The 54,895-nt window shown below is 72.3% G+C and carries 54 protein-coding genes (2 of these 54 cut by a window edge); 23 read left to right on the top strand and 31 right to left on the bottom strand.

What is annotated here, in order from left to right:
* On the top strand, positions 1–304 hold the 3' end of the coding sequence (locus ACT2CW_RS07300) for a cytochrome P450 (protein WP_445515958.1). 1,193 nt of this gene lie to the left of the window's left edge; 304 of the gene's 1,497 nt are visible here — the last part of the coding sequence; its start codon lies beyond the left edge, outside the window; its stop codon occupies positions 302–304.
* A gap of 3 nt (positions 305–307) precedes the next feature.
* Here ACT2CW_RS07300 and ACT2CW_RS07295 read toward each other — a convergent pair whose 3' ends face one another.
* The 5 genes from ACT2CW_RS07295 to ACT2CW_RS07275 all read right to left on the bottom strand — a co-directional run bounded on the left by ACT2CW_RS07295 (position 308) and on the right by ACT2CW_RS07275 (position 4,815).
* Positions 308–463: a hypothetical protein gene (locus ACT2CW_RS07295; protein ID WP_020866563.1), complete on the bottom strand. Its 156-nt coding sequence runs from the start codon at positions 461–463 to the stop codon at positions 308–310.
* A gap of 142 nt (positions 464–605) precedes the next feature.
* Positions 606–1,556 carry a cytochrome c oxidase assembly protein gene (locus tag ACT2CW_RS07290; protein WP_445515957.1) on the bottom strand — a complete coding sequence of 317 codons (951 nt, stop codon included), beginning with the start codon at positions 1,554–1,556 and terminating at the stop codon, positions 606–608.
* Positions 1,557–1,613: 57 nt separating this feature from the next.
* Positions 1,614–2,639: a 6-phosphofructokinase gene (locus ACT2CW_RS07285; RefSeq protein WP_182469375.1), complete on the bottom strand. Its 1,026-nt coding sequence runs from the start codon at positions 2,637–2,639 to the stop codon at positions 1,614–1,616.
* A 177-nt stretch (positions 2,640–2,816) separates the two neighbouring features.
* A complete protein-coding gene (locus tag ACT2CW_RS07280) occupies positions 2,817–3,554 on the bottom strand; it encodes a type 1 glutamine amidotransferase (RefSeq protein WP_086879352.1) in 738 nt (245 codons plus the stop codon).
* Positions 3,555–3,576: 22 nt separating this feature from the next.
* Positions 3,577–4,815: a Mur ligase family protein gene (locus tag ACT2CW_RS07275; RefSeq protein WP_037959995.1), complete on the bottom strand. Its 1,239-nt coding sequence runs from the start codon at positions 4,813–4,815 to the stop codon at positions 3,577–3,579.
* Between the two features lie 190 nt (positions 4,816–5,005).
* Here ACT2CW_RS07275 and def point away from each other — a divergent pair, with 190 nt between their 5' ends.
* A complete protein-coding gene (def, locus tag ACT2CW_RS07270) occupies positions 5,006–5,578 on the top strand; it encodes a peptide deformylase (protein ID WP_182469373.1) in 573 nt (190 codons plus the stop codon).
* A gap of 46 nt (positions 5,579–5,624) precedes the next feature.
* On the opposite strand, the gene ACT2CW_RS07265 is transcribed toward def, so the two are convergent.
* A complete protein-coding gene (locus tag ACT2CW_RS07265) occupies positions 5,625–6,281 on the bottom strand; it encodes a TetR family transcriptional regulator (protein ID WP_164435820.1) in 657 nt (218 codons plus the stop codon).
* Positions 6,282–6,473: 192 nt separating this feature from the next.
* Between ACT2CW_RS07265 and ACT2CW_RS07260 the strand changes: the two genes are divergently transcribed.
* Positions 6,474–7,700: an acyl-CoA dehydrogenase family protein gene (locus ACT2CW_RS07260; protein ID WP_445515956.1), complete on the top strand. Its 1,227-nt coding sequence runs from the start codon at positions 6,474–6,476 to the stop codon at positions 7,698–7,700.
* A gap of 34 nt (positions 7,701–7,734) precedes the next feature.
* On the opposite strand, the gene uppS is transcribed toward ACT2CW_RS07260, so the two are convergent.
* The 5 genes from uppS to ACT2CW_RS07235 all read right to left on the bottom strand — a co-directional run bounded on the left by uppS (position 7,735) and on the right by ACT2CW_RS07235 (position 11,475).
* Entirely contained in the window at positions 7,735–8,553 is an 819-nt protein-coding gene (uppS, locus tag ACT2CW_RS07255) for a polyprenyl diphosphate synthase (protein WP_432046520.1), read from the bottom strand.
* A gap of 122 nt (positions 8,554–8,675) precedes the next feature.
* Positions 8,676–9,488, bottom strand: a complete 813-nt coding sequence (locus ACT2CW_RS07250; RefSeq protein WP_086879357.1) for an SAM-dependent methyltransferase — start codon at positions 9,486–9,488, stop codon at positions 8,676–8,678.
* A gap of 66 nt (positions 9,489–9,554) precedes the next feature.
* Positions 9,555–10,157, bottom strand: coding sequence for a hypothetical protein (locus tag ACT2CW_RS07245; RefSeq protein WP_432046523.1), 603 nt, complete (start codon positions 10,155–10,157; stop codon positions 9,555–9,557).
* A gap of 210 nt (positions 10,158–10,367) precedes the next feature.
* Positions 10,368–10,607: a DUF397 domain-containing protein gene (locus tag ACT2CW_RS07240; protein ID WP_020866552.1), complete on the bottom strand. Its 240-nt coding sequence runs from the start codon at positions 10,605–10,607 to the stop codon at positions 10,368–10,370.
* A gap of 1 nt (position 10,608) precedes the next feature.
* The gene (locus ACT2CW_RS07235) at positions 10,609–11,475 is read right to left on the bottom strand and encodes a helix-turn-helix domain-containing protein (RefSeq protein WP_445515955.1); all 867 of its coding nucleotides are present in this window, start codon (positions 11,473–11,475) and stop codon (positions 10,609–10,611) included.
* 277 nt (positions 11,476–11,752) lie between these two features.
* On the opposite strand from ACT2CW_RS07235, the gene ACT2CW_RS07230 reads away from it, so the two are divergent.
* On the top strand, positions 11,753–13,156 hold the full coding sequence (locus tag ACT2CW_RS07230; RefSeq protein ID WP_445515954.1) for a hypothetical protein: 1,404 nt from the start codon (positions 11,753–11,755) through the stop codon (positions 13,154–13,156).
* Positions 13,157–13,270: 114 nt separating this feature from the next.
* On the opposite strand, the gene ACT2CW_RS07225 is transcribed toward ACT2CW_RS07230, so the two are convergent.
* On the bottom strand, positions 13,271–14,086 hold the full coding sequence (locus ACT2CW_RS07225) for an SDR family NAD(P)-dependent oxidoreductase (protein WP_078559519.1): 816 nt from the start codon (positions 14,084–14,086) through the stop codon (positions 13,271–13,273).
* A gap of 571 nt (positions 14,087–14,657) precedes the next feature.
* Between ACT2CW_RS07225 and ACT2CW_RS07220 the strand changes: the two genes are divergently transcribed.
* The 3 genes from ACT2CW_RS07220 to ACT2CW_RS07210 all read left to right on the top strand — a co-directional run bounded on the left by ACT2CW_RS07220 (position 14,658) and on the right by ACT2CW_RS07210 (position 16,821).
* A complete protein-coding gene (locus ACT2CW_RS07220) occupies positions 14,658–15,083 on the top strand; it encodes an ATP-binding protein (protein WP_240813196.1) in 426 nt (141 codons plus the stop codon).
* A 38-nt stretch (positions 15,084–15,121) separates the two neighbouring features.
* On the top strand, positions 15,122–15,592 hold the full coding sequence (locus tag ACT2CW_RS07215) for a hypothetical protein (protein ID WP_445515953.1): 471 nt from the start codon (positions 15,122–15,124) through the stop codon (positions 15,590–15,592).
* A 1,046-nt stretch (positions 15,593–16,638) separates the two neighbouring features.
* The gene (locus ACT2CW_RS07210; RefSeq protein WP_445515952.1) at positions 16,639–16,821 is read left to right on the top strand and encodes a DUF397 domain-containing protein; all 183 of its coding nucleotides are present in this window, start codon (positions 16,639–16,641) and stop codon (positions 16,819–16,821) included.
* Positions 16,822–16,890: 69 nt separating this feature from the next.
* Here ACT2CW_RS07210 and ACT2CW_RS07205 read toward each other — a convergent pair whose 3' ends face one another.
* Both ACT2CW_RS07205 and ACT2CW_RS07200 read right to left on the bottom strand, forming a co-directional pair.
* The gene (locus ACT2CW_RS07205; RefSeq protein ID WP_445515951.1) at positions 16,891–17,763 is read right to left on the bottom strand and encodes an NmrA family NAD(P)-binding protein; all 873 of its coding nucleotides are present in this window, start codon (positions 17,761–17,763) and stop codon (positions 16,891–16,893) included.
* On the bottom strand, positions 17,756–18,178 hold the full coding sequence (locus ACT2CW_RS07200) for a nuclear transport factor 2 family protein (protein ID WP_037965570.1): 423 nt from the start codon (positions 18,176–18,178) through the stop codon (positions 17,756–17,758). The genes ACT2CW_RS07205 and ACT2CW_RS07200 overlap by 8 nt, the downstream gene beginning before the upstream one ends.
* A gap of 107 nt (positions 18,179–18,285) precedes the next feature.
* On the opposite strand from ACT2CW_RS07200, the gene ACT2CW_RS07195 reads away from it, so the two are divergent.
* From ACT2CW_RS07195 to ACT2CW_RS07180, 4 genes are all read left to right on the top strand, one after another.
* Positions 18,286–18,897, top strand: a complete 612-nt coding sequence (locus ACT2CW_RS07195; protein WP_445515950.1) for a TetR/AcrR family transcriptional regulator — start codon at positions 18,286–18,288, stop codon at positions 18,895–18,897.
* A gap of 176 nt (positions 18,898–19,073) precedes the next feature.
* Complete coding sequence (locus tag ACT2CW_RS07190; RefSeq protein ID WP_445515949.1) at positions 19,074–19,928, top strand: caspase family protein; 855 nt, start codon at positions 19,074–19,076, stop codon at positions 19,926–19,928.
* A gap of 99 nt (positions 19,929–20,027) precedes the next feature.
* Positions 20,028–22,136, top strand: coding sequence for a SpoIIE family protein phosphatase (locus ACT2CW_RS07185; protein ID WP_445515948.1), 2,109 nt, complete (start codon positions 20,028–20,030; stop codon positions 22,134–22,136).
* Between the two features lie 46 nt (positions 22,137–22,182).
* Positions 22,183–23,307 (top strand): asparaginase, encoded by a 1,125-nt coding sequence (locus ACT2CW_RS07180; protein ID WP_164435847.1) that lies wholly within the window; start codon positions 22,183–22,185, stop codon positions 23,305–23,307.
* Between the two features lie 214 nt (positions 23,308–23,521).
* Here the strand turns inward: ACT2CW_RS07180 and ACT2CW_RS07175 are convergent, their stop codons facing one another.
* Both ACT2CW_RS07175 and ligD read right to left on the bottom strand, forming a co-directional pair.
* Positions 23,522–24,517 (bottom strand): GlxA family transcriptional regulator, encoded by a 996-nt coding sequence (locus ACT2CW_RS07175; RefSeq protein ID WP_445515947.1) that lies wholly within the window; start codon positions 24,515–24,517, stop codon positions 23,522–23,524.
* A gap of 41 nt (positions 24,518–24,558) precedes the next feature.
* A complete protein-coding gene (ligD, locus tag ACT2CW_RS07170) occupies positions 24,559–25,563 on the bottom strand; it encodes a non-homologous end-joining DNA ligase (RefSeq protein WP_182469350.1) in 1,005 nt (334 codons plus the stop codon).
* 78 nt (positions 25,564–25,641) lie between these two features.
* Here ligD and ACT2CW_RS07165 point away from each other — a divergent pair, with 78 nt between their 5' ends.
* Complete coding sequence (locus ACT2CW_RS07165; RefSeq protein WP_445515946.1) at positions 25,642–26,715, top strand: ATP-dependent DNA ligase; 1,074 nt, start codon at positions 25,642–25,644, stop codon at positions 26,713–26,715.
* 286 nt (positions 26,716–27,001) lie between these two features.
* On the opposite strand, the gene ACT2CW_RS07160 is transcribed toward ACT2CW_RS07165, so the two are convergent.
* A complete protein-coding gene (locus ACT2CW_RS07160; protein ID WP_164428256.1) occupies positions 27,002–27,670 on the bottom strand; it encodes a dienelactone hydrolase family protein in 669 nt (222 codons plus the stop codon).
* A 64-nt stretch (positions 27,671–27,734) separates the two neighbouring features.
* Entirely contained in the window at positions 27,735–28,520 is a 786-nt protein-coding gene (locus ACT2CW_RS07155) for a SigB/SigF/SigG family RNA polymerase sigma factor (protein ID WP_121825716.1), read from the bottom strand.
* Positions 28,521–28,680: 160 nt separating this feature from the next.
* Here ACT2CW_RS07155 and ACT2CW_RS07150 point away from each other — a divergent pair, with 160 nt between their 5' ends.
* On the top strand, positions 28,681–29,271 hold the full coding sequence (locus tag ACT2CW_RS07150; protein ID WP_445515945.1) for an HhH-GPD-type base excision DNA repair protein: 591 nt from the start codon (positions 28,681–28,683) through the stop codon (positions 29,269–29,271).
* Between the two features lie 17 nt (positions 29,272–29,288).
* Here ACT2CW_RS07150 and ACT2CW_RS07145 read toward each other — a convergent pair whose 3' ends face one another.
* The 4 genes from ACT2CW_RS07145 to ACT2CW_RS07130 form a co-directional block, all read right to left on the bottom strand.
* Positions 29,289–30,257: an alpha/beta hydrolase gene (locus tag ACT2CW_RS07145; protein WP_445515944.1), complete on the bottom strand. Its 969-nt coding sequence runs from the start codon at positions 30,255–30,257 to the stop codon at positions 29,289–29,291.
* A 684-nt stretch (positions 30,258–30,941) separates the two neighbouring features.
* Positions 30,942–31,718, bottom strand: coding sequence for a DeoR/GlpR family DNA-binding transcription regulator (locus ACT2CW_RS07140; RefSeq protein ID WP_164428262.1), 777 nt, complete (start codon positions 31,716–31,718; stop codon positions 30,942–30,944).
* A 58-nt stretch (positions 31,719–31,776) separates the two neighbouring features.
* Complete coding sequence (pdxA, locus tag ACT2CW_RS07135) at positions 31,777–32,832, bottom strand: 4-hydroxythreonine-4-phosphate dehydrogenase PdxA (protein ID WP_445515943.1); 1,056 nt, start codon at positions 32,830–32,832, stop codon at positions 31,777–31,779.
* Positions 32,829–34,751 (bottom strand): four-carbon acid sugar kinase family protein, encoded by a 1,923-nt coding sequence (locus ACT2CW_RS07130; protein ID WP_445516224.1) that lies wholly within the window; start codon positions 34,749–34,751, stop codon positions 32,829–32,831. Before ACT2CW_RS07130 ends, pdxA begins: the two co-directional genes overlap by 4 nt.
* Before the next feature lie 252 nt (positions 34,752–35,003).
* Between ACT2CW_RS07130 and ACT2CW_RS07125 the strand changes: the two genes are divergently transcribed.
* From ACT2CW_RS07125 to ACT2CW_RS07095, 7 genes are read left to right on the top strand one after another with little or no spacing between them, the layout of a single operon-like run.
* Positions 35,004–36,578 (top strand): ABC transporter substrate-binding protein, encoded by a 1,575-nt coding sequence (locus ACT2CW_RS07125; protein ID WP_164428268.1) that lies wholly within the window; start codon positions 35,004–35,006, stop codon positions 36,576–36,578.
* Between the two features lie 3 nt (positions 36,579–36,581).
* Positions 36,582–37,511: an ABC transporter permease gene (locus ACT2CW_RS07120; protein WP_086883580.1), complete on the top strand. Its 930-nt coding sequence runs from the start codon at positions 36,582–36,584 to the stop codon at positions 37,509–37,511.
* Position 37,512: 1 nt separating this feature from the next.
* A complete protein-coding gene (locus tag ACT2CW_RS07115) occupies positions 37,513–38,442 on the top strand; it encodes an ABC transporter permease (RefSeq protein ID WP_445515942.1) in 930 nt (309 codons plus the stop codon).
* Entirely contained in the window at positions 38,439–39,323 is an 885-nt protein-coding gene (locus ACT2CW_RS07110; protein WP_445515941.1) for an ABC transporter ATP-binding protein, read from the top strand. The genes ACT2CW_RS07115 and ACT2CW_RS07110 overlap by 4 nt, the downstream gene beginning before the upstream one ends.
* The gene (locus ACT2CW_RS07105; RefSeq protein ID WP_445515940.1) at positions 39,320–40,213 is read left to right on the top strand and encodes an ATP-binding cassette domain-containing protein; all 894 of its coding nucleotides are present in this window, start codon (positions 39,320–39,322) and stop codon (positions 40,211–40,213) included. The genes ACT2CW_RS07110 and ACT2CW_RS07105 overlap by 4 nt, the downstream gene beginning before the upstream one ends.
* Positions 40,214–40,258: 45 nt before the next feature.
* Positions 40,259–41,464, top strand: coding sequence for a sialidase family protein (locus ACT2CW_RS07100; RefSeq protein ID WP_445515939.1), 1,206 nt, complete (start codon positions 40,259–40,261; stop codon positions 41,462–41,464).
* Complete coding sequence (locus tag ACT2CW_RS07095; RefSeq protein WP_445515938.1) at positions 41,457–42,140, top strand: SDR family NAD(P)-dependent oxidoreductase; 684 nt, start codon at positions 41,457–41,459, stop codon at positions 42,138–42,140. Before ACT2CW_RS07100 ends, ACT2CW_RS07095 begins: the two co-directional genes overlap by 8 nt.
* On the opposite strand, the gene ACT2CW_RS07090 is transcribed toward ACT2CW_RS07095, so the two are convergent.
* Positions 42,132–42,773, bottom strand: coding sequence for a ScbR family autoregulator-binding transcription factor (locus ACT2CW_RS07090; protein ID WP_037952602.1), 642 nt, complete (start codon positions 42,771–42,773; stop codon positions 42,132–42,134). The genes ACT2CW_RS07095 and ACT2CW_RS07090 overlap by 9 nt on opposite strands.
* 105 nt (positions 42,774–42,878) lie before the next feature.
* Between ACT2CW_RS07090 and ACT2CW_RS07085 the strand changes: the two genes are divergently transcribed.
* The gene (locus tag ACT2CW_RS07085) at positions 42,879–43,814 is read left to right on the top strand and encodes a ScbA/BarX family gamma-butyrolactone biosynthesis protein (protein ID WP_445515937.1); all 936 of its coding nucleotides are present in this window, start codon (positions 42,879–42,881) and stop codon (positions 43,812–43,814) included.
* A 273-nt stretch (positions 43,815–44,087) separates the two neighbouring features.
* A complete protein-coding gene (locus ACT2CW_RS07080) occupies positions 44,088–44,765 on the top strand; it encodes an HAD family hydrolase (protein WP_445515936.1) in 678 nt (225 codons plus the stop codon).
* 79 nt (positions 44,766–44,844) lie between these two features.
* Here ACT2CW_RS07080 and ACT2CW_RS07075 read toward each other — a convergent pair whose 3' ends face one another.
* The 4 genes from ACT2CW_RS07075 to ACT2CW_RS07060 form a co-directional block, all read right to left on the bottom strand.
* Positions 44,845–45,384 carry a hypothetical protein gene (locus ACT2CW_RS07075; RefSeq protein ID WP_164428278.1) on the bottom strand — a complete coding sequence of 180 codons (540 nt, stop codon included), beginning with the start codon at positions 45,382–45,384 and terminating at the stop codon, positions 44,845–44,847.
* A gap of 92 nt (positions 45,385–45,476) precedes the next feature.
* Complete coding sequence (locus ACT2CW_RS07070; protein WP_445515935.1) at positions 45,477–46,457, bottom strand: SCO0930 family lipoprotein; 981 nt, start codon at positions 46,455–46,457, stop codon at positions 45,477–45,479.
* Between the two features lie 200 nt (positions 46,458–46,657).
* A complete protein-coding gene (locus ACT2CW_RS07065; protein WP_164428282.1) occupies positions 46,658–48,172 on the bottom strand; it encodes an NADH-quinone oxidoreductase subunit NuoF family protein in 1,515 nt (504 codons plus the stop codon).
* Positions 48,169–48,894: a hypothetical protein gene (locus ACT2CW_RS07060; protein ID WP_311766800.1), complete on the bottom strand. Its 726-nt coding sequence runs from the start codon at positions 48,892–48,894 to the stop codon at positions 48,169–48,171. The genes ACT2CW_RS07065 and ACT2CW_RS07060 overlap by 4 nt, the downstream gene beginning before the upstream one ends.
* A 517-nt stretch (positions 48,895–49,411) precedes the next feature.
* On the opposite strand from ACT2CW_RS07060, the gene ACT2CW_RS07055 reads away from it, so the two are divergent.
* On the top strand, positions 49,412–50,584 hold the full coding sequence (locus tag ACT2CW_RS07055) for a PucR family transcriptional regulator (RefSeq protein ID WP_414080542.1): 1,173 nt from the start codon (positions 49,412–49,414) through the stop codon (positions 50,582–50,584).
* Positions 50,585–50,699: 115 nt separating this feature from the next.
* On the opposite strand, the gene ACT2CW_RS07050 is transcribed toward ACT2CW_RS07055, so the two are convergent.
* The 4 genes from ACT2CW_RS07050 to ACT2CW_RS07035 all read right to left on the bottom strand — a co-directional run.
* Positions 50,700–51,635: an RNA polymerase sigma factor gene (locus ACT2CW_RS07050; protein WP_164428287.1), complete on the bottom strand. Its 936-nt coding sequence runs from the start codon at positions 51,633–51,635 to the stop codon at positions 50,700–50,702.
* Complete coding sequence (locus tag ACT2CW_RS07045; RefSeq protein WP_445515934.1) at positions 51,635–53,143, bottom strand: DUF1996 domain-containing protein; 1,509 nt, start codon at positions 53,141–53,143, stop codon at positions 51,635–51,637. Before ACT2CW_RS07045 ends, ACT2CW_RS07050 begins: the two co-directional genes overlap by 1 nt.
* A gap of 20 nt (positions 53,144–53,163) precedes the next feature.
* On the bottom strand, positions 53,164–53,805 hold the full coding sequence (locus ACT2CW_RS07040; RefSeq protein ID WP_164428291.1) for a DUF4142 domain-containing protein: 642 nt from the start codon (positions 53,803–53,805) through the stop codon (positions 53,164–53,166).
* A gap of 310 nt (positions 53,806–54,115) precedes the next feature.
* On the bottom strand, positions 54,116–54,895 hold the 3' end of the coding sequence (locus ACT2CW_RS07035; protein WP_445515933.1) for an AfsR/SARP family transcriptional regulator. It continues 2,085 nt past the right edge of the window; 780 of the gene's 2,865 nt are visible here — the last part of the coding sequence; its start codon lies beyond the right edge, outside the window — the gene reads right to left on this strand; the stop codon is at positions 54,116–54,118.

The raw sequence follows: 54,895 nt of genomic DNA, 5'->3' as shown, positions 1-54,895 counted from the left end.
GGCCGTGGAGGAGTCCGAGCTGACCTGGCTCTCGTCCTGGATCTCCCGCCATCTGGTGGAGCTGCCGGTGGAGTTCATGCCCCGGCGCCCCGAGCCGGACATCATGGACCTCCCCGTCGAGGCCCTGCTCTCCCCACGGCAGCGGGTGTCCTCGATGGCCGAGGAGGCGCCGGCCCCGGTTCCGTCCGGTACGGAGGGGTCCGAGGCGGCGGCCCCCGGGCGCGTCCCGTGGTGGGCGGCGTTATGGCGTTGGCTGCTGGGCAGGCCCTCTGGATCCGCTCCGAAGGGGGTCTCCGCCCGGTAGGGCTCAGCCCCGGGCCACCACGACCCCCACGGTCAGCAGTCCGAGCACCACCCAGCTGAACCAGAGCCAGCCGTTGCTCCCCAGAGCCACGGTGTAGGCCGTCACCAGCACCAGACCCCCCACCGTGGCCACCGTCATCGCCTTCGCGGAACCGGGCATCCCCGACCTCCTCACGGCGGTCCCGACGCCCCTTCGCCAGGACCCGGGCCACCCAGGCCCGGGTCCATGGTCTCGCGCTCCGGGCCCCGGCCGCTAGCAGGCTGCCGGGACCGGACTGGGTGGCTCCGCTACCGGAGCCGGGTCACTGGCTCCGGGCCTGGAGCGAGGCCAGATACGCGTTGTACGCCGCGAGCTCCTGGTCGCCGTCCCGGTCCGCGGTGCGGTCGATGCGCCGCGCCTGGCGCTGCTCGGACTTGTACCACTGGTAGACCAGTGCCACCAGCACGATCACCGACGGGATCTCGCTGAAGGCCCAGGCGATACCGCCCGCCCAGGTCTGGTCCGACAGCGCGTCGACGCCCAGCGAGGCGGGCGGGTGCTTGTACGCGCCGACCATGGGCTCGGACGCCATCATCAGCGCGATGCCGAAGAACGCGTGGAACGGCATGCCCGAGAACAGCTCCAGCATCCGCATCACATAGCCGGGCCGGTGCGGGCCCGGGTCCACGCCCATGATCGGCCAGAAGAAGACCAGGCCCACCGCGAGGAAGTGGACCATCATCGCGATATGCCCGGCCTTGCTCTCCATCAGGAAGTCGAAGAGCGGGGTGAAGTACAGCGCGTACAGGCTCGCGATGAACAGCGGGATGGTGAACGCCGGGTGGGTGATGATCCGCATATAGCGGCTGTGCAACAGCGCGACCAGCAGCTCCCGTGGCCCCTTGCGGCCGCGCCCGGCCGCCGGGAGGGCCCGCAGGGTCAGCGTGACCGGCGCGCCCAGCAGCAGCAGGATCGGCGAGACCATGCTGATGATCATGTGCTGCACCATATGGACGCTGAACATGACCATGCCGTAGTCGTTCAGCTTGGTGCACATCGCGACCGCGATGGTCAGCACCCCGAGCGCGAAGGAGACCAGGCGCCCCACCGGCCAGGCGTCACCGCGCCGCCGCAGCCGCGCGACGCCCCAGCCGTAGAGACCGAGCGCCAGCACACAGCCGACCAGGAAGAACGGATCGCCGCCGAACTCCAGCCCGCGCGACAGCGTGAACGGCGGCAGATCCATCATCATGCCGTGCCCGCCGTGATCCATCCGGTACACCTCCCAGTGCGCACGAAATGTGCTCGCACCAGCCTAGAACCGCATCGATCACAGCACGCACTCGGCCTCGGCGTACCGCTCGGTGGGGACCGTCTTCAGCCGCTCCACGGCCGCCGCGAGCGGCACCAGGGTGATGTCCGTGCCGCGCAGCGCGGTGATCGTGCCGAATTCGCCGCGGTGGGCCGCCTCGACCGCGTGCCAGCCGAAGCGGGTGGCCAGCACCCTGTCGTACGCCGTCGGGGTGCCACCGCGCTGCACATGGCCCAGGATGACCGCCCGGGCCTCCTTGCCGAGCCGCCGCTCGAGCTCCACGGAGAGGTGGCGGGCGATGCCCGCGAAGCGCTCGTGGCCGTAGACGTCCCTGCCGCCGGCCTCGTAGTCCATCGTGCCCTCGCGCGGCTTGGCGCCCTCCGCCACCACCACGATCGCGAACTTCTTGCCCGCCTCGAACCGCGCCCCGACGGTCCCGGCCAGCTCCTCGATGTCGAACGGGCGCTCCGGGACGACGATGGCGTGGGCGCCCGCGGCCATGCCCGAGTGCAGCGCGATCCAGCCGGTGTTCCGCCCCATGACCTCGACGATCAGCACCCGCTGATGGGACTCCGCGGTGGTCTTGAGCCGGTCCAGCGCCTCGGTGGCGACCCCGACCGCCGTGTCGAAGCCGAAGGTCACATCGGTCGAGGCGATGTCGTTGTCGATGGTCTTGGGCACGCCGACGATCGGCAGCCCGGCGTCCGAGAGCAGCCGGGCGGCCTTCAGCGTGCCCTCCCCGCCGATGGGGATGACCGCGTCCAGGCCGAGCTCCGCCACATGGCCCTTGGCCCGCTCCACCCCGTCCCGCAGATGCTCCGGGCGCACCCGGGTGGAGCCGAGGATGGTGCCGCCGAGGGCCAGGATGCCGCTCACGGCGTCCAGGTCCAGCTTGCGGTAGTCGCACTCCAGCAGGCCCTTCCAGCCGTCCTGGAAGCCGATCACCTCATCGCCGTGGTCGACGGTGGCGCGGTGGACGACTGACCTGATGACCGCGTTCAGGCCGGGGCAGTCGCCGCCGGACGTGAGCACACCAATGCGCATGGCACGCATACCTCTGTCTGAGATGGGAGCCTACGGCCGGACCGCGTCGTCCGGCGGGACCCCGCCACCCTACAAGCGGGCGGGTGGCGGGGGCGCGCTCGACGGCCGGATGTCCGCCATGCGGTCACCCCGCGCTCGAACGGCGTCTGAGCTGCGCTCGAGCGAGCGGGGCGCGGCTCAGGCGGGCTGGGTCGCCGCCGCGATCCGCTCGTTGCGCAGCGCCTCGTACCACTGGTCGTTGACCGGCGGCAGCGCGTTCACATCGAGGGCCAGCTTCAGCAGGTGGTCCGCGATATGCGGGTTGCGGGCCATCACCGGGCCGTGCATGTACGTCCCGAAGACGGTGTCGCTGTACGCGCCCTCGAAGCCGTCCCCGGTCCCGTTCCCGTTGCCGAACCTGACCCGGGCGAAGGGGCGGGCGGTCGGGCCCAGGTGGGTGACGCCCTGGTGGTTCTCGAAGCCGGTCAGCGGGGGCAGCGCCAGCCGCTCGTCGATGTCGGCCAGCACGTCCCCGACGCACCGGGCGCCCTCGCCGCGGGTGCTGACCACGTCCAGCAGCCCCAGGCCCTGCTGGCGCTGGCCGAGGTCGTTGACGAACTCATGGCCGAGGATCTGGTACCCGGCGCACACCGAGAAGACGATCGCCCCGTTGGCCACCGCCCGGTTCAGCCCGCCGTCCCGGATCAGCCGCTCGGCGGCCAGCCGCTGCGGGCGGTCCTCGCCGCCGCCGATCAGATAGATGTCCCCGGAGGTGGGGATCTGCTGGTCGGAGCGGACGTCCAGGCGGGAGACCTCCAGCCCGCGCTGCCGCGCCCGGCGCTCCACCACCAGGGTGTTGCCCTGGTCGCCGTACGTGCTCAGCAGGTCGGGGTAGACCCACACCAGACGCAGGCCGTTCTGGCTCGTGCTACGCATCTTCGTGCCTCTCGTACGGGGGTCAGTTGCCGACCCGGCGGCGCAGGTCCTGGAACGCGGTGTAGTTGGCGATCACCTCGATGCGGCCGGGCGGGGAGATCCGCACCGCCTCGTCCGCGTCCGCGCAGACCCGGAAGTCCAGCCCGGCGACCTCCAGGCGCACCGCGAGGTCCAGCTTGCGGTCGCCGATCAGGCAGATCGGGTGCCCGGCGAGCCGGGTGTAGTCCACGTCCCACAGCCAGGAGGTGTCGGTGCCGTCGGCGCCGCGCGCGTTCACCGAGAGGATCACCGGGGTGGGCGGCGGGTCGATCAGCGAGAAGGTCTCCAGCCAGCCGGCCGGGTTCTTCGCCAGCAGCAGCCGCAGCTGGCGCTCCTGGAAGGTGACCACGTCATACCGGCCGGCCACGGCCTGGACCTGGTACATCCGCTCCAGCGCGACCTGAGGGGGCACCCCGAAGGTGGCGGCGACGGCGGCCGAGGTGGCCGCGTTGGCCTTGTTGGCGCGGCCGGGGAGCTGGAGCTGGATGGGCCAGGCGGCGCCGTGCGGGTCCAGGACGTAGTCCCCGTTCAGCGCCCAGCTGGGGACCGGGCGGCGGAAGCCGCACTCCCCGCAGACCCAGTCGTCGCCCGGGCGCTGGAGCACACCGCCGCAGGACGGGCAGGACCAGGCGTCGTCCTTCCACTCCTGCCCGGCCGCGACCCACACCACATTGGGGCTGGAGGAGGCGGCCCAGACGATCAGCGGGTCGTCCGCGTTGGCGATCACGACCGCCTTGGAGCCGGTCAGGCCCTCGCGCCACTTCTCGGCGAGCATCCGGGTCTCGGCGGCGCGGTCGAGCTGGTCACGGGAGAGGTTGAGGAGCGCGATGGCCTTGGGCTCGGTGTCGCGCGCCACACCGGCGAGGTACTTCTCGTCGACCTCGATGACGCCGTAGCGGGCATCGGAGCCGCCCGCCAGGGCCGAGGTGATACCGGCCGGCATATTGGCGCCCAGCGCGTTGGAGACGACCGGGCCGGCCGCCCGCAGCGCCTCGGCGATGAGCCGGGTGGTCGTGGTCTTGCCGTTGGTCGCCGACACCAGGATGACGTCCAGGTGCTGCGCCAGCCTGCCCAGCAGATCGGGGTCGAGCCGCAGGGCCACCTTGCCGCCGATCACCGATCCACTGCCGCGGCCCGCGGCCCGCGACACCGCCGCCGCGGCCTTGCCCGCCGTCACGGCCAGCTTGGCCCGCGGTGACAGCGGCTCCGAGTTGCCTGCCATCGTCTTCTCGATCCTCCTCGCATACCGGCGCCGCTGCTGCCCCCCGAGGCGCCGGTGGTACGCCCCCTCCGTGCCGCGTCGCCGGCCGGGAGGCCACGGTCGGAGAGCAGCCTATCGAGATCCGGCGGCTGTCCCGAATTCCGGCCGCGCGCGCGGGGCCCGCCTCACCGGCGCCGTAAGCTTGGCTGCCATGCGACATGGCGTGATCCCGGGCAGCCGCGGAGCGGTGCGGCCCCTGCGTCTCCTCGGCGATCCGGCGTTGCGCGCGCCGTGCGAGGAGGTCACCGCGTTCGACGCCGAGCTGGCCCTGCTGATCGAGGACATGTACGCCACGATGTACGCGGCCCACGGGGTGGGCCTCGCGGCCAATCAGATCGGTGTGGGGCTGCGGGTCTTCGTCTTCGACTGCCCGGACGACGAGGACCACCGCCATCTGGGGCATGTCGTCAACCCCCGGCCGGTCGCGGCCGACGGGGTGACGGTGCGCGGGCCGGAGGGCTGTCTGTCGCTGCCGGGCGTCGAGGCGGGCACCCCGCGCCACGACCATGTGGTGATCGAGGGCGTGACGATGACCGGGGAGCCGGTGCGGATCGAGGGCACGGGCTTCTTCGCGCGCTGCCTTCAGCACGAGTGCGACCATCTGGACGGCGGGCTGTTCATCGACCGGCTCACCGGGCTGCGGCGGCGCAGAGCGCTGCGCGCGATCCGCCGCGCCCCCTGGACCCATTCCAGCCCCTCCGGTTCCAGCCCCTCCGGCGCTTGAGGAGCGGGGGTCCGGGGCGGAGCCCAGTTGAGGGACTGCCGGGACATCAGAAGCCCGGTGCGCCGACCCGGTCGTCCGCCAGCGACAGCCGCCCCCACAGCAGATCGGTGAGATGGTGCACCAACTGGCCGCGTGCGCAGGGGCGGTCGCGCAGCCACCAGTCCCCGGCCGCGTGCATCATGCCGACGATCCCATGGCCCCAGACCCGGGCCACCTCGTCCCCGCCGGGGCCCAGCTCCACCCGCTCGGCGATCACCGTGGCCAGCTCCTCGCCGAGCCGCCGCAGCAGCGGGGCGGAGTGGTGGCCGACGTCGAAGCTCTGCTCCGGCTCCTGCTGGCCGTGGTCGGCCGGGTGCATCAGGAAGCGGTACACCTGGGGCCGGGCCTCGATCGCGGCCAGATAGGTGTCCAGCGTGGCCTCCACGCGCTGCCTGCGGTCGTCGGCGGGCGCGTCCAGAGCCGCGCGCAGCGAGGCGAGCAGGGCGTCGGTGTGACGCTTGGCGAGGGCGCGGTACAGTCCGCCCTTGTCACCGAAGTGGCGGTACAGAATGGGCTTGGTGATGCCCGCTTCGGCGGCGATGGCGTTCATCGAGGCCTCTGGTCCGTCGCGCAGCACCACCCGGTCCGCGGCCTCCAGCAGCTCCTTGCGCCTCTGCTGCGCCGACTGCCGCTGGTCGTCCCGCTGGCTGGTCCCGGTCCGCATGCGTTGCCTCCCCGCCCCCGATGTCGTACTCGCGCCTTCGCGTCTCGCGCTTCCCCGCGCGATCGCGCGGCGCGCTGAAGCGCAACGTAACACCCGAGGGGGAGCGGGGCCCGCGTGCCCGGGGGAGTTGACATCGCCTACTGGGCGGTAACAGACTGCTGTTACCGCAGGTAACAAGCACGTGGAGGGGTCATGGCGGAGTTCTCGTTCGAGCTCGACGACGATCAGAAGGCGGTGCGCGACTGGATCCACGGCTTCGCCGCGGACGTCATGCGCCCGGCCGCCGCCGAATGGGACGAGCGCGAAGAGACCCCCTGGCCGATTATCCAGGAGGCCGCCAAGATCGGCCTGTACTCCCTGGACTTCTACGCCCAGCAGTACTTCGACCCCACGGGCCTCGGCATCCCCATGACCATGGAGGAGCTGTTCTGGGGCGACGCAGGGATCGCCCTGTCCATCGTCGGCACCGGCCTCGCCGCCGTCGGCGTCCTCGCCAACGGCACCGAGGAGCAGATCGGCACCTGGATCCCGCAGATGTACGGCGACGCCGACGATGTGAAGGTCGCCGCCTTCTGCTCCTCCGAGCCCGACGCGGGCTCCGACGTCGGCTCGATGCGCACCCGCGCCGTCTACGACGAGGCCAAGGACGAATGGGTGCTGAACGGCACCAAGACCTGGGCCACCAACGGCGGTATCGCCAATGTCCACGTGGTGGTCGCGGTCGTCGACCCCGAGCTCGGCTCCAAGGGCCACGCCTCGTTCATCGTCCCGCCCGGCACCCCCGGTCTTTCCCAGGGCCAGAAGTTCAAGAAGCACGGCATCCGCGCCTCGCACACCGCCGAAGTGGTCCTCGACCAGGTGCGGGTGCCCGGCGCCTGCCTGCTCGGGGGCAAGGAGAAGCTGGACGAACGCCTCGCGCGCGCCCGGGAGCGGGCCAAGTCGGGCGGGGAGCGGCTGAAGAACGCCGCCATGGCCACCTTCGAGGCGTCCCGCCCGGCCGTCGGCGCCATGGCGGTCGGCACCGCCCGCGCCGCGTACGAGGTCGCGCTCGACTACGCCAAGACCCGGGAGCAGTTCGGCCGCCCCATCATCGACAACCAGGGCGTCGCCTTCCAGCTCGCCGACATGCGCACCCGGATCGACGCCGCGCGGCTGATGGTGTGGCGCGCGTCCTGGATGGCCGTGAACGGCCGGCCCTTCGAGTCGGCCGAGGGCTCGATGTCCAAGCTGTTCGCCAGTGAGACCGCCAAGCAGGTCACCGCCCAAGCGGTGCAGATCCTCGGCGGCAACGGCTTCACCCGCGAGTACCCGGTCGAGCGGATGCACCGCGACGCCGCGATTTATACGATCTTCGAGGGCACCAGCGAGATCCAGCGCCTGGTCATCGCCCGCACGCTGTCCGGCGTCCAGATTCGCTAGGCCGGATCCGCTGTCGCCAGGGACGGCGGACGTGTCAGGCGGGGCCGACGCCTGCGCCAAAACGCCGCTTCCGAGCGGCAAACGCAACCAGCAGCGCGCGGAGCTCCTCAGCCGTGAAGTCGGGCCACAGGGTGTCCACGAAGAAGAGCTCCGCGTAGGCCGCCCGCCAGAGCATGAAGTTGGAGATGCGCTGCTCCCCGGAGGTGCGCACCAGCATGTCGATGTCCGGCAGATCGGCGTGCGGCAGATGGCGGGTGAACAGCGCCTCGTCGATGGCCCCGGGGTCCAGCGCGCCGTCCGCCGAGGCGCGGGCCAGTGAGGTGGCGGCGCGGGCGATCTCCTCCCGGCCGCCGTGGTTGAAGCAGAACGCCAGCGTCATGGCGCGGTTGTCGCGGGTGTCGTCCTCCGCGCGGCGCAGCGCGGCCAGCGTGGCCCGGGGAAGCCGGGCCTCCGAGCCCAGCCAGCGCAGCCGCACCCCCCGCTCGCCGTAGCCCCGGAAGACGTCCGCCAGCTGGGCGGTGAGCCGCATCAGGGCGGCCACCTCGCCGCGCGGCCGGTTCCAGTTCTCGGTGGAGAAGAAGAACAGCGACAGGTGTTCGATGCCCTCCTCCAGGGCCGTGTCCACCACCCGCGGCAGCGCGAGCACCCCCGCCTGATGGCCGCGGGTGCGGGAGAGGCCGCGCAGGGCGGCCCAGCGGCCGTTGCCGTCCATGATGATGGCCACGTGCCGCGGCCGCCCCGGCGCCTCGTCCTGGGGGCCGCGGCGCTGCCGTACCACGGCGGGGGCACCGGCGACCGACGCCCGCAGCAGCCGCTTGACGGAGGGCACTCTCCAGGCCCCGACCTCGAACACCCGCGCGTCCCTCCGCCTCGCTTCCCGGCGCCGTGTCTGACGACGCGACGGGGGCGGGGGTTACCTCCCCGGTGGCCGAACCATTCGTTTGGTCGTCACCATTCGTCTGGTCGTCACCACCGTCACGGCTTGCGCGCCACGCCCCCGTGGACATCGGTGGTCTCGATATCCGTCTCGGAGGGGGCCGGACGCCACAGCGGACACGACACGATACCGGGCTCGATCAGCTCCAGGCCCTCGTAGTAGCGGCTGATCTGCTCGACGCTGCGCAGCACGTACGGCACGGCGCCGGTGTCGTCGTAGCCCTGCTGGGCCTGCTTGAGCGCCTGGTCGGTGTCGGTGCTGTCGTAGTGCACGAAGTAGCTGCCGGACGGTAAGGCGGCCTGGAGCCGCCGCACGATCGACACCGACTCGTCGTAGTTCTGGATGTGGCCGAGGATGCCCATCAGCATCAGGGCGATGGGCCGGTCGAAGTCGAGCGTCTTCGACGCGGCCGCCAGGATCCGCTCGGGCTCGTGCAGATCGGCGTCGATGTAGTCGGTCACCCCCTCGCGGGTGCTGGTGAGCAGCGCCTGGGCGTGCCGGAGCACCAGGGGGTCGTTGTCCACGTAGACGATGCGGGCCTCGGGCGCCACCCGCTGGGCCACCTGGTGGGTGTTGTCGTAGGTGGGCAGCCCGGTGCCGATGTCCAGGAACTGCCGGATCCCGCATGCGCCCGCCACATGGGTGACGGTGCGGATGAGGTACGCGCGCGAGGCGCGGGCCATGGTCTCGATGTTCGGGGCCACCTCCCGGTACTCGTCACCGGCGATCCGGTCGACCTCGTAGTTGTCCTTGCCGCCCATCCAGTAGTTCCAGATCCGGGCCGAATGCGGCACCGTGGTGTCGATCTTGGTCAGGGCCTGCTGGTCGGGGGTGGACGAGCCGTCTGTCATAGCGCCAGTCTCCTGCCGTGCGGATGCGATTCGCGGGGCACCAACTTAGGGCCGGTGCCGGGGAGTTCAGCTCTGCTCGGCGAACGGTCCGGGGGATCGGATGCGCGGGAGGGGCCGGGCGAACGAGGCCACCGGGGGCTCCGGTGCCGCCTCGCCGTGGCCCGGATCCGGGTCCGGGCCGCCGCCGGAGGCCGGCCGCTCCTCGACGGTGAGCACCGGGGCGTGTTCGGCGAGGGTGGAAAAGGCGTGGTCATAGCCGGTGACCGCGGCGTCGATCTCCGCCAGGTCCGCCGCCGAGGCGCCGCGCGCGGCCAGCCGGTCCTCCAGTACGTGCACCGGGGCGGTCACATGGACGAAGGCGCCGTGGCGCTCGGCCACCGCCTCGGCGAAGTCGAACGCCTGAATCCACGTCACCCGGGAGTGGCCCCGGCGCAGCGGCCCGTAGACGAGCTCACCGACCAGCCCGGCGTCGACCGCGAGCGCGCCGTCGCGCTGGAGGAGTTCGCGGTACGGCCGGACCGGGTCGACATGGGGGAGTTGGCGGGAGGCGCGGGTGACGGTGTAGCCGTGCCGGCGGGCGAGACCGGTCAGCAGCGCGTCCCTGTCGACTCCGTCGCAGCCCTCGACGATCAGGGTGCGGTGCTGTGTCACCGCGTGGTCGAGGTTCATTACGGCATCCTGTCGGTCCCATGGGCTCTGCACATCTGCAAGGGGGACGACACCGCCGCCCGCCACGGCGTCTTCAGTGTGCGTGGCGGGACGGCGGGGACGGGAGTGCGGTGCGGGGTTGTGCGGTTGTGCGGGCGTAGTGGTTTTCGGGGAGTTTCGGGAATCGGGACGTGGGCGGCCCGCTCCAGGACCGGCCGTGGGCAGCCCGCTCTAGGAGATGAGGAAGTCCGCTTCGCCGGCCTTCGCCGCCTCCAGGAAGGACGCCACCTCCGAGCGGGTGTAGATCAGCGCGGGCCCGGCCGGGTCGGTGGACTGGCGCAGCGCGATCCGTCCGTCCGGCAGTCGCTTGGCCTCGATGCAGGTGCCGCCGTTGGACCCGCTCCAGGGCTTCTCCCAGCCCTCCGTGCCCAGGTCCGTGGCCGGCATTCCGGTGTAGACGGGGTCATGCATCTCAGTGCTCCTTACGCAGTTCGGCCAGGATGGTGCTGGAGTCGCCGATCGGCTCGGCCTGGACCGCCATCCGGTCAAGGACCTCGAGATAGGCGACGACTTCGGCCGGCTTGTCCACATAGACCGCCCCGGTGAGGCTCTCGGTGTAGACGACGTCCGGCAGTTCGGAGAATCCGAAGCGGAAGTAGTGGAAGGGGCCGAACGCCCCGGGGTGCGGTCCCGCCGCGAACCGCATGATCTGAAGCCTGACCTTGGGGACGTCCAAGGTGTCGATGAGGTGGTCGATCTGGTCGCGCATCACCCGCGAGCCGCCGACCGGGCGGTGCAGCACCGTCTCGTCGAGGATGGCCCAGATGGTCGGCGCCTCCGGCTTGGTGAGCAGGCTCTGGCGCTTGACCCGCAGAGCGATCCGGCGCTCCAGCTCCTCCTCGGTGTCATGCGGGAAGCCCATGCGTAGCACCGCTCGCGCGTAGTCCTCCGTCTGGAGCAGCCCGGGTACGTAGTGGGGCTCGTACGCGCGAATGACGGTGGCCTCACTTTCGAGGCTTACGTAAACACTGAACCAGTCCGGAAGCACATCGCGGAACTGATGCCACCAGCCCGGCTGGTTGGCCTCGCGTGCCAGAGCGAGGAAATCCTCCATCTCCGGGCCGCGGACGCCGTAGTTCCGGAGCAGCTCCTTCAGATACGGAATCTTGAGGCCGACTTCCGCCTTTTCCATCCTGCGCACGGTCAACGGGGTGACCTCGATGGCTTTCGCGGCCTCCTCGAACGACACCCTCGCCCGCTCGCGCAGATGCCGCAGACGCTTGCCCAGCACTCTCCGTAAGACGGTGGGGGCGGCGCCGGTCGGCCGTGCCTCGCTCACGTCCGCCTCCCGTAGGAATGGCTGTCATATGCCTGCACAGTGTGCCACGCGATGGATGACACTGACAGAGCGAGCGGAGCGCTTTGAAATTATCAGAACGAAGGTTGCGGGGTGACGGCTTCACCACGCATAGTGAGCACATGACCCATCTCACCCTCGATGGCGAGGGCTCCCAACCACCCATGTCCACAACGTCGTTGAGGCCCCCGGCCGACCGGTGGGCGGCGGGCGACGGGGATCCCAGAGACCGCCGTGGCTCGAAACGGGGACGGTCACGGTGACGCATCAGGCACAGCCGGTAAGCGGGCGCCAAGCCACCGTGGCCAACAGCGCGTTGGCCGCCGCCCTGAAGGAATCCGGGTGCTCCTACGCCTCATTGGCCCTGCGCGTCAATGAACTGGGCCGTAGGCAGGGGCGCGAGTCGAACTACGACAAGGCGTCCGTCACCCGCTGGCTGCAAGGCGGACAGCCGCGCGGCACCACGCCGGAGCTGATCGCCGCCGTGCTCTCCCACCGGCTCGGCAGGCCCGTGGGCCCCGCCGAGCTGGGGTTCATCTCCGACCGACAGCGACCGGTCGTGGCCCGGGCGCTGGCCTACCGGGAGGACGTAAGCGAAACCTTGCACACGCTCGCCGAACTCGGCTCCACCGACATATCCCGCCGCAGCCTGCTGGGTGCGGTGCCCTTCGTCGCCGGCGCGCTGGTGACCCCACAGCGCGAATGGCTGCTGTGGCTGGTCGAGAACCAGGACACCGCCCGGCTCGCACCCGCGGCCGAAGGCGGCCGCGTCGAACAGGTCCACGCGGCGATCAACATGTTCGACGAGATGGACAATCGCTTCGGCGGCGGCCAGGTCCGCGCCAGCATCGTGCTCTATCTCTCGACCGAGGTCGTCCCCATGCTCCAGCAGCGCGGCGCGCCGCCCCAGGAGCGGCGCCAGCTGTTCACCGCGGCCGCCAAGCTGGCCGCGATGGCCGGCTGGAGCAGCTATGACAACGCCGAATACGGCTTGGCCCAGCGCTATATGACCCAGGCGCTGCGGCTGTGCGCCGAGGGCGGCGACCGGGTCCTGGGCGGTCAGATCCTGGCCGGCCTGTCCCATCTGGCGACCAACCTGGGCCAGCCCGAGGCGGGGGTCGAGTTGGCCCGGGTCGGTGTCGCCACCGCCAAGCACGCCGGAAGCCCGCTCGGGCTGATGCGGCTGCACGCCATGGCCGCCCGTGGTTACGCCGCACTGGACCAGCCCCGCGAGGCGTCCAAGTCGCTGCGCGCGGCCGACGCCCAGCTGGAGGCCAGCCAGGGCCCCGAGCAGGAGTCGCCCTGGGTGCGCTTCCTCGACCACCACTATCTGGCCGCCGAGGCGGCGCTGTGCTTCCGCGACCTGGGCAATGCCACGGACGCCGAGCACGCCGCCGCCGAATCCGTGCGCGCCAACGCCGACCGGCGCCGGCGCCAGGCCATCAGCAGATCCGTGCTGGCCACGGCCTACCTCCAGCAGAACCGGCTGGACGAGGCCGTGGGCACCGCGGGCGAGGCACTCGACACGCTCAGCGGGGTGCACAGCGAGCGCTCGATCCAGGCGCTGCGCGACTTCCGCACCCGGCTGCGGCCGCGCCGCGGGGAGCCCATGGTCAGGGAGTTCGAGCAGCGCTCCCGGACCGTGCTGGGCATGGCCGCCTGAGGCATCCGGCCTCGGGGCCCCGCCCCGCCGGAGCCTGGCGTGAAGTCTCCGGCCGCTCCATGTGGGCGGCCGGTGGCGTGTCCGGAGCGCCTCCGCTCGGGGGAGCGCCGGGGGTCAGTAGCCTCCCGGCGTGGGGGCGTTCTGGGCTCGGTCCACGGGCAGATGCGCACCGGAGACCCCGCTCGAGGCGTCCGAGAGCAGGAACGCCACGACCTGGGCGACCTCCCGCGGGGTGACCAGTTCACCGCGCGGCAGCTCGGCCGTGAACCGGGCGTAGGCCTCGGGCTCCTCGGTGCGCATCCGGTCCCACCGCTTCCCGGGGATCAGCATGGACCCCGGGGAGACGGCGTTCACCCGGATCCCGTCCGGGCCCAGCTCGCGGGCGAGTGAGGCCGCGAGATGGATCTGGGCGGCCTTGGCCGCCCCGTACTGCGCCTGGGGCCCCGGCTTCCAGCCGGAGATGGAGGCGATCACCACCACGGAGCCGCCGCCCGCCCGGCGCAGATGCGGCACCGCGGCCCTCACCAGCCGGGCCGTATGACCGACGTTCATCTCCCAGGTCAGCGACCAGTCCTGGGGACCGGAGTCCTCGATGCCGCGGCCGCGGGCGCCGCCGGCGCAGGCCACCACGCCGTCAAGGCCGCTGAAACGTATCCCCGCCGCATCCACGAACCGCTCAAGCAGCTCCGGTTCGGTGACGTCCAGCGCGCGGGTGAACGGCTCCCCGTGCCCCTCGGCGCCCAGGGACGCCGTGAGGGACCGCAGGTGCTCCGGGGTCCGCGCACACGTGGCCAACCGCGCCCCGCCGGCCGCCAGGAGCCGTACGATCTGTTCACCCAGCCCCCGGGAACCCCCGGTCACCAGAACCCGCTTGCCGTCCACACCGGACCGTTCCCCCGGGCCCGGCCGCCCCTCGCGGCCCTCGCTCACGCTTGCCACGTCCGGACCGTACAGCCCGAACCACTACGCCCGTACAACCGGACAACCCCCATGCCCTCTCGCCCGTCGGCCGGTCCAACCGTTTGTCTACTTGAACGGCGACCGATGGCGCTTTGCGCTGCCTTCGAAGGAGGAACCATGCCGGTAACCGGCACTCACCGCGACCGGGCCGTCTCCGTCCGTGGCAGCTGGTCCAGGCGGGTCGGGTGGGGCGTGCGCACCGCCTGTCACCAGCTCAGATGCCACGCCGTCGGTCACCAGAATGCGCTTACCCGCTCACCCGGACATCAATCACCCCATGTGCCCGTATGCCACCAGAGCCCACAGACCGATGAGGACCGTGAGGACCGACACCGTGAGCCGTTCCTGTCCAGGACTGTCGCACCGGCCGGCGTCGGCCGATGAGGAGGGCGAGACGATGGGCCCGAGCCGTGGCGTCGCGGTTTCCGCGAACCGCCCGCGAACCGATCCGGTTACCGGGCGGGCCGCGCCGGGAACCGGCCCGGCCGGCGGCCCGGCCGCCGCGGCGATCCCCGTCCCCTGCTCCGGAGGGGAGAGGACGGTGATCCCGCTGGACACCCGCCGGCTCTTCCGGGCGGAGTTCCCCGCCCTCCCCGACCGCGCCGCCGCGGTGCGCCGGATGGTCGCCGGACATCTGCGCGACTGGCGGCTCGGCGCGATCGTGGACCATGTCGTCCTCGCCACCAACGAACTGTTCGCCAACGCCGTGGAGCACGGCAGCTCCGGCCCCGCCGACACCGTCACCATCACCGTCTCGCTGGAACGCTTCGGCCGTGAGCTGCGGGTGGAGGTGGCCGACGGCTCGCCCGTGGTCCCGGTCGCCCGCACGCCGGAGCCCACCGAGGAGTCCGGACGGGGGCTGGCCATCGTCGAGGACCTGGCGGCCGACTGGGGCACCGAGCCGCCGGACCCCGGCGTCCGGGGGAAGAAGGTGTGGTTCACCCTGCCGCTGGTGGCCACCTCATGAACGCGGGGGCGCGGGGGGAACGCCGGACGCGGGTCACCGTGGAGACCGACGCGGCCGAATGGCTGCTGGCCGCGAGCGACGACCCCGGGCGGGTGCGGCTCCAGTGGGCCAGCGGCACCGGCCTCGCCGATCTGCCGGTGGGCCCCGTCTTCGACCTGGTGCGGATGTGCGACGACATCGGCACCGCGGTGATCCAGGCGCTCCAGCGGCGCGATGCGGCGGGGCCGGTGATGCTGGCCACCGCCAGCCATGTGCTCTCCTTCCTCGTGCCGCCCGGAGCCGCGGCCGAGTGGAAGGTCTGGCTGGCCGGGACGGTGTACGCCCGCCGCCGTACGGTGGCCGCGGCGGGGCCGGGCCGGGTGCTGCGCTGCCCCAGGCCCGGCTGCGTACGGCAGGGCCATGTCTGGCTGATCCGGCCCGGCGGCCCCCTCACCGACAGCCACACCCTGCGCGCCGCCCTCCAGGAGGCCGTCGACCGCCCCGGCCTCCCGGGCGTGCTGTTCCGCTGAGCGCTCCGCGGGAAGTGCCGCTAGGTGCCGTCGATCGTCCGCGGCGCCGTCGTGGCTGGTCCCACGCGGCGGAGCCGCACTTCGACACAGCCCCGCGCCCCTTCGGGGCGCACCGAACCGCAGCCGACTTCCGCCGATCCGCCCAGGGTCTGTCGTCGAGGCAGACGGTCATGGGGGCGAACGCCGCCCCGGCGAGCGCGCCGGAGAGCACCAGCTGTGTGGTCGCCGTGGCCGTCACCAGACCGGCCACGGCGAGCGCGGTGAGCACGGCCATGGCCCCCATCGGCCACCGTTGCTCATGACGGTCCACCAGTCTGCCCCGGAACGGCGCCGTCACCGTGCCGCCGACGCTCCAGGCCCCGGCCACGACCCCCGCGTCCAGGAACGAGCCCGACGAGCCGTGTCCGAGCAGGACGGTGGCCAGGGGAAGACGTCGTTTGTTGTCTGCGGCGCTTTCGCGCCTTCGGCGCAGTTTGAGCATGGGGGCGGCAGGTGGGGGGCGCGGGCCGCGTCGCCGGCCGCCGGGCCGGTGGGAGGTTGGGCCCGGTGGCGGCTTCCGCAGTCGGGGGCTCGGGCCGACGCCGGACAACTCCGCCGGGGGTGGGGTACCCCCCTTGAGATTGCTTGACTTATTAGTTGCGCCAGATCAAGTGTTTTTGAGAGGGGTACCCGGAGGGGCCGCGCCCGCAGTCCGGATCGACCCGGCCCGCGAGCCCGGGCCGCCACTCGCCCCGCCCCCACCGGCCCGGCGGCCGGCGACGCGGCCCCGGCTCCGGCACCCCCGACCCATGCTCAAACTGCGCCGAAGGCGCGAGACGGCGCCGCGCCCAACCGAGCACCTCGAGAGGCGGATTCGGGCCCAGACCGTTTTGCCGACGATGCGCTCCCGGACGCCCGACCAGGGCCGCACGTCGTGAACTACACCGGGTCGGCGGTGAGCGCCGTGGAAACATGCGCGAAGCCGCCGACGGACGAGTTCATCGACGCGGCCGAGAAGGCACTGGACGCGGGCGGGTTGCTGCGTTCCGCGATCAAGTATCTGCGGCTTGAGCGCTACCCGGTGTACTTCCAGGGCTTCGTTCTACAGCGACGCGGGCGGCGGCGAGTGCGTCGAGGTCGCCACCACCCCCACCACCGTCCACATACGGGACTCCAAGAACCCCGAGGGCCCCCGCCTCCACGTAACCGCCACCGCCTGGGCGGACTTCCTGGCCTTCGCCGCCCGCTGAGCCCGGCCGCTCCGGGGTGTCCGGCGGATCTTTCCCCTCCCTGCCCCGGACCGGGGTCTAGACGAACGTCTAGGCCGCCGACGGCGGAGCGAACGCGGCGCGGTGTGCCTCGGCGAAGGCGCGGAACGAGCGGGGAGGGCGCCCGGTGACCCGCTCGACGGTGTCCGTCGTACGGTCCTCCGCGCCGTGCCGGATGTCCTCGTCGAGCCCGGCGAGGAGCGCGGCGAACTCCGGCGGCAGCCCCGTCGCCCTCAGCCTCTCGGCCAACTCCCCGGTCGCCACCGCGGTATGGCGGACCGGCCGCCCGGAGACCTCAGCCACGATGCGCGCCGCCTCGGCGTAACCGAGCGCCTCCGGGCCGGTGATGACGTGTTCCGTGTCGTGCGGACGGTCGTCCAGCAGGGCCCGGGTGGCGACGGCGGCGATGTCCGTCGCGTCGACGAAGGCCACCCTGCCGTCCCCGGTGGCGCTGACGATCTCGCCGTCGCCGCGGATGGCCTGGGCCACCGGATGGTCACCGGTGAAGTTCTGCATGAACCACGAGGGCCGCAGCACCGCCCACTCGGGCACGGTCCGCCGCACCAGCGTGTGCAGCGCGCCGAGGCCGGTGTCCGCCTCGCCGACCGCGGACGAGCTCAGCAGCACCGCACGCCGTACGCCCTGGGCAACCGCGGCCTTAAGGAACGGCTCGACCACGGGCAGCGGCTCGGCCACCCCCAGGGGCGCGACGAGGTAGAGCCGGTCCACGCCGCGCAGCGCCGCCGCGTGGCCTGCCGGGTCGTGCCAGTCGAACCGTACGGCGTCGGCCACGCCCGCCGCGGCCGCGGTCTCGGGCCGCCGGGTGGCGGCCAGCGCCCGCGCGCCCTCCGCGCGCACCATCCGCAGCACCGCGGAGCCGGTGTTCCCGGTGGCGCCGAGGACCAGAACGGTGGGTTCAGCCATGGGTCCGGCCCTCCTCGGAACCGAAGCTCATCTCGTCGAGCATCAGCGGATTCCAGTAGTCGCGGTACGAGGCGATCTCGCCGTCGCGGACGGTGATGACGGCGACGTAGCCGGGGCGGAGCGGGCGGCCGGTTCCGACGGCCACGGCGTCCATCGAGAACTCCACGATCAGCACGTCGGGGTCCTCGGTGAGATGGACGACCTCGTGCGCGACGGCGCGCAGATCGATGTGGTCGGTGTAGTCCCGCACGTATGCGCGCACGGCCTCACGCCCCTCCAGCAGGCGCGGCCGGCCGGGCGGGGCGAAGGGGAACTCCATGGTGCCGTCGACGGCCCACAGGTCGGCGAATCCCATCATGTCGTGGCCGAGCAGCAGCTCCTTGGCCCGCTCGAACACCTTGACGCGGTCGTCCATGACGTACCTCTCCTCAAGCAACGGTTAACAGGACGGGACGGTACCGTCTCGTCCGTACAGCATAGAACGAGACGGTACCGTCCCGTCCATCTGTTAACCTCGGGGTCATGTCGGAGCCCACCCGGCGCCCTCCGAGCGGCGCCGCCACCCTGCGCGCGGACAAGACCGCGGCCATCTCCGAAGCCGTCCTCGACGAGCTCGCCGAGCACGGCTACGGCCGGTTGTCGATGGAGGCGGTGGCCAAACGGGCCGGGGTGGGCAAGAGCGCCCTGTACCGGCGGTGGCCGTCGAAGCAGCGGATGGTCATCGCGGTCGTGTCCGAGCTGAGCGTCGCCCTGGTGGAGCCGCCCGACACCGGGACCCTGCGCGGCGATGTGCTGGCCGGGCTGCGCGCGGTGGCCGACTGGCTGACCCATCCGCGGTTCTCCCGGATCCTGCCGGACCTGATCGCCGAGGCGCAGCGCGACGAGGAGCTGAGCCAGGCCCTGGCCCGCTGCGTCGGCGAGCCCCGGCGCGCCCGGATGACCGATGTGCTGGACCGGGCGGTCGACCGCGGTGAGCTGCCGCCGGACCTCGACCGCGAGCTGGCGCTCGACCTGCTCGGCGGGCTGGTCTACTGGCGTGTCTCGGCCCGTGGCGCGCCCCTGGAGCCCGGCTACTTCGAGCGCGCCGCCGATATGGCGCTGCGGGCCCTGGACGCCCGGCCGCGCGGGGGCTGACGGCCGGCCGCGCGGGGGCTGACGGCCGGGGTGCCCGCCGGGTGGGTGCGGGGTGCGCGCGGGGTGCCTCCTCCGGATGGGGTCGGAGAACAGGGCATGGCGGGGCGCGGCCCCGCATCATCGCTTAGTGACGAGCGATGGTGAGCCGCCGCACGTCCTCGACCCAAGGAGCCCCCATGTCCATCGGCCTCTCCGTCCACATCGGACTCAACCAGGTCGACCCCGAGGCGTACGACGGCTGGAGCGGTGAGCTGGGTGCCTGTGAGCAGGACGCCGTGGACATGGCCGGACTGGCCGACGCCGCGGGGTTCGATGTGACCGGCCCGCTGCTGAGCCCGGCCGCCACCGCGGAGACGGTCACCGCCACCCTGGAGGCCGCGGCCGGGCGGCTGGCCGAGGGGGACATCCTCTTCCTCACCTACTCCGGCCACGGCGGCCAGGTGCCCGACCTCAACCACGACGAGACCGGCGACCGCCTCGACGAGACGTGGGTGCTGTACGACCGGCAGCTGGTCGACGACGAGCTCTTCGAGCTGTTCGGGAAGTTCGCCAGGGGGGTGCGGATCTGGCTGCTCTCCGACAGCTGCCACAGCGGCACCGTGGCCCGGCGGCTGCCCGAGATGCTCAGCCCCCAGGAGCTCGACCGGCGCTTCAGCACCGCCGACCCGCAGGAGGTCGGCCGCAGGATCCGGGCCATGCCGCAGTCGGTGCAGGCCGCCGTCTACCGGCGCGACCGCGAGGTCTACGACCGGATCCAGAACACCCGTACCGCCAAGGACCTCGCCAAGATCGACGCCAGTGTGCTGGAGATCTCCGGCTGCCAGGACAACCAGACCTCGGCCGACGGGATCGTCAACGGGCTGTTCACGGGTACGCTGCTGGAGGTCTGGCGGGGCGGTGCCTTCGCGGGCAGCTACCGCGGGCTGCACCGGGAGATCGTCAAGCGGATGCCGCCCGACCAGACGCCCAACTTCTTCCAGGCAGGTGCGCCGCACTCCGCTTTCGCCCGGCAGCGGCCCTTCACCATCTGAACCGGGATCTGAGACCGTGCCCCTGTCATATCCGTGTGCGGCGGCTCGCCGGGCGAGGTATGACAGTAGGAGGGCACGGCGAGCCGGTGAGGTGCCGGTATGACGACGCATGACCGTGTGGACCAGGAGGAAGAGGCGGCTATCAGCAGCATGGCGACCGGCCCGGGAGGGGTGCTCGACCTGCTGCGGGTCGCTGCCGTGGCCCTGGACGTCGAGGGGCGGATCGCGCTCTGGAGCCCCGAGGCTGAGCAGCTGTTCGGCTACCGGGCGGCCGAGGCGCTGGGACGCCGCGCGGACAAGCTGCTGGTCCACCCGCGGGACCGTCGGGCGGCCGTGGAACTCTTCGCACGGGTGCGGGCGGGCGACACCTGGGCCGGTGTCTTCCCGGTCCGCCGCCCGGACGGCTCCACCCTGAAGGTGGAGTTCCGCACCATGGGCCTGCGGGACGCCCACGGCGAGGGCTACGCCCTCGGACTGGCCGCCGACGAGGGGACCGTACGGCGGCTGGAGACCGACCTGGCCGTCTCCGGCTTCCTGATCAGACAGTCGCCCGTCGGGCTCGCGGTGTTCGACACCGACCTGCGCTGGCTGCTCGCCAACCCGGCCCTCCAGCAGATGAACTCGATCAACGAGTCCCAGGTGCGCGGCCACCGCCTCGGGGAGGTGCTGCCGGGGCTCGACGTCGAGGCCATAGAAGGCGCGATGCGGCAGGTGCTGGAGTCCGGTGAGCCGCTGCTCGACCAGCAGAGCGTCGGCCGGACCCCCGCCGACCCCGACCACGACCATGCCTGGTCGGAGTCGTACTACCGGCTGGAGGACCCCAGCGGCCGCATCCTGGGCATCGCCGTCTCCATCATGGACATCTCCCGGCGGCACCGGGAGACCAGCGAGATCGCCGAGGCGCGCGAGCGGCTGTCCATGATCGCCGACGCGAGCGTCCGCATCGGCACCACGCTGGATCTGCGCCAGACCGCCCAGGAACTCGCCGATGTGACCGTGCCCCGGCTCGCCGACCTCGCGGCCGTCGACGTCCTGGACTCCGTGGTGCACCGCGAGGCCACGCCCCGGGTGTGGACCGACGGCTCCGCCCGCTTCCGGGCGCTCGCCGTCGCCGCCGGGTACCCCACCGCCGCCGTCCACGCGGCGGACCCGGTCGGGGAGATCGCCCGCTACGAGCCCACCCGGCTGATCACCCAGTGCGTCCGCGAGGCCCGGCCGCTGCTGGTGCCGCATGTGACCGAGAAGGACGTACGGCGGATCGCCCGGGACGACGACGCCGCCAGGGTGCTGCTGCGCGAGGGCGTGCACTCGTACATCGCCGCCCCGCTGATCGCCCGCGGCAGCGTGCTCGGCACCCTCAGCCTGCACCGCACCATCAACCCCAGGCCGTTCGACGAGGAGGACCTCACCCTCGCCTGCGAACTGGCCATCCGCGCCGCCCTGTGCATCGACAACGCCCGGCTCTACGCCCGCGAACGCGACGCCGCGCTCACCCTCCAGCGCAGCCTGCTCTCCCAGCAGCCACGCGACCTGGACGGACTGGAGATCGCCTCCCGCTACCTGCCCGCGGTCAGCGCCGCGGGCGGCGACTGGTTCGATGTGCTGCCCCTCCCGGACGGCCAGGTCGGGCTGGTGGTCGGCGATGTCATGGGCAAGGGCATCCACGCCGCGGCCATCATGGGCCAGCTGCGCACCGCCACCCGGGCCTTCTCCCGGCTCGGGCTGCCCCCGGCCCAGGTGCTGTGCCATCTCGACGAGATCACACCCAGCCTGGGGGAGTCCATCGCCACCTGTCTCTACGCGGTCTGCGATCCGCGCACCGGGCGGTGCGAGATGTCCACCGCCGGGCATCTGCCGCCGGTGCTGGTGCATCCCGGCGGCGACGCCGAACTCATCGACATCCCCACCGGCGCCCCGCTCGGCGTCGGCGGCGTGCCCTTCGCCTCGGTGGAGCGGGAGCTGGCCGAGGGCGCGCTGCTGGCCCTGTTCACCGACGGCCTGGTGGAGAAGCGCCATCAGTCCCTCGACGTGGGGCTGCACACCCTGGTCCAGTTGCTGCGCCGCCACCAGGGCCCGCTGGAGCGGATCTGCGACCAGGTGCTGGCCGCGCTGCACGGGGCGCCGGACGACGACGTGGCCCTGCTGCTGGCCCGGCTGCGCCGCCCTCGCCTGCCGGAGACGTCCGTGGTTACCGTGGAAAGTGGCTGAAGAAGGGCCGACCCGTCACGCACTCCATCGATGAGATGACGTCCCCATGGCTCAGCTCGCCCGCCGCTCCGGCGTATTGATCACTCTGGTGGCCCTCGCCCTGGGGACCACGGCCTCCCTCGCCGGCGCCGCGGAGCCGATCCCCAGGCCCACCCCCAAGGTCGCCGTGATCGGCACCGGGGGCACCATCGCGGGCGTCAGCAGGACCAAGGTGTCCTTCGACGACTACCAGGCGGGCAAGCTCCCGGTGTCCCGGCTGGTGAACGACCTCAGACCCGAGGTGAACCGGATCGCCGGCGTGACCACCCAGCAGTTCGGCAACAAGGACTCCAACAACTACACGATCCCCGAGTACCGCCGGCTCACCGCCGCCGTGGACCACGCCCTGAAGTTCAACGACGGGGTCGTGGTCACCACCGGCACCGACACCATGGAGGAGTTCGCGTACTGGCTGGACCTGACCGTCCGCAGCGACAAGCCCGTGGTGCTCACCGGCGCCATGCGGCCCTGGACGGTGATCGGCTCCGACGCCCCGGCCAACCTCTACAACGCGATCCACCTCGCCGCCAGCGGCCGGACCACCTGCTTCGGCACCGTGGTGATGCTCAACGACCAGATCCACGCCGCCCGCGAGGTGCGCAAGTCCGACACCCTGCGGCTGAACGCCTTCAGCGGCGGCAGCAGCGGAGAGCTCGGCGTCATCGACCAGAACCACATCCGCGTCAACCGCGCGCCCGCGCGGGTCGAGCAGTGCGGCAAGCCCGGCTGGAAGACCCCGTTCGACCTCGACCGGATCGCCCGGCGGCCACTGCCGAAGGTCGACATCGCCTACAGCTACCAGGGCGCCGGGCCCCAGGCCATCAAGGCGTTCGCCGACGCCGGGGCGGCCGGGATCGTCACGGCGGGCACCGGGGCGGGCGGTCTCTCCCCGGCCATGACCGAGGCCCGGGACGACGCCGTCAAGAACGGGGTGGTCATGGTCTCCGCCTCCCGCACCGGCTCCGGCGCGGTCTACGACCCCGATGTGCGCGGCGTCATCGGCGCCCAGGACCTGACTCCGCAGAAGGCCCGGCTGCTGCTGCTTCTGTCGCTCGCCACCACGCACAACGAGCACCGGATCCAGAGTTGGTTCCACACGTTCGGCACGGGCCAGTTCACGGTCCGCCACTAGGGGGTGTCCGCCCGGTCTTGGCGCCTGCGGCGGGCTGCTCCCCTCCCCGCCCCTTCCCTCAACTGGGGCTCCGCCCCAGACCCCGCTCCTCAATCGCCGGAGGGGCTGATTTCAGCCCGTCCGGGGTCCAGGGGCGGAGCCCCCCACGCGGCGGAGCCGCATATCGTCAGGTGTCGGGAAGGGGCGGGGAGGGGAAAGATCAACCGGACGCCGCCTAGGGGCGAGCCGCGCTGCCGCGGAACGTGGCGCGGTAGGCGCTCGGTGACACCCCGAGGGCGGTGTGCAGATGCTGCCGCAGTGAGGCCGCGGTGCCGAAGCCCGCGTCCGCCGCGATCCGGTCCACCGGCAGATCGCTCTCCTCCAGCAGCTGCCGGGCGCGCTCGAGGCGCCGCTGGGTCAGCCACTGCACCGGGGTCATCCCGACCTCGTCCCGGAACCGCCGGGAGAAGGTCCGTACGCTCATCGACTCCCGCTCCGCCAGCTCCCGCAGGGTCAGCGGACGGTCGAGCCGGGTCAGCGCCCAGGCGCGGGCCGTGCCCGTGGAGCCGCCGCGCCGCTCCGGCACCGGCCGCCGGATGAACTGCGCCTGGCCACCGTCGCGGTGCGGGGCCACCACCGAGGCGCGGGCCACCTCGCCCGCCACCGCCGCGCCGTGGTCGCGCCGGATGATGTGCAGGATCAGATCGATACCGGCGGCGTCCCCGGCCGAGGTCAGCACCTCGCCCTCGTCCGCGTAGAGGACGTCCGGGTCGAGCGCGACGGCCGGGAACAGCTCCCGGAACCGGTCGGCCTCCTGCCAGTGGGTGGTCGCCCGGCGGCCGTCCAGCAGCCCCGCGGCCGCCAGGACGAACGCCCCCGTGCAGATCGAGGCGATCCGGGCGCCGGGGCGGATCCGGGCGAAGGCGCGGGTGAGCGGGGCGTCCAGCCTGCCCTCGGTCTGTGGCGCGTCCGGTTCGTTAGCGGCCGGCACGAGCACGGTGTCGGCCTCGGCCAGCGCCTCCGGGCCATGCGCGACGTTCATCGTGACGTCGGAGTCCGTACGCACCTCACCGGGGACCAGCGCGCAGGTCACCACCTCGTACAGCGGCTCACCGGCGGCCGAAACGGCGCGGCCGAACAGCCGGTGCGCGATGCCCAACTCGAACGGCAGCAGCCCATGGCGGACCAGCACCGCCACCCGATGGCGGCCGGGGTGGGTGAAGACGGACATGGCGCGATTCTCGCAGACGCGCCGATCCGGCCATCACTCCATCACTTCTTGGCGCGGCTCGGCTGCACCCGCTTCGGCTCCCCCGCCACCTTCGGATGCTCCGGCGGATACGGGAGGTCGCCGAGACCGTGTTCCCGCTCGTCCCGCGCGGCCAGCTCCAGCGCGGCCTCCAGACGGAAGGTGTGCTCGTCCATGTCCGCGTGCACATCGCCCAGCTCGCGGTAGCGCACCGGCATGGTGGCCAGGTCGAAGTCGCGCGGCCGGGCGTCGAGGACCTCCTCCCAGCGCAGCGGCGCGGAGACCGGGGCATGGGGGCGGGGGCGCACCGAGTAGGCGCTGGCGATGGTGCGGTCCCGGGCGGTCTGGTTGTAGTCCACGAAGATCTTCTCGCCGCGCTCCTCCTTCCACCACTTGGTGGTCACCCGCTCCGGAGCCCGCCGCTCCAGCTCCCGCGCGATCGCGATCGCGGACCGCCGCACCTGGGTGAAGGTCCACTCCGGCGCGATCGGGACGAAGACGTGCAGCCCCCGGCCGCCCGAGGTCTTGGGCCATCCGCGCAGCCCCAGCTCGTCCAGCACCTCGCGCAGCTCTCCCGCGGCCCGGACGGCGTCCTCGTAGTCGGTGCCCGGCTGCGGATCGAGGTCGATCCGCAGCTCATCGGGGTGTTCGGTGTCCCCGCGCCGCACCGGCCACGGATGGAAGGTCAGGCTGCCCAGATTCGCCGCCCACACCACGGCGGCCGTCTCGGTGGGGCAGATCTCGTCCGCGTGCCGCCCGCTGGGGAAGGAGATCCGGCCGGTCGGGATCCACTCCGGGAGGTTCTTCGGGGCCCGCTTCTGGAAGAACGACTCCCCGTCCACCCCGTCCGGATAGCGCTCCAGCGTCGTCGGCCGGTCCCGCAGCGCCCGCAGCGCGCCCTCGCCGACCGCCAGGTAGTAGCGGGCGAGGTCCAGCTTGGTGAACCCGCGCTCCGGGAAGTACACCTTCCCGGGGTTGGTCACCCGCACCGTGCGACCGCCGACCGTGAGCTCCACCGACTCTCCCATACGGACACGCTAGGCCCGCCCGCCCGGGGCCGCCTCCCGGCGGGCGCCCGGCCCGCCACAGGAGCACAATCGGAGGTCATGGACCTTCCGGTGATGCCTCCCGTCGAGCCGATGCTGGCCAAGGCCGTGGCCACCATCCCGCCCGGGATGGTCTACGAGGGCAAATGGGACGGCTTCCGGGCCATCGTCTTCCGCGACGGGGACGAGATCGAGATCGGCAGCCGCACCACCAAGCCGCTCACCCGCTACTTCCCCGAGCTGGCCGAGGCGCTGCTCGCCAACCTGCCGCCGCGCTGCGTCCTGGACGGCGAGATCGTCATCGTGCGCGGCGGGCGGCTGGACTTCGACGCCCTGCTGGAGCGGATCCACCCCGCCGACTCCCGGGTGCGGATGCTGGCGGAGCACACCCCGGCCAGCTTCGTCGCCTTCGACCTCCTCGCCCTCGGCGACGCCTCGCTGCTGGACACCCCGCAGCGCGAGCGCCGCGCGGCGCTCACCGAGGCGCTGCGCCACGCCGGGGAGCCGGTGCACCTGGCCCCCTGCACCGACGATCTCGAGGTGGCCCGGCAGTGGTTCGAGAGCTACGAGGGGGCGGGGCTCGACGGCGTCGTGGCCAAGAGCCCCGATCTCCGCTACCGCCCCGGCGAGCGGGTGATGGTCAAGGTCAAGCACGAGCGCACCGCCGACTGCGTGGTGGCCGGGTACCGCGTCCACAAGTCCGGCCAGGGCATCGGCTCGCTGCTGCTCGGCCTGTACGACGACACCGGCCGCCTCCAGCACGTGGGCGTCAGCGCCGCCTTCACCGCGCGCCGCCGCCAGGAGCTGCTGGCCGAGCTGGAGCCGCTGCGCATGGCGACCGTCGAGGGCCACCCGTGGGCCGACTGGGCGCGCGAGGAGGCCCATGCCCAGGGCCGGATGCCGGGCGCGCCCAGCCGCTGGACCGGGGTCAAGGACCTGTCGTGGGTGCCGCTGCGCCCGGAGCGGGTCTGCGAGGTGGCCTACGACCACATGCAGAGCCGCCGCTTCCGGCACACCGCCCGCTTTCGGCGGTGGCGGCCGGACCGTGAGCCCGAGCAGTGCACCTACGACCAGCTGGAGGAGCCGGTCTCCTACGACCTGCGGCAGGTGCTGGGCTCGGCCCCGGGGTCGTAGCCACGCTTGACGCCTGCGGCGGGCTGCTCCCCTCCCCGCCCCTTCCCTCAACTGGGGCTCCGCCCCAGACCCCGCTCCTCAATCGCCGGAGGGGCTGAAATCAGCCCGTCCGAGGCCCAGGGGCGAAGCCCCCCACGCGGCGGAGCCGCATATCGTCAGGTGTCGGGAAGGGGCACAGCCCCAGCTTCGGGGCCCGGGGCAGAGCCCCGGTTTCGGGAAGGGGCGGGGAGGGGACCCAGCCCGCCGCAGGCGCCCCCCAGCCGCTTAGCCGCTTAACCGCCATGCGTCACCGCTTGCCGCCCCGGGCCGGACGCCTGGCCATCCGTACGAACCAGTCGCGCGCCGCCTCGGCGGCCTGCTCCAGGGTGCCGGGCTCCTCGAAGAGATGGCTCGCCCCGGGCACCACATGGATCTCCTGCGGGGCGGCGAGCATCGCGGCAGCCTGCTGGTTGAGCCGCAGCACCTCGTGGTCGTCACCGCCCACGATGAGCAGCACCGGCGCCCGCACCCGGTTCAGCGCGCCGCCCGCGAGATCGGGCCGCCCGCCCCGGGAGACCACGGCCGCCACCCGCTCCGGCCGCTCCGCGGCGGCCGTCAGCGCCGCCGCCGCGCCCGTACTGGCGCCGAACAGCCCCACCGGCAGCCCGGAGGTGGCCGGGTGTCCGTCGAGCCAGTTCATGGCGGCCCCCAGCCGGCGGCCCAGCAGCGGAATGTCGAAGCGCAGTTCGGCGGTGATCGCGTCCACCCGCTCCTCGGCCTCGGTGAGCAGATCGAACAGCAGGGTGGCCAGATCCGCGTCCTGCAACACCCGGGCCACCGCGCGGTTGCGCGGACTGTGCCGGGAGCTGCCGCTGCCGTGGGCGAACGCGACGACGCCGATGGGCTGCTCGGGAAGGGCCAGATCCCCCACGAGCATGGCGTCGTCCGCGGCGATACGGGCGGTCTCGGAGCGCATCGGCCACCTCCTGCCGGGGGTTGCGCGGGCTGGTGCGGTCGCTAGGCGTAGGCCATGAGCGTCGCTAGGCGTAGGCCATGAGCCCTTGCCGCAGCTCGCTGTAGAGCCGGGAGAGCCTGCGGGATATGTGCATTTGGGAGAAGCCCAGGATCTCACCGATCTGGCTCTGCGAAAGCCCCGCGAAGAACCTCAGATAGAGGACGTAACGGTCCTGCTCCGACAGCTCGGCGATCAGCACCCGCAGCGCCTCGCGGTTGACGACGCGTTCGATCGCGGCGTCGTCCGCGCCCACCGTCTCGGCGAGCAGCCTCTCCTCGGCGCCCTGTACGGCGGCGTTGAGGGAGAGCGGGGTGCAGGAGGCGCTGGCCTCCAGACCGGCCTTCACATCCTCCTGGGGCATACCGGTGCGCAGACAGATCTCGTGGATGGTGGGGGTGCGCCCGCCGAGCTCCTGCTCCAGCGCGTCGCGCGCGGAGCGGGTGCGGGAGCGGACCTCCTGGATGTTGCGGGGGATGTGCAGCGTCCACAGATAGTCGCGGAAGTGGCGCTTGAGCTCACCCGTGATGACGGGGATCGCATAGGAGGGGAAGGCATGGCCGAGGTCGGGGTCGTAGCGGTCGACGGCCTTCACCAGGGCCAGCGAGGCGACCTGGGTGAGGTCCTCCATGTTCTCGCCCTTGTTGCGGAAGCGCAGCGCCAGGCGTTTGGCGACGGGCAGCCAGGCGCAGATGATCGCCTCGCGCAGCGCGTCGCGTTCGGGCCCGGACGGGAGCCGGGACAGACGCAGGAAGGCACCGCCGGTGTCGGGAGTGTCGTCATGGCGTCGTTGGCGAGTCGCGGTTGCTGACATGGTCACTCGCCTCCGTGGTCCGATGTCACGGCGGTCGCCACCAGATTCGCATGGGCCCTAACACCTCGCAATTCGACCAAATTGGTGATGGTATGGGCGCCTTTGGGTGGTATCGGGTTTCGGGTGCTTCGTCCCGGTCGTGGCGGGGTACCCACACGGGATGAACGCACGCCTTCGTCTCGCCCAGCAGCCCGAGGCGGACGCCCTGCTCGAGCGCGACCCCCTGGCCCTGATGATCGGGATGCTGCTCGATCAGCAGGTGCCCATGGAATGGGCGTTCTCCGGTCCGTACACCATCGCGCGGCGCCTGGGCAGGGACGACCTGGACGCCCAGGAGATCGCCGCCCACGACCCCGAGGGGTTCGCCGCGCTGCTGTCGGAGAAGCCCGCCGTGCACCGCTACCCGGGCTCGATGGCGGGGCGCATCCAGCAGCTGTGCTGGTATCTGGCCGAGCACTACGGGGGCGATCCGACCGCCCTGTGGCGCGATGACCCCTCCGGTCAGGAGCTGCTCCGGCGGCTGAACGAGTTGCCCGGTTTCGGCAAGCAGAAGGCGCAGATCTTCCTCGCGCTGCTGGGCAAGCGGATGGGGGTGCGGCCGGAGGGCTGGCGCGAGGCGGCCGGGGCGTACGGCGAGGAGGGCGCGTATCGCTCGGTGGCCGACATCACCGGGCCCGAGTCGCTGGACAAGGTCCGCGCCCACAAGCAGGAGCTCAAGCGGCAGGCGAAACAGGCGAAGGGCGGCACCTGAGGCGGGGCATTGGCCCTTCAGGCGGTGTGCAGTGAGTCCCGCAGGGTATCCACGGCCAGGGTGAGCGCCGCCCGTGCGGCCCGGGTGTCGCGCAGCGGGTCCAGCATCACGAAGTCATGGATGATCCCCTGCATCCGCAGCGCGGTGACCGGCACCCCCGCCTCTCGCAGCTTGGCCGCGTACGCCTCGCCCTCGTCGCGCAGCACATCCGCCTCGCCGGTGATGACCAGGGCGGGCGGCAGCCCGGCGAGCTGCTCGGGGGTGGCGCGCAGCGGGGAGGCGGTGATCTCGGAGCGCTGCGCCGGATCGGTGGTGTACTGGTCCCAGAACCACTTCATCGCCTCACGGGTGAGGAAGTAGCCCTCGGCGAACTGCTCGTAGGAGCCGGTGTCGAAGGCGGCGTCGGTCACCGGGTAGAAGAGCGCCTGCCGCACCAGCGGCAGATCGCCGCGCTCCTTGGCGAGCAGGGTGAGGGCGGTGGCCATGTTGCCGCCCACCGAGTCCCCGGCCACCGCGATCCGGGAGGCGTCGAGCCCCGCGCCCTCGCCGTGCGCCACGATCCACTGGCCCACCGCGTAGCTCTGCTCGAGCGCCACCGGGTAGTGGGCCTCGGGGGAGAGGTCGTACTCGGGGAAGACGACCGCGGCGCCCACCCGGACCGCCAGCTCCCGGACCAGCCGGTCATGGGTGTGGGCGTTGCCGAACACCCAGCCCGCGCCGTGGATGTAGAGGATCGCCGGAAGGGTGCCGACGGCCTTGGGAGGGCGTACGATCCGCGCCCTGACGCCGCCCGCCGGGATGCCCGCGACGCTGATCCACTCCTCGTCCACCTCGGGCTTGGGCACCTCGCCCGACTGCACCTCGTCGAGCGTGCGACGCCCCTCGGCGGGCGTCAGCTGGTACGGATACGGCGGTTTGGCGGTGGCCTCGGCGAACGCCGCGGCGGCGGGTTCGAGGACGGGGCGGGCCGGAGCGGTGGTGGCCATCTGCTTCTCCTTTGCCGGTCCGGTTCCGTCCGACGATCTCACCCCGGCCACCGCGGCACCCACCGCTGTTACGCCACCCGGGGCTGTTACGCCACCCGGGAGCCCACCGGCCCGGTGAGCTCCCGGGGCAAAGGGCTCACCGGGACAAGGGACTCACCGGGTCAAGGAGCTCACGGGGTCACGGGGCCTGGCGCCGGTGAGGGGTCCGGGACCGGGTCCGGGCCCGGCGGCTTCGGCACCGGGTCGGGGGACGGCTCCGGTGGCGGGCCGGGCGTGGGGTTCGGCGGCGGCTCGGGCGGGGGAGAGGGAATCGGGTCCGGCGGCGGGCCCGGGGGCGGTCCGGGCACGGGGCCCGGTGCGGGACCCGGTTCGGGACCGCCCGGACCGGGCGACGGGGTCGGAGACGGCGGCCCGGGGTCTCGCAGCGTCGGGTGGATGGGGGTCGGGTCGGTCTGCCGTGCCACGGTGTCCTCCAAAGCTCTTGGGCTGGTGGCCACGTCACTCCCGGGGCGGGTGCCCCGGTCCCCTGGGGTGTACGCATGGTCTCGGCGGTCGCGCTGTCGCCAGGCGACGTTTTCCTGGTCCGGATCCCGGCCGGATCCCGGAACGCGGCATCCGGACCATCCATCGTTCACCCACATCGTACGTACGCCGGGTGCGCGGACCGCGCATGATGGGCGCGGCTCACTCGCCTTCGACGACGGTGACCTCGACCCCCTGGGCGCGTAGTGCGCGGAGCTCTGCCGGGTCCGCGTCGCCGTCGGTCACCAGTGTCCAGCCGGGCGGCAGCCGTACCCAGGTGTGGAAGGGGCGGCGGCCGATCTTCGCCGAGTGGGCCAGGACGTACACCGCCTCCGCCCGGCGGGCCATCAGCTCCTTCAGCCGGGTCTGGCGCAGATCCGCCTCGCAGATGCCGTGTTCGGCCGTCACCCCGTCGGCGCCCAGGAAGACCCGGTCGAAGGTCATGCGCTCCAGGGCGGCCTCGGCGAGCGGGCCGAGGAAGCTCTGGCTCAGCGGGCGGAGCGTACCGCCGAGGCATTCCACCTGCACGGTCTCCACATCGGCGAGCTCCTGTAGCGCGGTGAGCCCGGTCGTGGCCACCGTGAGCCCCTCGGCGGTGCGCAGTTCATGCGCGAGGGCGCCGACGGTCGAACCGGCGTCGAGCAGCACCGTCTCCCCGGCGCGCACCGTCGACGCCGCCCAGTGCGCGATGGCCCGCTTGGCCTCGAACGCCTCGCCCGTGCGCTGGCGCAGCGACGCCTCCGGGTGGGCCACCAGGGCCATCGCCCCGCCGTACGTCCGCGCCAGCCGGCCGTCCGCGGTGAGCTGGGCGAGGTCGCGGCGGATGGTGGAGGCGGTGACCCCGAAGGTGCGGGACAGCTCCTCCACACTGGTCAGGCCCGTGGTCGTGGCCAGGTGGACGATCTGGTCGCGCCGGGCTCGCGCTCCGTTCACCGGCATGTCTTTCGCGTTCTTCACCGTGGACTCGGCCTCGCGTTCCTCAATGTGGCTCCCCGCGTCAGCGGGCGGGGGACGGCGACATCTCGGCGGCCTGCCGCAGCGCCTCGATCATGCTACCGGCGTCGGCCACACCAGTACCCGCGATGTCGAAGGCGGTGCCGTGGTCGACGGAGGTGCGGATGACCGGCAGTCCGACGGTCAGATTGACCCCGGCCTCCAGACCCAGCACCTTGACCGGGCCGTGCCCCTGGTCGTGGTACATCGCCACGATCAGGTCGTAGTCCCCGCGCCCGGCCAGGAAGAAGGCGGTGTCGGCGGGGAGCGGGCCGCGGGCGTCGATGCCGTCCGCGCGCAGTACCTCCAGCGCGGGCACGATCTTCTCCTCCTCCTCGCCGTAGCCGAACAGGCCGTTCTCACCGGCGTGCGGATTGATCCCGCACACCCCGATGACCGGTTCGGGGGTGCCGGCGCGGACCATCGCCTCATGGCCGCGGCGCACGGTGCGCTCGACCAGGCCGGGCTCGATCTTCTTGACCGCGTCGATGAGCCCGATGTGGGTGGTGACGTGGATGACCTTCACCGTGGGGGTGGCCAGCATCATCGACACCTCCTCGACCCCGGTGAGCTGGGCCAGCAGCTCGGTGTGGCCGGGGAAGACATGGCCGCCCGCGTGCAGCGCCTTCTTGTTGAGCGGTGCGGTGCAGATGCCCTGCACCGCACCGTTCATCGCGAGTTCGGCGGCGGTCCGTATGTACTGGTACGCCGCGTCCCCGGCCACCGGGGAGAGCTCGCCCCAGGGCAGATCGGCGGGGAGCAGCCCGAGGTCGATGACGTTGATCCGGCCCGGGGTGAACGCCGCCTCGCCGGGCGCGGCCACGGTGACGACCTCGCACGCGATGCCGCGCAGCCGGGCGGCCTGCCGCAGTCGCTCCGCGTCCCCGATGACCACCGGCCGGCAGCGCCGCAGGGTGTCCGGGTCGAGCAGCGCGGGGACGACCACCTCGGGTCCGATGCCGGTGCCGTCGCCCATGGTGACCGCGATCAGCGGAAGCGGGGCGGGATCGGTGTCCGCACCAGCGGCCCCGGTGGGGGCGAGGTGGGGGGAGGGGTTCATGAGGTGACCTTCCGTTCGGTCGAGTGGGGGCGCAGCGCCTGGACGATGTGGCGCAGGGAGTCGGGATCGCCGAAGCTGCCCGGCCGGGTCACGACGGACCGCCCGTCGGGGGTGCGGAGATGGACGGCGCCGTGGTGCACCTGGCCGACCGGGTCGAGCTCGGTCACCGCCAGGGCGTCCAGTACCCGGCGCGCCGTCTCGCCACCGGTCAGCACGAGGTCGACGGCCCCGTGGTGCGCGGCGACGGCCGCACGGACGGCCCGGGCGAGCCCGTGCACCAGCCGCCGCCCGGACATGGGCTCGGCTTCGCGGGGGGAGGGGAGGGGCACCGCCTCGTACGCGGGCGCCGGGCCCGGGGACTTGGGCGAGGCGCCGAGGGAGACGACGGTGACGGCGGCGGTCAGCGCGGGCAGCCGCACCGGGGGCCCGTCGGCCAACAGCCCCGCGAGCGGAAGCCGTTGATGGCTCGCCCCGTCCTCGACCAGCCGCCGGACCTGTTCAACGGCGGCCGGCTCGGCCGTACCCACGACGACCAGTACCGGCCGCCCGGTGTACGCCGAGGGCGGCGGGGCCGCGTCGGGTTCGGCCGCGGTGCTCGCCGAGGGCGCGGCTGGTCCGTCCGTCGACGCGGCTGCCGCCGGTGTGGCGAGAGCCGAAGCCCCGGTGACGTCGGGGGCGCCCCGGCCCAAGGCGCCCGAGACGGTCGCGCCCCCGACGGCGGCGGCAAGCGAGCCTGCGGCGCCAGGGGCGGCCGGGCCCGCGGCGCCCGGGCTTCCGGTGTCCTCCGCGACCGCGTCAGGGGCGGCCGGGCCCGTGGCGGCCGGGCTCTCAGTGTCCTTCGCGGCCGGGCCGGTGGCGGCTGGACTGGCCGGGACGGCGGTGGCAAGCGAGCCTGTGGTGCCGGGGGCGGCCGGGCCCGCGGCGCCCGGGCTTCCGGTGTCCTTCGCGGCCGGGACGGCGGTGGCAGCCGAGCCTGTGGTGCCGGGGGCGGCCGGGGCCGTGGCGGCCGGGCTTCCGGTGTCCTTCGTGACCGGGCCGGTGGCGGCTGGAGTGGCCGGGACGGCGGTGGCAGCCGAGCCTCCGGCGTCAGGGGCGGCCGGGCCCGTGGCACCCGGAGTGGCCGGGACTCCCGTGACCGAAAAGGCCGTCGCCAGGTGGCGGCCCACGGCCAGGGCCAGGCCGCCCGAGCCGACCAGCCGCATCCCGGGGCCGTCCGCGAGCGATGCCTCGACGATCGCGTCGAGATCCGCGTCCGTCTCCGCGTCGCAGATGGCCACCCGTCCCGCCGTCGCGGCCGCGCGCAGGGCGGTGAGCAGGGTGGGGCGGGAGGACCGTACGGTCGTGAGCGGGATCAGGGCGGTGGGCAGGCCGCCCAGCGCCTGGGCCACCGAGGCGGGCGGCGGGACGGCCTCGGCGCGCCATGCGTCGCCCTCGTGGAGCGGCACTCCGCCGATGTGGACCACCCCCGAGCGCACCACGCGCCCGGCGATCGGCAGCGCGGGGGCGAGCACCACCCCCGCACCGCCCTCCGCCAGGGCGGCGATCTCGGCGGCGACATTGCCCCGCAGCTGCGAGTCGATCTTCTTCAGGACGACGGTGTCCAAGGTGTCCAAGGTGTCCGTGCCCAAGGCGTCCGGCGCACCCGAGCCGCCCCGGCCGCCCCCGTCCGGCCAGGACATCCGCAGCGCCTCGCGGACCGCCTCCGCGGCCTCCGCCGCCGGACGGTACCGGGAGTCCAGGTCCAGGACGGTCGCCTCGCCGACATGGCGGGGGCGAAGGGCCGCTGCCGTACCGGCGGCGCCCGGCGCCCCGAGGAGCAGCACCCGGCTGCGTGTTGTGCGCGAGCGCACCGCGGCCGCCACCTCCGCGGCGCCCGACAGGTCATCCGCGATGGCCAGCAGTCTCCGGCTGGGCGTCATGTCCACCGGTACCTCCTCGAATGACCATGACAGGCAGAGCGGCCCACCACCATGGGCATCGCCTCCGTGGCCCCGATGATGACATACGTTGCGCGAAGTGCGCGAGAGGTATTGCGTAAAGCGCGCAGCCATGTCACGGTGACCGCCGCGACACTTCGACCCGTACGGCCGTCATCCGGGCGCCGCACGGGTCGAGCGAGCCGGTAGCTCGCCCGACACGTCGCTCGCCTCAGGAACGCCGAGAGGTCAACGATGACCCGTATCCCCTACGCTCCGGCCCTCAGCCGCCGGTCCGTGCTGCGCCTCGGAGCAGGCGCCTCAGCAGGTATCGCCCTCGCCCCGCTCACCGGGTGCGCGGGCCCCACCGGCGCCCCCGGGCCCGGCGCCATCAGTCTCGGGCTGAACCGCTCGCTGGTCAGCCTGGACAACAAGCTCAACCAGTTCGACGCGGCGGTCACCGTGCAGCGCGCGGTGCGCCAGGCGCTGACCCGGATCGGCAAGGGGCTCCGCCCCGAACTCGTGCTCGCCGACCGCTTCGAGATGACCGAGCCCACCGCCTGGACGGTGCGGCTGCGCGAGGGGGTCCGCTACTCCGACGGAACTCCGGTCACCGTCAAGGACGTCTCGACCGCGCTGAAGATGTACGCGGGCGTCAACGGCTCGTTCATCGTCGGCCTCTTCCCCGAGATGCCCACCGTCGAGCCGGTCGACGGGCGCACCTTCCGGCTGCACACCAAGCGCCCGGTCCCCATCCTCGACCAGCTGATGGCCAACATCCTGATCAGCCCGGCCGCCCGGAACCGGCCCGAGGAGCTGTCCGGCGGGGCGGGCTCCGGCCCGTACGTGGTCACCTCGGCCAACTCCGGCACCGGCGAGTACACCCTCGCCGTCAACCACCGGTACTGGGGCCGCCGCCCCACCGTGGACCGGGTCCGGGTGCGCTTCGTGCCCGAGGAGTCCAGCCGAGTCGTCGCCGTGCGCAGCGGTGAGCTGGACGTCATCGACACCATCACCCCCGACTCCGCCGAGCAGCTCAAGGGACTGCCGGGGGTGCGCCTGGACCGCACCTCGGGCACCCGCGTCAACCAGCTGTTCTTCAACTTCCGCAAGCCACGCGGACATCCGCTGGCCGACGCCCGGGTGCGCGAGGCGCTCAGCTACGCCATCGACGGCGAGGCCCTGGTGCGCGATGTGCTCACCGACTCGGCCCAGCAGGCCGAGGGCGTCGTCCCGCTCGCCCTCAAGGGGGCCGTACGCACCGGGCGTTACGTCCACGACCCCGGCGAGGCCCGCAAGCGCCTCGCCGCGCTGGGCGCGAGCGATCTCAAGGTGAAGATCATCTGGGAGTCGGGCGAGTTCCCCGCGGACACCTCGGTGATGGAGGCCGTGCTGGAGATGTTGCGCGGGGTCGGCGTCCGCGCCAGCCTCCAGCAGTTCGAACCGGGCGGCGACATCCAGCAGTGGCGGCAGGGCCGCCGCGGCGACTGGGACGTGCTCGGCAACGGCTTCTCCGTCCCCACCGGCCACGCCTCCACCAGCCTCCAGGGCATGTACGGCGGCACGCCGGAGAAGGAAAAGAGCCGGGACACCTACCAGGGCTATGTCTTCCCCCGGATCGCCACCCGGCTGGCCGACGCCTCCGCCGAAACCGACGAGAAGACGCGGAACGAGCGGCTCGCCGCCGTCCAGAGGCAGATCTGGGACACCCGCCCCTGCCTGTGGGCCTTCGTCCCCGATGTGGTGCTGGCCCGCCGCACCCGGGTGCGCGATGTGGGCCTGCTCCAGCTCAACTCCTACGACCTCGCCGCCGTGCGCCTGGAGGGCTGAGCCGTGACGCGCTATCTGATACGCCGCCTGGGCCAGAGCGTCCTGACCGTCTTCCTGACCCTCTCCACCGTCTTCGTCCTGGTCCGGATGGCCCCCGGCGACCCCGCCGCCGCCCTGGCCGGGCCCAACCCCTCCACCGCGGACCTCGCCCGGATCCGGGAGCAGTTCGGCCTCGACCGAGGACTGCTCACCCAGTACGGGCTCTTCCTGCGCGATCTGTTCACCGGCGACCTCGGCACCAGCTACTCCTTCCACGCGCCCGCCCTGGACGTGGTGCTGGACCGGGTGCCGTACACCATCACCCTCTCCCTCTCCGCGATCGCCCTGACCACGGTGGTGGCCGTGCCGCTCGGCGTGTGGATGGCCCGCCGAGCCGACACCAAGCGGGAGCTGGGCGCCAACGTGCTGACCATCGCCGGGCAGTCCATGCCGGACTTCTGGATCGGCGTGATGCTGCTGACCCTCTTCGCCGTGGCCGTCCCGGTGCTGCCCGCGTCCGGCTTCACCACCTGGGGCGGACTGATCCTGCCCACCGTCACCGTGGCGATCCTTCAGATGGCGCTGATCTCCCGGCTGGTCCGCCGGGAGATGGTGGCGGCGCTCGCCTCGCCGTACGTCACCGTCGCCCGCTCCCGCGGGGTCTCGACCCGCGTACTGACCTGGCGCTACGCCATGGGCAACTCCGCCATCCCGGTGCTCACCGCGCTCGGCACCCGGTTCGCCGCGATGCTCAACGGAGTCGTGGTGGTCGAGGTGGTCTTCGGCTGGCCCGGGGTCGGCTCGCTGGTCGTCCGCGCCCTGGAGACCCGCGACTATCCGCTGATCCAGGCGACCGTGCTGGTCACCGCCGCGCTGGCGGTCCTCGTCCAACTCCTCATCGACCTGGCGTACCCGCTGCTCGACCCGCGGGTACGCCTGGGAAAGGCGGCCTGAGATGCAAGGCGCCCTCGAACCCCCGGCCCCCGCCAAGGCCGGCCCCGGGACCCGCGCCAGCGCGGTCACCGCCAGGGATCTGGCCCGCGCCACCGCCACCCGGCGCCGCCGCAGCGCGAGCCTGAAGCTGTGGGCGGGCGCGGTGTGCACCCTGCTGGTGGTGGTGCCCGTGGCCCTCGCCCAGGTGCTGCCCCTGCCCGGCGCGGGCGACCAGGACCTCTCCCGGCGCCGGCTCGCCCCGCTGACCGACGGCCATCTCTTCGGCACCGACCAGCTCGGCCGCGATGTGCTCTCCCGGGTGCTGCACGGCGGCCAGGTGTCCCTGACGGTCGGGGTGCTCGCCGTCGTCGTCTCCGGCCTCATCGGCATCGTCGCGGGCGCCGCCGCCGGGTACTACGGCCGCTGGGTGGACGCCGTCGTCTCCCGGCTGCTGGAGGCCCAGATGTCGCTGCCGCTGCTGATGATGCTGCTGCTCGTGGTGGCCCTCTTCGGCCCGTCCGTCACCGTCATCACCTGCGTCATCGCCATCGCCCAGTGGCCCGAGGTGGCCCGGCTGACCCGGTCCCTGGTGCTGGTCGAGCGGGAGAAGCCGTATGTGGCCGCGGCCCAGGTGCTGGGGCTGCCCCGGATCGCCATCCTGGCCCGCCATGTCATCCCCAACATCGTCCGCCAGGCATCTCTCGTGGTCCTGCTGCTGCTCGCCCAGGCGGTGCTGCTGGAGAGCGCCCTCAGCTACCTCGGCGCCGGCCCCCAGCGGCCGTTCGCCACCTGGGGCCGGATCATCTCCGACGGCCAGGACTACATCACCACCTCCTGGTGGCTGGTGACCCTGCCCGGCCTCGTCATCGTGCTGCTGGTGGTCGGGGTCAACCTGCTGGGCGACGGACTGCGCGACCGCACCCGACGGCGTACGACGGAGAGCTCCCGATGAGCGACACGACGAGCACTCCGATGAGCGCCCCGGCGAACACCCCGGCGAACGCCCCGCTGCTGGAGGTCGAGGACCTCCAGATCGAGCTGATCACCGACCGCGGTGTGGTGCGCGCGGTCGACGGGGTCGGCTTCACCATCGGCCCCGGCGAGACGGTGACCATCATCGGCGAGTCCGGCTCCGGCAAGTCCACCACCGCGATGGGGCTGCTGCGGCTGCTGCCCGAAGGGCTCGCCGTCCTCTCCGGAACCGCCCGGATCTTCGGTGCCGACGTCATCGCCGACGCCACCGCCGCCGGGCGGATCCGCGGCCGCGGGGTGTCCCTGATCCCCCAGGACCCGATGACCGCGCTCAGCCCGGTGCACACCATCGGCCGTCAGCTGGGCGAGGCGCTCCGGCTGCGCCACCCGGGGATGTCCCGCGCCGACGCCCGCGCCAAGGGCGTCGAACTGCTCGGCCGGGTACGGATCCCCCGCCCCGAGACCCGCTGGGGCGCCTACCCCCACCAGTTCTCCGGCGGCATGCTCCAGCGCGTCCTCATCGCCATCGCCCTGGCCGCCGAGCCCCGGCTGCTGGTGGCCGACGAGCCGACCTCGGCGCTCGACGTCACCGTCCAGGCGGGCGTCCTCGACCTGCTGATGGAGCTCCAGGAACGCACCGACATCGGCATCCTGATGATCACCCACGACCTGGGGGTGGCCCGGCTGGTCTCCGACCGCATCCACGTCATGCGCGACGGCCGATTCGTGGAGTCCGGACCGGTGGAACAGATCGTGGACCACCCCCGCGAGCGGTACACCCGCGATCTGCTCGCCGCCGTGCCCGCCCTGGGCCCCTGGGACGAGACCCCCGAGGCCGCCGTCACCGAGGAGGCGCTGTGACCCCCACACCCCTGCTGGCCGTCGAGGACCTGGTGGTCGAATACCCGGTCGCCGGCGGTGTCTTCCGCGCGGTGGACGGCGTCAGCTTCGCCGTCCCGCCCGGCGGTGCGCTCGGCGTCGTCGGCGAGTCCGGCTGCGGCAAGTCCACCATCGCCCGCGCCATCGTCCGGCTGCTGCGCCCCACCCGGGGCCGGATCCTGCTCGACGGAACCGATATCGCGGGCCTGCCCGAGCGGCGGCTGCGTCCGCTGCGCAAGCGGGTGCAGATGGTCTTCCAGGATCCGTACGGCTCCCTGGACCCGCATCTGACGGCCGAGGAGATCGTGGCCGAGCCGCTGCGGCTGAACGGCGTGCGCTCCGGGGCCGAACGCGCCCGCCGCGCCGCCGCCCTCATCGACCAGGTCGGGCTGCCCGCCGGTGCGCTCCAGCGCCGCCCGGCCGAGTTCTCCGGCGGCCAGCGGCAGCGGATCGGCATCGCCCGCGCCCTGGCCAGCGGCCCCGAGCTGCTGGTGTGCGACGAGGCCACCTCCGCGCTGGACGTCTCCGTACAGGCCCAGGTGCTCCAGCTGCTGCGGGAGCTCCAGGCCGAACAGGGGCTCGCCTACATCGTCATCTCGCACAACCTCGGTGTGGTCCGCGAGATCAGCTCCGAGGTGGTGGTGATGCGCGCCGGGAGGATCGTCGAATCCGGGCCCACGGACAGGGTGCTCTCCGCGCCCGCCGAGCCCTACACCAGGGCGCTGCGACGGGCGGCGCTCGACCCGACGACCATGCGGGGTCGCAAACCGCGCGCCCTCGTGTCCGCGATCGCGACCGACCAGGAGTCCGTCGCGGCCGACGGGGAGTCCGTCGCGGCCGGCCGGGAACCAGGAGCGGCGCACAACCGGTAGTTCCCCCGAACCCGTACCACCACGACCATGAGGAGCCCGGCGACCATGACCGCCGACGATGACACCGCGATACCGCTGACGGACGGGCGGCTTCGGGCGCGCCCGGGGGACCCGGGGCTTCAGGAGGCGTTCCTGCCCGCGCCCGCCGTGCAGAACCACGCCGCGAACCTCACCGTGCTGCCCGGAGGGGCCCTCGGGTGTGTGTGGTTCGGGGGTACGCAGGAGGGCGTGCCGGACATCTCGGTGTGGTGCTCCCGGCTCGCGCCGGGGGCCGACACCTGGACCGAGCCGGTCCGGCTCTCGGACGACGACACCCGCTCGGAGCAGAACCCGCTGCTGTTCCCCACCCCCGCCGGGGAGCTGTGGCTGCTGTACACCGCCCAGCGGGCGGGCGATCAGGACACCGCCGAGGTCCGGCTGCGGGTGTCCGCCGACGCGGGCGCCACCTGGGGCGCGCCGCGTAGGCTGTTCCCGGCCACCGAGGCGGGCGGGGTGTTCATCCGTCAGCCGGTGGCCGTCCTGGACTCGGGGCGGTGGCTGCTGCCGGTGTTCCACTGCGTGGCCACCCCGGGCGTCAGATGGGTCGGCGACCGCGACACCAGCGCGGTGATGATCAGCGATGACCAGGGGCGCACCTGGCGCGAGCGGCCGGTGCCGGGCTCGACCGGCTGTGTGCACATGAACGTCCACCAACTGCCGGACACCACCCTGCTGGCCCTCTTCCGCAGCCGCTGGGCGGACGCGGTGTACCGCTCGCACAGCACCGACGGCGGGGAGACCTGGAGCGAGCCGGTCCGCACCGAACTGCCCAACAACAACTCCTCCGTGCAGTACGTCCCGCTCGCCGACGGACGGCTCGCGCTGGTCTACAACCACAGCAGCCGCGCGGACGCCACGGCCCGCCGGGTGTCCCTCTACGACGAGATCGACGACGAGGGGCGGACAGGAGGGACACCGGCCCCGGCCGCCACACCGGACGACACCGCGCCCGGCGCCTTCTGGGGCGCGCCCCGTGCCCCGATGACCCTCGCGCTCTCCTCCGACCACGGCCTGACCTGGCCCGTACGGCGCGATCTGGACACCGGCGACGGCCACTGCCTGACCAACAACTCACGCGACCGGCTCAATCGCGAACTGTCCTACCCCACCATCCGGCAGGGGACCGACGGCACGCTGCACATCGCGTACACCTACCACCGCCAGGCCATCAAGTACGTCCGCGTCGCACCGGATTGGGCGGCCGATGGCTGAGCCCCGCCACGCCGTGGTCACCGGTGTCAGCTCCGGTATCGGCGCCGCGATCGCCGCCCGGCTGCTGGACGAGGGGTGGCGGATCACCGGGATCGGCCGTACGGCCCCCGAGCACCCGGCCACCCGGCTGCACTGGATCCCGGGCGATCTGTCCCGCCCGGAGACCCTCCCCGAGGTGCTCGCCCCGGTGTCCGGGGTGGACGCGATCGTGCACGCGGCGGGCGTTCAGCGCTCGGCGCGGCTGGGGGAGCTCGACCCCGAGGACGGATCCCTCATGTGGCGGATCCATGTGCAGGCGGCGGGCGTCCTGGTGGACACGCTGGTGGACCGGGTCGCGGACGGCGGGCGGGTGGTGCTGGTGGGCAGCCGGACGATGACGGGTGTCCCCGGCAAGAGCCAGTACGCCGCCACCAAGGCGGCGCTGCCCGCCCTGGCCCGGTCCTGGGCGGCCGAGCTGGCGCCGAGGGCGGTCACGGTGAACGTGGTGGCGCCGGGGCCGACGGACACCCCCATGCTGCGGGACCCTGGCCGGAGCCGCACCCCGCCGGTGATGCCACCGCTGGGGCGGCTGGTCCGTCCGGAGGAGGTGGCGGGGCTGACGTCGTTCCTGCTGGGCCCGGAGGGCGGCGCGGTCACCGGCCAGACGCTGGTGATGTGCGCGGGCGCCTCACTCTGACGGCGGCGCGGCGTCGGCGCGGGCGAGCGCCAGCAGGCCCGATGTGTCCCCGGGCCGGGCCTGGAGGGAGGGCAGCAGCAGGGTCCACAGATCGGCCAGCCGGTCCTCGACCAGCCGCCGCCCGTCGAGCGCCTCGGAGACGGTGTGCAGCCCGAAGAAGGCGCATACGACGGTCCGGGCGGCGGGCAGTGGATCGACATGCGTGGCCAGATCGCCCTCGGCGCGCGCCTTCTCCATCAGCTGCCCCACCGCGTCGATCCAGCCCACGAAGGGCGGTGGCATGGGCGCCTCGATCAGGGTGCGCTCGGCCCACAGCCGGGCTCCGGCGCGCACCACGATGTCGTCGCGGAAGGCGCGGGCCACCGCGAAGCTGAGCCGGACGAGTTGCTCCAGGGGCGGGGCGTCGAGTGCGGCGAAGCGCTCGATCAGCGGGGGCCAGGTGGCGAAGTGCTCCTCCACCACGGCGAGGGCGAGCCTTTCCTTGCTCGTGTAGTGGAAATAGATCGCGCCGCTGGTGTGGCCGGACCGGGAGGTGATGTCGCTGATGCTCGTTCCCGCGTATCCCCGTTCGTCGAAAAGGAACGCTGCGGCCTCCAGAAGGGATCGGCGTGTCTGTTCGGCCCGTTCTTGCACGTGGTGTTCGCCGTCCTTCCCCGTCGGATGTGACGGGGAGAACTTAGCGGACTTTCGGCCTGAGATGGTGATGAGGCGAGACAGGTCAAACATTATTAGTATTTTATGGTGATCGTTCGTGAGGCTCATGGCCTTTCGGAGCCGTCCGGTCCCGCCGGGCGGCCGCTCAGCTGGTCCCGCACGGTGGCGCGGGAGGCGGTGCACCGGGTCTCGGTGGCCGAGGTGCTGCTCACCGATGTGCGCAACCACGGTGACAACCGGTTCGAGGCCGCGGCCCAGTGGCCGAGGTCCCATCCCACCTTCCCGCACGGCGGGGACGGCCGCCACCATCCGCTGATGATCGCGGAAACCCTGCGCGAGCTGGGGATCTACATCCCCACGCGGTACTACGCGGTGCCCGCGGGGGCGCACTTCCTGATCCGGGACATCTCCTACCGGCTGGACCCCGAGACCGAGCCCCGGGCGCCGTACGGGGCCTCCGACATCACCTGCCGGGCCGCCGTCACCGACGTCCGCACCAGCCCCTGCGGACGCTTCGTCACCGGGATGCGGCTGGATGTCGTGCTGTCGGCGGGCGGCAAGCTCTTCGCCTGGGCCGGGGGCACCGCGCGGTTCCTCGACGGCACCACCTACGCGGAGACCCGGGCCGCCGTCCACGGGCACACCGCGCGCCGCAGGTTGCGTGCCGCGGTACGGCCCTCACCCGCGCAACTGGCCGTTCCGGCGGCCCGGGACGTGCTGGTGGTGCGGGACGGGGGAGTGGTCTACCTCGACCCCGCCGACCCCCGTCATCCGTTCTTCTTCGACCACTGGAGCGACCATATGCCGGGCCTGGTGCTGCTGGAGGGCGCCCGGCAGGCGGCGGCGCTGGCCACCGGCGGGGCGCTGACCCGGCCGGTCGCCTGCCGGATGAAGGCGATCCGCTTCACCGAGTCGTATCCGCCGGCCGTGGTCGAGTGCACCTCCCACGGCCGGACATGTGTCTTCCGGCTGCGCCAGGCCGGTATCTGCACGGCGGTCGGCGTGCTCCAGTACCTCTGAGCGACGAACGCACCGTGCGACGAACAATATGACGACGAGCAGGCCGAACGACGAACAAAACGCCGACGCTCAGTAGCCTCTTGCTTACCGCGGGTCACCAAACTAACGTAGTGATCGTTATGTTTCGGGCAGGCGAACCCCACGGCCTGTACGACAACAGCGGTCGGCGCACAGCGCCCTCATGAGCCGCCGGGACGCATTCCACCGCGCGGCTCCCGCAGGTACAGGCATCCCCTGCGCCGATTCCTCCACCTCCCATGGAACGGCAGACAGATGACAGCCGAAAAGTTTCTCGGATGGACCCCAGCCGCCATCGTCTTCGACTGCGACGGCACCCTGATGGATTCCGAACGACACTGGGAGGAGGCGCGCGAAGTGGTCCTCAGAAGCCATGGAACCGCCCCCGACGAGGAGATCGCGCGGCGCACGAAGGGGCTCCACTACACCGAATGCGGCCGAATGCTGGCCGAATTCGCCGGTCGCCCCGAACTCGCCGGCGAAATGACCGGACAACTCCTGGACGCCTTCCGCCGGCTGGTGGCCGACGACCCGGTCACCATGCCGGGGGCGCCCCAACTGGTCGCCAAGGCGGCCGCCTTCGCACCGCTGGCCGTGGCCAGCAACTGCCCGCGGGACGTCGTCGAGGACGGGCTCGCCAAGGCCGGGCTGCTGCGGTACTTCGGCCATGTGCTGGTCCCCGAGGGGGACGTGCGGCCCAAACCGTACCCGGACGTCTATCTGGAGGCCGCCCGGCTGTGCGGGGCGGCCCCCGAGGACGCCCTCGCGGTGGAGGACTCCCACTGCGGGTTTCTGTCCGCCTCGCGCGCCGGGCTGAGGGTGCTCGGCGTGGGCCCGCGGAAGCCGGTGGACGAGCCTCCGCCGGTCGATGTGTGGGTCTCCACCCTCGCCGACCCGGACCTGGTCAAGTGGGCGGACTCCCGGGCGGCCTGAGGGGCCGAGCCACGCTCACCGTCTGAGCCACGCTCACCGTCTGAGCCACGCTCACCGCCTGGTCGGCGGGGGCCGCGGGTCACTTCTTCCCGTCGTGACCCGTGTGGCTCGCCGAGCCGTCCATGCCCTCCATGCCGTCCATCCCGTCCATGCCGCCCCCGGACTTGGCCCCGCCATGGGATCCGCCGTGGGACATGGACATCCCCTTCTCGAGGGATCCGCCGATCTTCTCGCGCAGGGGCTCCAGCGAGCCCATGGACAGGCCGGTGACCGACCAGCGCTTGCCGACCAGGTACATGCCCCCGTAGTCCTTCGACGTGGTCAGCCAGTCGTGCTGGCCCTTGTCGGTGGCGAAGGTGACCATCGTGAACCGCTTCTGACCGGACCCGCAGGAGCCCTGACGCAGCTCCTCCGCCTCGGTGATGATCGTGGCCTTGCAGCCGATGGCGTCGGCGATCTTCGTCAGCTGCGCGGGCTTTCCGGGTTTGGCGAACTCCTTGGTGGCGGGGGACACCTTCTTCTCCTCGTGGCCGGCGCCATGTGTCCGATCGCCTCCACCGCAGCCGGCCAGAAACAGCAGGGCCGCGCCGACCGCGGTGGCACGGAGAGCGAGTGACACAACAACCTCCCGTAGAAAATCCGGCGGGGCGGCCCGGGCTCTGATGCCTCGGGCCACCCGCCGCGGTGGACCAAAAGTAGTGGCTGTCTCCCTTACTGGCCCGCCTTCTTGCCCTTGTCGGTGACCGCGAACCAGGTGCCCTTCACGCCCTGGCCGTTGATGTCACCGGGCTTCTTGTCCCCGGTGAAGGTGTACAGCAGCCAGCAGTCGAACGCCGCCTGCTTGGTGCCGTCGGGGCGCTTGAAGGAGGTGACCTTCGCCGCGTCGAGCCCGGCGACCTTGGTGGTGTCCACGGCCTTGACGGGCTTCCAGGTGTCCAGGCAGGCGCCGAGGCAGCCGGTCTTCATCGGCCAGGCGCTGTCCTTGTTGAACCGGTAGACGGTCATGCCCTTGCCGTCCACGATGATCTTGCCCAGCTCGGGGTTGTTGTTGACCATCAGCTGGAGGCTGTCGTCCGCGGCCGCGGTCTTGCCGGCCGGCTTTCCGTCGGGCGCCAGCGCGTTCCAGGTGCCGCCCACGCCCTGGCCCTTGGTGTCACCGGGCTTGTTGTCGCCCGCGAAGCGGTAGACCGGCCAGCCCGCCAGGGTCAGCTGCTTGGTGCCGTCGGCGCGGGTGACCGAGCCCAGCTTGCCGGCCTCGATACCGGTGGTGGCCGCGGCGTCGTCCGCGGGCACCGCGGGCCACTTGGTGGCGCAGTCGTCGTTGCAGTTGGACTTGGCCGGCTTGGGGGTGTCCTCGTCGAACCGGTAGAGCGTCCAGCCCTTGCTGTCGGTGACGAACTTGCCCAGCTTGGCGTCCTCCTTGACCGCCAGCTGCTTCGCCGGACCGGTGCGCTCGGCCTCGCCGCCCGCCCCGGCACCGGTGTCACCGCCCGCCTCGTACCCGCTGCCGGCCCCGGCCGCGGCCCCCGCGCCCGCCGACGCGGAGGCCCCCGCACCCACGGTCTGGCTGCCGCCCGCCGGCTGCACATTGGCGCTGCCCGCGCTGTTGTCCTTGCTGCTGCCGCAAGCCGCCGTCAGCAGAACCATCGCTACCGACACCCCGGCGAATGCGATGTGACGCCGCTTCTCCATGACCATTCCTCTACAGTCTCGATCGGTCCGGCGGTGATTGCGCCGACACCATGCCCATACGGAGCCCGTGCGGACCGGCGTTCAGCGGCTTGGGAATTTGTCACCTGACGCAAAATTCGCCGGAGCGCTGAGCGCACAGCAGTCGACGGCCGTTTCTCACGGCCGTCGCGGTGTCGGTGGTGCGGCTGATCGTCCCCTGGCTACTCCTCGATGCGCAGCGCCAGGGCGGGGCAGCGGCGGACCGCGCGGACCGCCTGCGCCCGCAGCTGCCGGGGCACTTCCATGCTGGCCGAGGACGGATAGCCGTCGATCCCGAGCGTCAGCACCTCGGGCGGCAGGATGTCCGCGCACAGCCCATGGCCCTGGCACAGCGACCAGTCCACCAGGAGCTTCTCCATCGGCCCCCGCTGGCGGCGCTCGTCGCGCGCCCCGGGGTTCAGCGGGGCGGGCGGCAGGGCGAGCGGCAGCGCGTCCTCCGGCAGCGGCAGGATCCCCATCGTGGGCCGTCCGCAGCCGGCGCCGAGCGCATGCGCCTCGAACTCCTCGGGGAACGCGTCCAGCGCGGTGGTCACGAACCCGGCGGTGCCATCGGGATGGCTGCACGCCCCGCGCTTCTTCACCGAGTTGACGTAGGCGCGCACATTGTCGATCGAGGCCTGGCCGCCGCCGCGCTCCACCTGCCCGATGGCGTCCGCGAGCGCGGGCAGCCCGATGAAGCAGGGCCCGCACTGCCCGGCCGTCTCGGCGGCCAGCCAGCGCGCGATCCGCGCGGTCTCGCCGAGCGGGCAGGTGTTCTCGGGGATGGGCAGCACCGCGCCGGCGCCCAGCCGGGCGCCGTACTTCTTCATGGACTCCCGGGAGATGGTGGCGGCGTTGATGCTCTTGGGGTCCAGCCACTTGCCGTGGTAGCCGCCCACCAGCACCGCCTGACCGGGGGTGAGGCCGCACAGCTCCAGGACGTAGGTCAGCGGCACCCCGGTGGGCGTCTCCATGACGTACTTGCCACCGACCGTCAGCAGCGTGGTGCCCGGCTCGGTGGGCAGCCCCACCGAGCGGTACGGCAGCGCGCCCATCCGCGCGGCCACCGCGAGCTGGGCGAAGGTCTCGGTGTTGGACAGCAGAGTGGGCAGTCCGCTGAGCCCGCTGTCGCTGGTCCGGATCTTCCGGCCGTTGGGGATGGCCGGGGCGCCGCTGATGCCGTTGATGACCGCGCCGCCCTCACCGGCCACGAACCGGTCCGGGGTGCGGCTCACCCCCACCGGGACGCCGCTGGGGCCGCGTTCGGCGATCGCGGCGGCCACGGACTCCTCGACATCCTCGCGGTGCACCGCGATGGCCACCTCCTCGGCGCCCAGCGCCTCGGCGGCCAGCACGGCGCCGTCGATCACCAGATGCGGGGTGTGCAGCAGCAGCGCGGTGTCCTTGAGGCAACTGGGCTCGCCCTCGCTGCCGTTGACCACCACCGCGCAGCGGCCCTCGCGCCGGCCGGCCGACTCCACGACCGCCTGGACCTTCTTGGCGAAGGGGAATCCGGCGCCGCCGCGCCCGCGCAGATCGATGTTCTCCGCGAGCGCCACGAGCTCGTCCGCCCGGAGGGCGGGCATGGTGCCATGGACGGTCAGATGGCCGACGCGGTCGAGCCGGTACACCTCGTCGAGCCCGGCCAGCAGCCGGGGCGGGTCGACACAGGCCAGCCTGGGTTTGGTCGTGATCACCGGTCCCACCCGCGAGAGGCGCCGAGCGGCTGACTGTCACGCCGTCCGGGCTCGCCCGAACGGGGGCGTGGCACGGCGGGATCGGGCCGCCGGGTCCGGCCCTCCTGCATGCTGCGGGCCGGAGGGTTCCTGACCTCGATGCCGTCCGCCCGGTCGACGTCCTGGCGCCGCCGCTGGACCAGCCGCAGCCACAGCGCGATGGCCACACCGGCGAGCGCCGCGATGTAGCCGTAGGTCGCCCAGATCTTGGCGGCGCGTCCCGCCTTCAGACCGTGGATCAGCGCGGCGCACCACGCGGGGTAGGCGCCCACATGCAGCGCCCGCCACCAGCGGTAGCGCCAGCGGGAGTTGCCCCTGGAGGCGAACGAGCTGCGGGCCGCGCCGGTCACCGCGGCGATCACGAAGAGATAGCCGGCGATGGTGCCGAGCCCGATCAGCACCGGCTGATTTGCGTCAGCGAACGGTATCGCGATGGCCGCGGCGTTGGTGTGGCTCTCCGCGACCTTGACCCAGATGTGAACGGCCAGGAAGAGCAGTCCGGCGACCGCGGCCGCCCGGTGGATGGCCTGGGCCAGCAGCCGCTGTTTGGAGTTCAGGATCATCTGGTCGGTCGCGGCGAGCCCCCACAGCACCGCCGAGGTGAGACAGACCAGCGCGAGCACACCCGCGCCGAAGTCGAGGAACACGAACATCTTCGAGAACGCGCCGGCGCTCCATGTCACGTACAGGGACAGGGCGATGGAGCCGACGATGGCGTAGATCCGGATATGGCGTGGCCATCCCAGTCCGGATGGATCATGTTGCTGGGTCCGGCGAGCGGCTCGTCGTCCGCCACGAGCTCGGCGTCCCCCGTGACGCCCCTGCGAGGAGGGGAGCGGCGTTTGGGACATGGACATTGGAGCCTCCCGATCGCGCGGATTCGCGCGGGTGACGAGATACGTCAAAGTCGTCTTGGGGGCAGCAGCTTCTCGGAAGTACACCTGATCTCCATAAGATTTGTCGTAACGTGACAACTTCTAGTGGACGAACCGTGCCCACACCGTCCCCGGCTGATCCACTGTCGTCTCAATGGCAAAGAACCGGCAAAGTGCCGGGACCGGGAGGGGGCGGGGTCCTCTATGACGTAGCGGAGGACCCTCGACTCCCTGACCGGTACTGGACGAACCGGTGACGGAGGCAACCTCCACGGACCTGACCGACCCCCCAACGGCCAGGTCTCCCCCCGGCAAGAACGAGGTAATGATGGGCGAACTCGTGAACCGCATCTGGTCCCGCCCCCGTGGCGAGTGGACCCGTGTGCTGCGCAATGAACTCCCGTCCCTGGCCGACGAGGTGGTTGAGAACCTTCGGCACAGAATTCCGGGATTCGCCGAACTCCTGGAGGGCTCTGAGCGAGACAAGGTCCGATGGGGAGTCGAGCAGGCTCTCCTGACCGCACTCGGCCACCGCAAGGCGGGCGAGGACGGCGCGGGCGAGCAGGCCGCCGCCTCCGGTGAGGAGGCGCTGGCCGAGGTGCCGCCCGAGCGGGCCCGGCGCGATCTGTTCGAGGCCCTCATCGGCGAGGTGGCGGTCTCCGAGCGCACCCTGGTGGAGCTCTCCCGGGCCGCCCGCTGGCCGCTTCCCGAGACGGTGCAGGCCATCGCCCTGCCCACCCCGGGCGAGGCGCCGCAGCTGGCCGCCGTGCTGGGAGACACCCTCATCGGCGCGGTCGGCGACGAGCTGTGCCTGCTGATCCCCGACCCGGACGCGGACCCGGGACCCACCGCGGACCCCGGCACCGCCGCCGCCCAGGAGGGCGAGAAGGACCCGGAGCGCGAACCCACCCCGGCCGAGCCCGGCACCCGGTCGGCGCTGGAGACCGCGCTGCGCGGCCGTACCGCCGCCGTGGGCCATGTGGTGCCGCTCAACGACGCGTCGTCCTCGGTGCGTTGGGCCCGGCGCCTGCTGACCCTGGCGCCCGCCCGGTCCGGCCCCGAGGCCCGGGTGCTCTTCGTCGACGACCATCTGTCGATGCTGCTGCTCCTCCAGGACGAGTCGCTGGTCCGGGCGCTGGCCGCCCGATGGCTCAAGCCGCTGGTCGGGCTGACCCCCCGGCAGAGCGAGCGCCTCCAGATGACGCTGCTGGCCTGGCTGGAGGGCGGTGGCGCGCCCGAGGCGGCCAAGGCCCTCAAGGTGCATCCGCAGACCGTGCGATACCGGCTGCGCCAGATCGAGAAGCTCTTCGGGCCCGGCCTCCGGGACCCCCGAATACGCTTCGAGCTGGAGATGGCGCTGCGCGGCCGCAGGCTGATGGCGCAGATGGACCGGATACGGCGCCACGCGTCCCGGGTGAGCCGCCGGACCCGTACCGGCGCGCCCCCCGGCGTCCGGCCGCTGGGCATCGCCAGGGAGGCGCGCGTCAACGGACTCTGACCAGGACCTCCGCCAACAGAAGGGCGAACCGCCGGCCGCGCTCACGCGGCCGGCGGTTTTCGCTGTCCCCAGTGGGGGCTCCGGGAGCCCGCCGGGATCGCCGGAGCGGAGTGGTTCAGCCCCGCGCCCCGGCGGGCGCCGCCGTACGCGGGGCCGTGCGCATCGCGGCGTTCAGGCCGAGCAGTTCGCGGTACGCGTGGGAGCAGAAGGCGCATTCGGCGAGATGGCGCGCGAGCGCCCGGCCGCGCACCCCGCCGCGGCGCACCGAGGCGCCGAGCGGGCCGCTGTAGTGCCGGCACCGGTCGTCGCGCGCCGACTCCAGATGGGCCCGCAGATACGACTCCCGCAGCCCCTCCCGGGCCCGGAAGGCCAGTGAGGTCACCCCGCTGGGGGAGATGCCCAGGACCATGGCCACCCGGTGCGGGGACTCCTCCTCGACCAGGGTCAGCCACAGCACGGTCTGCCAGCGCTCGGGGAGTCCCCGGAAGCTGCGGATGAGCAACCGGCGGTCCTCCCGGGCCACCAGATGCTGCTGGGGGTCGGCCGTGGGCGCGTGCTGCCGCCAGGACTCGAAGTCGGCGGTGAGCAGCACCCGGCGCTCCCCGGCGCTCCACTCCATCGCCGTATGGCGCACCACGGTGAGCAGATACGGCCGCCAGGGACCCCGCGGACCGCCTCCGGCGCGAACGGCCTGGAAGGTGCGGAAGAACGCCTCGGAGGCCAGGTCCTCGGCGTCATGGGGATCACGGCAGCAGGTCCGGGCGTAGCGAAGGGTCGCCGGGTGATGGCGGCGGTAGAGCAGGTCGGCCGCGGCCGGACTGGCGCTGCCCGACCGGTAGCCCGCCACCAACCGCCGGGTGAGCTCCTGGTCCGAGGGGGGACGGACCGGTCGGTCGGTATGTTCCGGGCCCGGGAACCCCTCGGTGTCCGGGTGCTCAGCCGCCGGCGGGTCGTCGTCCGCGTCGTCGTCCGCGGCCTGGTGTAAGTGCCCGGTGACAGCGCGGCGCGCGCCGGCCTTCCGGCCGACGCGCGCCTGGTGAGTGGGTTCCATCAGCCGCACTGCTTGCCGCTGTTGATGCAGTCCACCGCCTCGTTCATCAGGTCCTCCGACATCACGTTGATGAAGTCGTCGTGGTCCGTGATGGGCTTGTGCAACTGCTCGGGGAAGCCGTCCACGGCGAACGGGGTGTTGGCCGGCACGTCGTAGGTGATGGTGTTCACCAGCTGGGGGATGGCCTTGAAGCCGTTGGGGCAGGAGCCGTCCTCGTTGGCGAACGCCACGTGGTCACGGTGGTTGGCGCTGTCGATGTTCTGGCCGTCCCAGCAGCTCTGGAAGTCGAAGGTCCGGGTGACCGAGCTGCCCTCGGGGCAGAGCGGGTACTTGTCGGTCAGCTGCCGGTCCTCGAAGCCGGTGCAGCTCCAGGAGGCGTTGGCGTTCTTGTCGCCGTTGGTGAACGCCTTGGCGTCACCGGTGATGATGCGCAGGAACTTCGGCATCGCCGTGACCTTGCTCTGCGGGTTGCCCTTGAACTCGATCTTGGAGCTCTTGGGGGTCAGGATCGTGCCGACGTTGCCCTCCTGGCCACCGCCGAGCTGGTCGGCGTCCGCCTCGTCCTTGCCGTCCTGGGCGCGGACCACGGGCCAGTAGTAGGTCGACTTGTCGTCCTGGTTCTCGCAGGAGGTGCCGCCCTGCTCGAAGGTCTGGTTGTTGGCGAACGCGTCGTTCTTGTCGCTGCCGACGTAGTCGTGCATGTGGTGGGCGCCGTTGCCGACACCGGGCGCGACGATGACGTTGTCACTGTTGCGCAGCTGGGGGTCGCCGACTCCGCACTCCGAGGAGAAGGTGCCGGTGGAGCCGTTCCCCTGGGCCTCCGGCGGCTGCTGGACGTTCGGCTGCACCTTGGTGATGTCGACGAAGTCGTCCTGCGAGGGGCCGTTGCCCGCCTGGCCGCCGGCGTTGCCGGGCACCTCGTTGGCGCCCTCGCCGCCCTGCTGGTCGCCGCCTTGCTGACCACCTTGCTGGTCGCCGCCCTGCTGGTCGCCACCTTGCTGGTCGCCACCTTGCTGGTCGCCACCCTGCTGCTGGCCGCCCTGCTGGTCGCCGCCCTGCTGCTGACCGGCCTGGTTGGCGACCTCCTGCCACTTGCAGTTGGCCATGCCCTGGAGCTGGGAGTTGTCGCCGCCCATGGCCGAGCCGATGTTGTCCAGCGTCTGGGAACGGTCGTCGTTGAGCTTGGAGAGCACGGCGTCGTTCGAACCCTGCTGCTGGTTCATCTGCTGGTACGCCTTGGCCACCTGGTTGTCCAGCTCGGCCAGGTTCTTGTCGACCTCGGGCCTGGCCTTCGACGGCACGTCACTCAGCTGCTGCCCCACATCGGGGCACTGGATCGTCCCCGCCTTCGCGGCCACGGTGTTGTTCTGGTCGGAGCCGCTCTTGTCGCCGTGGGCGGACGCGTTGGCGGCGATGATCGCGGCCCCGCCGCCGCCGAGCGCCAGCGCGGCGACGATGGCGACGGTTTTGTTCGTGAACCGCCCGCGTTTGTGGGTCTGTTGCCTCATGAGATCACTTCACTTAGTCGTTAGAGGGCGTCGAAGTCGACAAGCCCGGTGTCCTCGAGGACCGTGATGTGGTCGAGAACGATGGCATTGGCCCTGGTGGCCAGAGATCTGACCATGGAGTTGCGGCTCTCGGCCCGCACCTGCGCCACAAGGTTGAACACCTTGCCGTGAGCGGCGCGCAACCGGTTTGCGAATACCCGCTCGAACTCGGCGCTGCTACCGGCGTTGGTCATCTCATTCAGCCAGCCCTGCTGCTGAGCGTTGGGCTGACTGGGCAGCTGGATCCCGAGGGCCCGGCCGACCTCCTCGGAGCGGCGGTCGAGCTCGGTGTGTCCCTCGATGAGATGCTCACCGGCGGTCTTCACGGCATCCCGGCTGTCACGCTCCTGGGCGAGACGTCCGGCGGGGAGCTCCCACGTTCCGGCGAGCCTGACTTTGCGGACAAAGTCCCGGTCAGTGGCCGTGAGCGGCCCGTACTGGGTGCTGACCGTCCCACCGCCGTCATCCGTGACGCCATTGCGCGGCTGGGCCACGCTGCTCTCACCGAACAACGACACCGGAATGAGGATCGCCGCCAGGGTGACGGCGAGCGCCCCGATGATGAGCCCGGTGCCGATGGTACGGCTGGAGGCGATGGATCTGGTGAGGTTTGCTGATGGCACAGCGCCCTCCTTGGTTCGGAGTGACACCGGACGCTAGTACCTCGTGTGGCTCGGTCGTGGAGACCTCATCACTAGTGAATAAAGCCGGGACAGAGATCATTACCTGCTGGTACCCTGCGCGGCCGCGCTCCGGAGGGCGCTCACAAAGATTTTTCCCACCCGGTTGAGCAACTCACCGGGCCCGTACGTACGGCAGGGAGAACCCGGTGTACGGCCGCGTCCGAGCGGCCCGGCCGCACACCGTCCCGACGACCCGGAGGCGCCCCGCCGTGGATGCGACAACGCGGAAGACCACGCCCACCAGGCCCCGTCATCTGCTCAGAGCCGAGGCCGGATGCGGCGACTGCCGGTACTGCCCCAGTTTGCCGTCGAGGACCCGGGCATCGGGGTGGTTCAGCTCCTGGAGAATTTCCAGGGCCCGCCGCCAGTCGGTGAGGGCGGTGGCCACATCGCCCTGGGCCAACCGGGTGTCCCCCTGGTGGTGCAGGGTGTCGGCCTCCAGATACCGGTCGCTGATCTCGCGGTAGATGGCGAGCGCCCGGCCGTAGGAGGTGAGGGCGTGGCCATACCGCCCGAGGTGGTGGTACGCGTACCCCACGCTGTCCAGCGCGGCGGCCTCGCCGGACGCGTCGCCGATCCGCCGGTGCAGTTCGACGGCCTCCCGGCAGCGGGCCAGGGCGTGTTCGTACTCACCGAGCAGGATATGGGTCCAGCCGATCTCGTTGAGCACGCTGGCCTGACCGCTGATGTGGTCCAGGCCGACATAGTGGGCGAGCGCCGGCCGGTAGTGGTCCAGCGCCTCCTGGGAGCGGCCCTGACAGTTGGCCAGGAAGGCCAGGGCGCGCAGGGTGCGGGCCTGCCCGGCCCGCTCGCCGAGCTCCGTGAACAGCTCAAGCGCCCGCTCCAGATGGCCGTACGCCTCCTCGTACCGGCCCAGCCGTCCCTCGGCGAAGCCCAGGGTGCGGTGGCTGTGCGCCTGGCCGAGCCGATCCGACAGCGCCCGGGCCGCCCCCAGCGCGGTGCGCTGGATGGCGGTCTGCTCCTGCCAGTGGCCGCGCCGGTCCAGGAAGAGCTCCAGCGTCACCGCCAA

It is taken from the genome of Streptomyces sp. NEAU-174 (genome assembly GCF_052665095.1).
Note: the sequence above shows the minus strand (reverse complement) of the source record. Positions and strands in the feature narration are given on the sequence as shown.

Coding starts and splice junctions, on each gene's coding strand:
- ACT2CW_RS07250 (WP_086879357.1), bottom strand. CDS start 9,488: ATGACAGACGGCTCGTCCACCCCCGACCAGCAGGCCCTGACCAAGATC.
- ACT2CW_RS07240 (WP_020866552.1), bottom strand. CDS start 10,607: ATGCATGACCCCGTCTACACCGGAATGCCGGCCACGGACCTGGGCACG.
- ACT2CW_RS07195 (WP_445515950.1), top strand. CDS start 18,286: ATGTCGGAGCCCACCCGGCGCCCTCCGAGCGGCGCCGCCACCCTGCGC.
- ACT2CW_RS07295 (WP_020866563.1), bottom strand. CDS start 463: ATGCCCGGTTCCGCGAAGGCGATGACGGTGGCCACGGTGGGGGGTCTG.
- pdxA (WP_445515943.1), bottom strand. CDS start 32,832: ATGAACCCCTCCCCCCACCTCGCCCCCACCGGGGCCGCTGGTGCGGAC.
- ACT2CW_RS07100 (WP_445515939.1), top strand. CDS start 40,259: ATGACCGCCGACGATGACACCGCGATACCGCTGACGGACGGGCGGCTT.
- ACT2CW_RS07045 (WP_445515934.1), bottom strand. CDS start 53,143: ATGAGGCAACAGACCCACAAACGCGGGCGGTTCACGAACAAAACCGTC.
- ACT2CW_RS07150 (WP_445515945.1), top strand. CDS start 28,681: ATGAACGCACGCCTTCGTCTCGCCCAGCAGCCCGAGGCGGACGCCCTG.
- ACT2CW_RS07080 (WP_445515936.1), top strand. CDS start 44,088: ATGACAGCCGAAAAGTTTCTCGGATGGACCCCAGCCGCCATCGTCTTC.
- def (WP_182469373.1), top strand. CDS start 5,006: ATGCGACATGGCGTGATCCCGGGCAGCCGCGGAGCGGTGCGGCCCCTG.
- ACT2CW_RS07190 (WP_445515949.1), top strand. CDS start 19,074: ATGTCCATCGGCCTCTCCGTCCACATCGGACTCAACCAGGTCGACCCC.
- ACT2CW_RS07290 (WP_445515957.1), bottom strand. CDS start 1,556: ATGGATCACGGCGGGCACGGCATGATGATGGATCTGCCGCCGTTCACG.
- ACT2CW_RS07155 (WP_121825716.1), bottom strand. CDS start 28,520: ATGTCAGCAACCGCGACTCGCCAACGACGCCATGACGACACTCCCGAC.
- ACT2CW_RS07160 (WP_164428256.1), bottom strand. CDS start 27,670: ATGCGCTCCGAGACCGCCCGTATCGCCGCGGACGACGCCATGCTCGTG.
- ACT2CW_RS07050 (WP_164428287.1), bottom strand. CDS start 51,635: ATGGAACCCACTCACCAGGCGCGCGTCGGCCGGAAGGCCGGCGCGCGC.
- ligD (WP_182469350.1), bottom strand. CDS start 25,563: ATGGGAGAGTCGGTGGAGCTCACGGTCGGCGGTCGCACGGTGCGGGTG.
- ACT2CW_RS07095 (WP_445515938.1), top strand. CDS start 41,457: ATGGCTGAGCCCCGCCACGCCGTGGTCACCGGTGTCAGCTCCGGTATC.
- ACT2CW_RS07175 (WP_445515947.1), bottom strand. CDS start 24,517: ATGTCCGTCTTCACCCACCCCGGCCGCCATCGGGTGGCGGTGCTGGTC.
- ACT2CW_RS07185 (WP_445515948.1), top strand. CDS start 20,028: ATGACGACGCATGACCGTGTGGACCAGGAGGAAGAGGCGGCTATCAGC.
- ACT2CW_RS07285 (WP_182469375.1), bottom strand. CDS start 2,639: ATGCGCATTGGTGTGCTCACGTCCGGCGGCGACTGCCCCGGCCTGAAC.
- ACT2CW_RS07205 (WP_445515951.1), bottom strand. CDS start 17,763: ATGGCTGAACCCACCGTTCTGGTCCTCGGCGCCACCGGGAACACCGGC.
- ACT2CW_RS07265 (WP_164435820.1), bottom strand. CDS start 6,281: ATGCGGACCGGGACCAGCCAGCGGGACGACCAGCGGCAGTCGGCGCAG.
- ACT2CW_RS07145 (WP_445515944.1), bottom strand. CDS start 30,257: ATGGCCACCACCGCTCCGGCCCGCCCCGTCCTCGAACCCGCCGCCGCG.
- ACT2CW_RS07200 (WP_037965570.1), bottom strand. CDS start 18,178: ATGGACGACCGCGTCAAGGTGTTCGAGCGGGCCAAGGAGCTGCTGCTC.
- ACT2CW_RS07165 (WP_445515946.1), top strand. CDS start 25,642: ATGGACCTTCCGGTGATGCCTCCCGTCGAGCCGATGCTGGCCAAGGCC.
- ACT2CW_RS07280 (WP_086879352.1), bottom strand. CDS start 3,554: ATGCGTAGCACGAGCCAGAACGGCCTGCGTCTGGTGTGGGTCTACCCC.
- ACT2CW_RS07260 (WP_445515956.1), top strand. CDS start 6,474: ATGGCGGAGTTCTCGTTCGAGCTCGACGACGATCAGAAGGCGGTGCGC.
- ACT2CW_RS07055 (WP_414080542.1), top strand. CDS start 49,412: ATGATGGGCGAACTCGTGAACCGCATCTGGTCCCGCCCCCGTGGCGAG.
- ACT2CW_RS07180 (WP_164435847.1), top strand. CDS start 22,183: ATGGCTCAGCTCGCCCGCCGCTCCGGCGTATTGATCACTCTGGTGGCC.
- ACT2CW_RS07125 (WP_164428268.1), top strand. CDS start 35,004: ATGACCCGTATCCCCTACGCTCCGGCCCTCAGCCGCCGGTCCGTGCTG.
- ACT2CW_RS07085 (WP_445515937.1), top strand. CDS start 42,879: ATGGTGATCGTTCGTGAGGCTCATGGCCTTTCGGAGCCGTCCGGTCCC.
- ACT2CW_RS07130 (WP_445516224.1), bottom strand. CDS start 34,751: ATGACGCCCAGCCGGAGACTGCTGGCCATCGCGGATGACCTGTCGGGC.
- ACT2CW_RS07140 (WP_164428262.1), bottom strand. CDS start 31,718: ATGCCGGTGAACGGAGCGCGAGCCCGGCGCGACCAGATCGTCCACCTG.
- ACT2CW_RS07115 (WP_445515942.1), top strand. CDS start 37,513: ATGCAAGGCGCCCTCGAACCCCCGGCCCCCGCCAAGGCCGGCCCCGGG.
- ACT2CW_RS07245 (WP_432046523.1), bottom strand. CDS start 10,157: ATGAACCTCGACCACGCGGTGACACAGCACCGCACCCTGATCGTCGAG.
- ACT2CW_RS07110 (WP_445515941.1), top strand. CDS start 38,439: ATGAGCGACACGACGAGCACTCCGATGAGCGCCCCGGCGAACACCCCG.
- ACT2CW_RS07070 (WP_445515935.1), bottom strand. CDS start 46,457: ATGGAGAAGCGGCGTCACATCGCATTCGCCGGGGTGTCGGTAGCGATG.
- ACT2CW_RS07275 (WP_037959995.1), bottom strand. CDS start 4,815: ATGGCAGGCAACTCGGAGCCGCTGTCACCGCGGGCCAAGCTGGCCGTG.